The organism is Algoriphagus sp. (assembly GCF_024305035.1).
GTDB lineage: Bacteria > Bacteroidota > Bacteroidia > Cytophagales > Cyclobacteriaceae > Algoriphagus.
Map to the genome: position 1 here is coordinate 1 of NZ_JAMWZB010000010.1, position 57,671 is coordinate 57,671.

Annotated in this window: 53 protein-coding genes, 1 tRNA gene, 1 pseudogene and 1 CRISPR repeat array (1 of these 56 running past the window's edge); of the genes and pseudogenes, 35 read left to right on the forward strand and 20 right to left on the reverse strand. The window is 42.4% G+C overall.

What is annotated here, in order from left to right; genetic code table 11:
- Nucleotides 1–18: 18 nt before the first annotated feature.
- Nucleotides 19–1,588: direct repeats of the CRISPR family, unit length 37 nt; unit sequence CCTCAAATACCGAATCCACAGAAACTAGGATTGAAAC.
- An 84-nt stretch (nt 1,589–1,672) separates the two neighbouring features.
- Genes istB through Q0L00_RS06985 form a run of 3 tightly spaced genes read right to left on the reverse strand, consistent with a single transcriptional unit; the run spans nt 1,673 to nt 3,950 of the window.
- Complete coding sequence (gene istB, locus Q0L00_RS06975) at nt 1,673–2,428, reverse strand: IS21-like element helper ATPase IstB (protein WP_297336155.1); 756 nt, start codon at nt 2,426–2,428, stop codon at nt 1,673–1,675.
- Nucleotides 2,429–2,487: 59 nt separating this feature from the next.
- Nucleotides 2,488–3,624: a hypothetical protein gene (locus Q0L00_RS06980; RefSeq protein WP_297336156.1), complete on the reverse strand. Its 1,137-nt coding sequence runs from the start codon at nt 3,622–3,624 to the stop codon at nt 2,488–2,490.
- Nucleotides 3,597–3,950, reverse strand: a complete 354-nt coding sequence (locus Q0L00_RS06985) for a hypothetical protein (RefSeq protein WP_297336157.1) — start codon at nt 3,948–3,950, stop codon at nt 3,597–3,599. The genes Q0L00_RS06980 and Q0L00_RS06985 overlap by 28 nt, the downstream gene beginning before the upstream one ends.
- Nucleotides 3,951–4,287: 337 nt before the next feature.
- On the opposite strand from Q0L00_RS06985, the gene Q0L00_RS06990 reads away from it, so the two are divergent.
- The 3 genes from Q0L00_RS06990 to Q0L00_RS07000 all read left to right on the forward strand — a co-directional run bounded on the left by Q0L00_RS06990 (nt 4,288) and on the right by Q0L00_RS07000 (nt 6,154).
- Nucleotides 4,288–4,704: a hypothetical protein gene (locus Q0L00_RS06990; protein ID WP_297336158.1), complete on the forward strand. Its 417-nt coding sequence runs from the start codon at nt 4,288–4,290 to the stop codon at nt 4,702–4,704.
- 88 nt (nt 4,705–4,792) lie between these two features.
- Nucleotides 4,793–4,957 carry a hypothetical protein gene (locus Q0L00_RS06995; protein ID WP_297336271.1) on the forward strand — a complete coding sequence of 55 codons (165 nt, stop codon included), beginning with the start codon at nt 4,793–4,795 and terminating at the stop codon, nt 4,955–4,957.
- Between the two features lie 129 nt (nt 4,958–5,086).
- Entirely contained in the window at nt 5,087–6,154 is a 1,068-nt protein-coding gene (locus Q0L00_RS07000; RefSeq protein WP_297336159.1) for a 6-bladed beta-propeller, read from the forward strand.
- Between the two features lie 219 nt (nt 6,155–6,373).
- On the opposite strand, the gene Q0L00_RS07005 is transcribed toward Q0L00_RS07000, so the two are convergent.
- Nucleotides 6,374–8,107 (reverse strand): M14 family metallopeptidase, encoded by a 1,734-nt coding sequence (locus tag Q0L00_RS07005; protein ID WP_297336160.1) that lies wholly within the window; start codon nt 8,105–8,107, stop codon nt 6,374–6,376.
- Nucleotides 8,108–8,119: 12 nt separating this feature from the next.
- Nucleotides 8,120–9,712, reverse strand: coding sequence for a M14 family metallopeptidase (locus tag Q0L00_RS07010; protein WP_297336161.1), 1,593 nt, complete (start codon nt 9,710–9,712; stop codon nt 8,120–8,122).
- A gap of 211 nt (nt 9,713–9,923) precedes the next feature.
- On the opposite strand from Q0L00_RS07010, the gene Q0L00_RS07015 reads away from it, so the two are divergent.
- The 10 genes from Q0L00_RS07015 (at nt 9,924) to Q0L00_RS07060 (ending at nt 21,542) form a co-directional block, all read left to right on the forward strand.
- A complete protein-coding gene (locus Q0L00_RS07015; protein ID WP_297336162.1) occupies nt 9,924–10,751 on the forward strand; it encodes a universal stress protein in 828 nt (275 codons plus the stop codon).
- A gap of 5 nt (nt 10,752–10,756) precedes the next feature.
- Nucleotides 10,757–11,995, forward strand: coding sequence for a cation:proton antiporter (locus Q0L00_RS07020; RefSeq protein WP_297336163.1), 1,239 nt, complete (start codon nt 10,757–10,759; stop codon nt 11,993–11,995).
- Nucleotides 11,996–12,265: 270 nt separating this feature from the next.
- The gene (locus tag Q0L00_RS07025) at nt 12,266–12,622 is read left to right on the forward strand and encodes a DUF4168 domain-containing protein (protein WP_297336272.1); all 357 of its coding nucleotides are present in this window, start codon (nt 12,266–12,268) and stop codon (nt 12,620–12,622) included.
- Between the two features lie 169 nt (nt 12,623–12,791).
- Nucleotides 12,792–13,823: a ferrochelatase gene (gene hemH / locus Q0L00_RS07030; protein WP_297336164.1), complete on the forward strand. Its 1,032-nt coding sequence runs from the start codon at nt 12,792–12,794 to the stop codon at nt 13,821–13,823.
- A gap of 117 nt (nt 13,824–13,940) precedes the next feature.
- Nucleotides 13,941–15,107 carry an MFS transporter gene (locus Q0L00_RS07035; RefSeq protein WP_297336165.1) on the forward strand — a complete coding sequence of 389 codons (1,167 nt, stop codon included), beginning with the start codon at nt 13,941–13,943 and terminating at the stop codon, nt 15,105–15,107.
- A gap of 75 nt (nt 15,108–15,182) precedes the next feature.
- Nucleotides 15,183–15,785 carry a DUF2179 domain-containing protein gene (locus Q0L00_RS07040; RefSeq protein WP_297336166.1) on the forward strand — a complete coding sequence of 201 codons (603 nt, stop codon included), beginning with the start codon at nt 15,183–15,185 and terminating at the stop codon, nt 15,783–15,785.
- Nucleotides 15,785–16,492: a methyltransferase gene (locus Q0L00_RS07045; RefSeq protein WP_297336167.1), complete on the forward strand. Its 708-nt coding sequence runs from the start codon at nt 15,785–15,787 to the stop codon at nt 16,490–16,492. The genes Q0L00_RS07040 and Q0L00_RS07045 overlap by 1 nt, the downstream gene beginning before the upstream one ends.
- A gap of 115 nt (nt 16,493–16,607) precedes the next feature.
- Nucleotides 16,608–18,065 carry an IPT/TIG domain-containing protein gene (locus Q0L00_RS07050; protein ID WP_297336168.1) on the forward strand — a complete coding sequence of 486 codons (1,458 nt, stop codon included), beginning with the start codon at nt 16,608–16,610 and terminating at the stop codon, nt 18,063–18,065.
- Nucleotides 18,066–18,075: 10 nt separating this feature from the next.
- A complete protein-coding gene (locus tag Q0L00_RS07055; RefSeq protein ID WP_297336169.1) occupies nt 18,076–20,475 on the forward strand; it encodes a TonB-dependent receptor in 2,400 nt (799 codons plus the stop codon).
- Nucleotides 20,475–21,542 (forward strand): DUF4249 domain-containing protein, encoded by a 1,068-nt coding sequence (locus Q0L00_RS07060; protein WP_297336170.1) that lies wholly within the window; start codon nt 20,475–20,477, stop codon nt 21,540–21,542. Before Q0L00_RS07055 ends, Q0L00_RS07060 begins: the two co-directional genes overlap by 1 nt.
- A gap of 2 nt (nt 21,543–21,544) precedes the next feature.
- Here the strand turns inward: Q0L00_RS07060 and Q0L00_RS07065 are convergent, their stop codons facing one another.
- Nucleotides 21,545–22,888 (reverse strand): saccharopine dehydrogenase C-terminal domain-containing protein, encoded by a 1,344-nt coding sequence (locus Q0L00_RS07065; RefSeq protein ID WP_297336171.1) that lies wholly within the window; start codon nt 22,886–22,888, stop codon nt 21,545–21,547.
- Between the two features lie 120 nt (nt 22,889–23,008).
- On the opposite strand from Q0L00_RS07065, the gene Q0L00_RS07070 reads away from it, so the two are divergent.
- From Q0L00_RS07070 to Q0L00_RS07105, 8 genes are all read left to right on the forward strand, one after another.
- Complete coding sequence (locus Q0L00_RS07070) at nt 23,009–23,488, forward strand: cytidine deaminase (RefSeq protein WP_297336172.1); 480 nt, start codon at nt 23,009–23,011, stop codon at nt 23,486–23,488.
- A gap of 3 nt (nt 23,489–23,491) precedes the next feature.
- The gene (locus Q0L00_RS07075; protein ID WP_297336173.1) at nt 23,492–24,133 is read left to right on the forward strand and encodes an alpha/beta hydrolase; all 642 of its coding nucleotides are present in this window, start codon (nt 23,492–23,494) and stop codon (nt 24,131–24,133) included.
- A 98-nt stretch (nt 24,134–24,231) separates the two neighbouring features.
- A complete protein-coding gene (locus Q0L00_RS07080; protein ID WP_297336174.1) occupies nt 24,232–24,669 on the forward strand; it encodes a UPF0158 family protein in 438 nt (145 codons plus the stop codon).
- A gap of 291 nt (nt 24,670–24,960) precedes the next feature.
- A complete protein-coding gene (locus tag Q0L00_RS07085; protein ID WP_297336175.1) occupies nt 24,961–25,185 on the forward strand; it encodes a hypothetical protein in 225 nt (74 codons plus the stop codon).
- On the forward strand, nt 25,186–25,653 hold the full coding sequence (locus Q0L00_RS07090; protein WP_297336176.1) for a hypothetical protein: 468 nt from the start codon (nt 25,186–25,188) through the stop codon (nt 25,651–25,653).
- On the forward strand, nt 25,654–26,349 hold the full coding sequence (locus Q0L00_RS07095; protein WP_297336177.1) for a BF3164 family lipoprotein: 696 nt from the start codon (nt 25,654–25,656) through the stop codon (nt 26,347–26,349). It abuts the gene before it with no gap.
- A gap of 413 nt (nt 26,350–26,762) precedes the next feature.
- Complete coding sequence (locus Q0L00_RS07100) at nt 26,763–27,260, forward strand: GNAT family N-acetyltransferase (protein WP_297336178.1); 498 nt, start codon at nt 26,763–26,765, stop codon at nt 27,258–27,260.
- 30 nt (nt 27,261–27,290) lie between these two features.
- Entirely contained in the window at nt 27,291–28,871 is a 1,581-nt protein-coding gene (locus tag Q0L00_RS07105) for a M1 family metallopeptidase (protein ID WP_297336179.1), read from the forward strand.
- A 56-nt stretch (nt 28,872–28,927) separates the two neighbouring features.
- Here Q0L00_RS07105 and Q0L00_RS07110 read toward each other — a convergent pair whose 3' ends face one another.
- The 3 genes from Q0L00_RS07110 to Q0L00_RS07120 all read right to left on the reverse strand — a co-directional run bounded on the left by Q0L00_RS07110 (nt 28,928) and on the right by Q0L00_RS07120 (nt 33,270).
- Nucleotides 28,928–31,261, reverse strand: coding sequence for a TonB-dependent receptor (locus Q0L00_RS07110; RefSeq protein ID WP_297336180.1), 2,334 nt, complete (start codon nt 31,259–31,261; stop codon nt 28,928–28,930).
- Between the two features lie 75 nt (nt 31,262–31,336).
- Entirely contained in the window at nt 31,337–32,590 is a 1,254-nt protein-coding gene (locus tag Q0L00_RS07115) for a HAMP domain-containing sensor histidine kinase (protein WP_297336181.1), read from the reverse strand.
- Nucleotides 32,587–33,270, reverse strand: a complete 684-nt coding sequence (locus Q0L00_RS07120; RefSeq protein ID WP_297336182.1) for a response regulator transcription factor — start codon at nt 33,268–33,270, stop codon at nt 32,587–32,589. Before Q0L00_RS07120 ends, Q0L00_RS07115 begins: the two co-directional genes overlap by 4 nt.
- Nucleotides 33,271–33,463: 193 nt before the next feature.
- Between Q0L00_RS07120 and carB the strand changes: the two genes are divergently transcribed.
- The 4 genes from carB to Q0L00_RS07140 all read left to right on the forward strand — a co-directional run bounded on the left by carB (nt 33,464) and on the right by Q0L00_RS07140 (nt 40,093).
- Nucleotides 33,464–36,283, forward strand: a complete 2,820-nt coding sequence (gene carB / locus Q0L00_RS07125; protein WP_297336183.1) for a carbamoyl-phosphate synthase large subunit — start codon at nt 33,464–33,466, stop codon at nt 36,281–36,283.
- A gap of 115 nt (nt 36,284–36,398) precedes the next feature.
- Nucleotides 36,399–36,665: a DUF4834 family protein gene (locus tag Q0L00_RS07130; protein ID WP_297336184.1), complete on the forward strand. Its 267-nt coding sequence runs from the start codon at nt 36,399–36,401 to the stop codon at nt 36,663–36,665.
- A 141-nt stretch (nt 36,666–36,806) separates the two neighbouring features.
- Entirely contained in the window at nt 36,807–39,173 is a 2,367-nt protein-coding gene (locus Q0L00_RS07135) for a TonB-dependent receptor (RefSeq protein WP_297336185.1), read from the forward strand.
- Complete coding sequence (locus Q0L00_RS07140) at nt 39,173–40,093, forward strand: DUF4249 domain-containing protein (protein ID WP_297336186.1); 921 nt, start codon at nt 39,173–39,175, stop codon at nt 40,091–40,093. The genes Q0L00_RS07135 and Q0L00_RS07140 overlap by 1 nt, the downstream gene beginning before the upstream one ends.
- Nucleotides 40,094–40,290: 197 nt before the next feature.
- Here the strand turns inward: Q0L00_RS07140 and Q0L00_RS07145 are convergent, their stop codons facing one another.
- Both Q0L00_RS07145 and Q0L00_RS07150 read right to left on the reverse strand, forming a co-directional pair.
- The gene (locus Q0L00_RS07145; protein WP_297336187.1) at nt 40,291–41,490 is read right to left on the reverse strand and encodes a class I SAM-dependent methyltransferase; all 1,200 of its coding nucleotides are present in this window, start codon (nt 41,488–41,490) and stop codon (nt 40,291–40,293) included.
- Nucleotides 41,490–42,482: an aspartate-semialdehyde dehydrogenase gene (locus Q0L00_RS07150; RefSeq protein ID WP_297336273.1), complete on the reverse strand. Its 993-nt coding sequence runs from the start codon at nt 42,480–42,482 to the stop codon at nt 41,490–41,492. Before Q0L00_RS07150 ends, Q0L00_RS07145 begins: the two co-directional genes overlap by 1 nt.
- 556 nt (nt 42,483–43,038) lie before the next feature.
- On the opposite strand from Q0L00_RS07150, the gene Q0L00_RS07155 reads away from it, so the two are divergent.
- Nucleotides 43,039–43,209, forward strand: coding sequence for a hypothetical protein (locus Q0L00_RS07155; RefSeq protein ID WP_297336188.1), 171 nt, complete (start codon nt 43,039–43,041; stop codon nt 43,207–43,209).
- A 347-nt stretch (nt 43,210–43,556) separates the two neighbouring features.
- Here Q0L00_RS07155 and Q0L00_RS07160 read toward each other — a convergent pair whose 3' ends face one another.
- Complete coding sequence (locus tag Q0L00_RS07160) at nt 43,557–44,621, reverse strand: isoaspartyl peptidase/L-asparaginase (RefSeq protein WP_297336189.1); 1,065 nt, start codon at nt 44,619–44,621, stop codon at nt 43,557–43,559.
- 179 nt (nt 44,622–44,800) lie between these two features.
- Here Q0L00_RS07160 and Q0L00_RS07165 point away from each other — a divergent pair, with 179 nt between their 5' ends.
- Nucleotides 44,801–45,184, forward strand: a complete 384-nt coding sequence (locus Q0L00_RS07165) for a TraR/DksA C4-type zinc finger protein (RefSeq protein WP_297336190.1) — start codon at nt 44,801–44,803, stop codon at nt 45,182–45,184.
- Nucleotides 45,185–45,187: 3 nt separating this feature from the next.
- Nucleotides 45,188–45,748: an SMC-Scp complex subunit ScpB gene (gene scpB / locus Q0L00_RS07170; RefSeq protein ID WP_297336191.1), complete on the forward strand. Its 561-nt coding sequence runs from the start codon at nt 45,188–45,190 to the stop codon at nt 45,746–45,748.
- 69 nt (nt 45,749–45,817) lie between these two features.
- On the opposite strand, the gene Q0L00_RS07175 is transcribed toward scpB, so the two are convergent.
- The 4 genes from Q0L00_RS07175 to era form a co-directional block, all read right to left on the reverse strand.
- A complete protein-coding gene (locus Q0L00_RS07175) occupies nt 45,818–46,453 on the reverse strand; it encodes a SprT-like domain-containing protein (protein WP_297336192.1) in 636 nt (211 codons plus the stop codon).
- A 197-nt stretch (nt 46,454–46,650) separates the two neighbouring features.
- Nucleotides 46,651–46,881 carry a hypothetical protein gene (locus tag Q0L00_RS07180; protein ID WP_297336193.1) on the reverse strand — a complete coding sequence of 77 codons (231 nt, stop codon included), beginning with the start codon at nt 46,879–46,881 and terminating at the stop codon, nt 46,651–46,653.
- A gap of 75 nt (nt 46,882–46,956) precedes the next feature.
- The gene (gene der / locus Q0L00_RS07185) at nt 46,957–48,270 is read right to left on the reverse strand and encodes a ribosome biogenesis GTPase Der (protein ID WP_297336194.1); all 1,314 of its coding nucleotides are present in this window, start codon (nt 48,268–48,270) and stop codon (nt 46,957–46,959) included.
- A gap of 2 nt (nt 48,271–48,272) precedes the next feature.
- Nucleotides 48,273–49,166 (reverse strand): GTPase Era, encoded by an 894-nt coding sequence (gene era, locus Q0L00_RS07190; protein WP_297336195.1) that lies wholly within the window; start codon nt 49,164–49,166, stop codon nt 48,273–48,275.
- Between the two features lie 120 nt (nt 49,167–49,286).
- Here era and Q0L00_RS07195 point away from each other — a divergent pair.
- Nucleotides 49,287–49,359: transfer RNA gene (locus tag Q0L00_RS07195), tRNA-Met, on the forward strand.
- Between the two features lie 709 nt (nt 49,360–50,068).
- On the opposite strand, the gene Q0L00_RS07200 is transcribed toward Q0L00_RS07195, so the two are convergent.
- The 3 genes from Q0L00_RS07200 to Q0L00_RS07210 all read right to left on the reverse strand — a co-directional run bounded on the left by Q0L00_RS07200 (nt 50,069) and on the right by Q0L00_RS07210 (nt 52,145).
- Nucleotides 50,069–50,932, reverse strand: coding sequence for a helix-turn-helix domain-containing protein (locus Q0L00_RS07200; protein WP_297336196.1), 864 nt, complete (start codon nt 50,930–50,932; stop codon nt 50,069–50,071).
- A gap of 76 nt (nt 50,933–51,008) precedes the next feature.
- Nucleotides 51,009–51,728 carry a hypothetical protein gene (locus Q0L00_RS07205; protein ID WP_297336197.1) on the reverse strand — a complete coding sequence of 240 codons (720 nt, stop codon included), beginning with the start codon at nt 51,726–51,728 and terminating at the stop codon, nt 51,009–51,011.
- Nucleotides 51,729–51,896: 168 nt separating this feature from the next.
- Nucleotides 51,897–52,145, reverse strand: coding sequence for a transposase (locus Q0L00_RS07210; protein ID WP_297336198.1), 249 nt, complete (start codon nt 52,143–52,145; stop codon nt 51,897–51,899).
- Nucleotides 52,146–52,443: 298 nt separating this feature from the next.
- On the opposite strand from Q0L00_RS07210, the gene Q0L00_RS07215 reads away from it, so the two are divergent.
- The 3 genes and pseudogenes from Q0L00_RS07215 to Q0L00_RS07220 all read left to right on the forward strand — a co-directional run.
- Nucleotides 52,444–52,764, forward strand: a complete 321-nt coding sequence (locus Q0L00_RS07215) for a transposase (RefSeq protein ID WP_297336199.1) — start codon at nt 52,444–52,446, stop codon at nt 52,762–52,764.
- Between the two features lie 32 nt (nt 52,765–52,796).
- Nucleotides 52,797–53,156, forward strand: coding sequence for an IS3 family transposase (locus Q0L00_RS19675; protein WP_363318519.1), 360 nt, complete (start codon nt 52,797–52,799; stop codon nt 53,154–53,156).
- Nucleotides 53,157–53,168: 12 nt separating this feature from the next.
- Nucleotides 53,169–53,624 (forward strand): annotated as a pseudogene (locus Q0L00_RS07220) (IS3 family transposase); the annotation flags it as partial.
- 806 nt (nt 53,625–54,430) lie between these two features.
- Here Q0L00_RS07220 and Q0L00_RS19680 read toward each other — a convergent pair.
- Nucleotides 54,431–54,700: a glycoside hydrolase family 95-like protein gene (locus tag Q0L00_RS19680; RefSeq protein ID WP_363318520.1), complete on the reverse strand. Its 270-nt coding sequence runs from the start codon at nt 54,698–54,700 to the stop codon at nt 54,431–54,433.
- A gap of 174 nt (nt 54,701–54,874) precedes the next feature.
- On the opposite strand from Q0L00_RS19680, the gene Q0L00_RS07225 reads away from it, so the two are divergent.
- The 3 genes in view from Q0L00_RS07225 to Q0L00_RS07235 are tightly spaced (each overlapping or abutting the next) and all read left to right on the forward strand, a layout consistent with a single transcriptional unit that may run on beyond the window.
- Complete coding sequence (locus tag Q0L00_RS07225) at nt 54,875–56,995, forward strand: ribonucleoside triphosphate reductase (protein ID WP_297336200.1); 2,121 nt, start codon at nt 54,875–54,877, stop codon at nt 56,993–56,995.
- Nucleotides 56,979–57,149 carry an anaerobic ribonucleoside-triphosphate reductase gene (gene nrdD, locus Q0L00_RS07230; RefSeq protein WP_297336201.1) on the forward strand — a complete coding sequence of 57 codons (171 nt, stop codon included), beginning with the start codon at nt 56,979–56,981 and terminating at the stop codon, nt 57,147–57,149. The genes Q0L00_RS07225 and nrdD overlap by 17 nt, the downstream gene beginning before the upstream one ends.
- On the forward strand, nt 57,115–57,671 hold the 5' portion of the coding sequence (locus tag Q0L00_RS07235; protein WP_297336202.1) for an anaerobic ribonucleoside-triphosphate reductase activating protein. It continues 145 nt past the right edge of the window; the window shows 557 of its 702 coding nt (coding positions 1–557); it begins with the start codon at nt 57,115–57,117; its stop codon lies off the right edge, out of view. The genes nrdD and Q0L00_RS07235 overlap by 35 nt, the downstream gene beginning before the upstream one ends.

Sequence of the window (57,671 nt, forward strand, 5' to 3'; positions counted from 1 at the left end):
AAAGTGGAACGCGCTTAGCCTCAAATACCGAATCCACAGAAACTAGGATTGAAACGTAACCTTGGTGAGTAAAAGAATACCGGATTGGATCCTCAAATACCGAATCCACAGAAACTAGGATTGAAACTGGTTTTTAGGTCATAGTTAAAGCCGTGTTTCTCCGCCTCAAATACCGAATCCACAGAAACTAGGATTGAAACCCTAGAGCTTACTTACCAGATGGCTAAAAGCCGATACCTCAAATACCGAATCCACAGAAACTAGGATTGAAACTAGAAAGCCTCGTACTGATCTTCGCTAAGGTCCGGCCTCAAATACCGAATCCACAGAAACTAGGATTGAAACCCAGTTCGGCTTTTTCAAAAGGTTCTCCGGCCACACCTCAAATACCGAATCCACAGAAACTAGGATTGAAACGTAAGTTTGCCGCTAAGATCCTTCCCGGTACAAAAGCCTCAAATACCGAATCCACAGAAACTAGGATTGAAACCTTACTCAGATCCGAGCTATAGAGGACGAGCAAGTACCTCAAATACCGAATCCACAGAAACTAGGATTGAAACCCACCAAACTCATCATCCATGATAATCAGCTTTTTCCTCAAATACCGAATCCACAGAAACTAGGATTGAAACACCACGCTATTGATGCATTGAGGTACTTAGCAATGACCTCAAATACCGAATCCACAGAAACTAGGATTGAAACCCGATTTTTCAGCATTTCTAAAACTTGGAATATTGGCCTCAAATACCGAATCCACAGAAACTAGGATTGAAACACTGTAAGCCGATTGAATCGATACTTGAAACAGCTACCTCAAATACCGAATCCACAGAAACTAGGATTGAAACTTGTTTGATTAACTACTGCCAAAGGAGCCAAAATTACCTCAAATACCGAATCCACAGAAACTAGGATTGAAACTTGATATTTGAAAACACTTAAACGGAAAGAAAATGAACCTCAAATACCGAATCCACAGAAACTAGGATTGAAACCGGCCATGAAATTGACTTGAAATCCCATGCCGAATTCCTCAAATACCGAATCCACAGAAACTAGGATTGAAACACATAACTCCATTTTTGTCACAAAGAAACATTTGATCCTCAAATACCGAATCCACAGAAACTAGGATTGAAACATTCGTTAGGGTCAATTAAAAATCCTGACTTAATGGCCTCAAATACCGAATCCACAGAAACTAGGATTGAAACAAATCGAAGAAAAAAGTTTTGTTGCAGGTGTTACCTATCCTCAAATACCGAATCCACAGAAACTAGGATTGAAACCCACCAAACTCATCATCCATGATAATCAGCTTTTTACCTCAAATACCGAATCCACAGAAACTAGGATTGAAACTCTAACCTATCAATCCATACCGAAATCCCCAAAAACCCTCAAATACCGAATCCACAGAAACTAGGATTGAAACAAAATTTCCAATCAATTAGGTCAATTGTGTCGTTTTTCCTCAAATACCGAATCCACAGAAACTAGGATTGAAACACCATATAAGCTAAAAACACCATATGATGAAAGAATCCTCAAATACCGAATCCACAGAAACTAGGTGTAGTCGGTAATTGAATATGCACCAAAAATAGTAATTAGGAATGCACCAAAAATGGCAACAGGAATGCACCGTTTTGTAAATATAAGTTGGTTATTGCTGTTGATCAAAGAAAGATTTCCTGTTTTTCATTCTATAACTTTTTCCAGATAGGTTTATAATATCACAATGGAACAGAAGTCTGTCTAAAAGAGCGGTAGCCAAGACCTCATCATCGAGCATTTTGGCCCATTCTGTTGGGCTTTTATTTGTGGTGATAATAAAACAGGTGCGCTCATAAACCTGATTGATAAAGTTGAAGAGTGCGATCGCCACACTTTTTTCAATAGGAAAGATCATGATGTCATCCAGGATGATCAGGTCTGCTTTCAGTAGCCTTTTGTATTCGGCCATAGCTGTCCTGGTCATGTCTTTGAGCTTAAGGATGTTGGTAAGGTCTTCCATAGATTTAAAATAGGTTTTATAGCCTTTTTCTACTGCGTCGGCTCCGAGTCCGGCGGCAAGGAAGGTTTTACCTGTTCCCGAAGGGCCCATCAGCATGAGGTTAAAACCCTGGTCCAGCCAGTTCAACTCTCTCAATTGGTTTATCCTTGTCAGGTTCAGCCCGTTTTCTGCTCCGGCATCATAGGTTTCAAGGTCATTTTTAAGGGGCAGGGTTGCGGCTTTTCTCCGTCTGACAACTTCGTTTTTCGAGCGCTGGGCTGCTTCATGGCGGAGCAGTTCGAGGAAAAAGTCCATAAAGCCCGAGCTCTTTTTTTCCGAGCTGGCAACCACCTGGGGAAGACCTGCTGCCATCCCGGTGATTTTAAACTGCCTGCAAAAGGCGTTGATCTGTTCTTTCTTTTCCATTTTTTGGTAGTTTGGGCCATGGATTTCCCATCATCGGGACTGTCCATGGCGATTGTTGATCAGTTATTTGTTTCGGCTTTTTTATTGTTTACAATGTCTTCATATTCCCCGATGTTACTTTTTTCGGGCCGTATCAGGGCATTTTCCGGCATTTTTCCGCTCAGCGGATTCATAATCACGGTACCGGGCTCCTGTTTAGTGCCGGTATCCTGGAGATCCAGAATAGCTTTAAAATCCGATGCGCTGCAGATGGATTTTTCAAGGCAGTATTGCAGGGTAAGGTCTACCTTTTTGGGATCCACTCCCTCGATGGCCTTTTGGACCATGTCGAGCTGGTCCCTGATATACCTGGGCTTTTCTTTTCTGAGCAATTCCATCCAGCTAATGGCCATTTCTTCCTGGGTAAACAACCTGGCCGCTTTGGCGATCCTTTCGTCGATGGAACCGGTTTTATCCCTGCTGTGATCGGTTTTCTTTATTTTTTGACCCATGCCGACAGGAATGGTATGGCGGCAGATTTCGGTTTTATCTTCCGGTTGGCTAATGATCAGTTCACCTGCCTCTACCTGTAGGCCAACCCGGCTTCCCTTCCCCCTGTAGGTACCCAGTGGAAGGGAGTAGAAGTTGCCTTTGTAAGAGATCGAATTGTCCTTACGGACAGCATATAGATCCGGAACGGCCTGCTTCGGGAAACAGGGCTTATAAGGGGTAAGATAAGGTTCTTCAATGATGTATTCGGAGAAGGGCTCTTTTTTGGTTACCCCGTGAGGCAGGGCGTTGGCCGTACGGCCGAGCCAACCCAGAGCCTCATCGTTAAGGGTTTCAATAGTGTGGAAGGTACGGTTGTAAAGGAAGTTCCTTTTGACATACCTGACCACGTTTTCGACCTTTCCCTTGCTTTCCGGATCGGATTTCCTGCAAAAGTAAAGATCGAAGGATTGTTCGCGCGTATAAGCTCTGAATGTATCGGTGAGGATAAGGTCCCCACCGTTTTCGCTGACCATGAATACCTTGTCCTGGTCATAGACAATTTCCATTGGGACACCCCTGATGTAGGCAAAGGCTTTTTCATGGGCTTCGATGGCCAGCAGGGAGGTAAAGTAACTGTCGATAAACCACAGGTACTTATACCGGGACCGGGAAAGAGTGATTATAAAGAAAAATACTTTTACCCTGTTGCCGGACGTATTGCGCATGTTGTATTCGCCAAAGTCCACCTGAGCCTGTTTCCCATAGGGAGCTCTTCAACCATCTCATATTCACGGGGGATTTTAATGGAGGGCAGGTTATATTTGCGCCTCACCCAGGAAACAAAATTAAAAACGGTTTTTTGGGATACTTTTGGCAGATCCTGATAATGCTCCTTCAGCCAGTCATGCATCTGAGCGGCCGGGGTGTCCCGGAATTTCTCCAGGCGGGACTTTACAAAAGATTCATAGGGGGATAATACTTTGTTCCGATCGGACTGACTTTCGAGCATGAGTCCATAATCCTGTTCGGACATCGATAGATATTTGCTCACTGTCCGGCGGTTCAGGACAAGCTCTTCGCTTATCTGTCTAACGGAAAAACCCTCCCTGAAGAGGCGGTGGATTTCAAAATAAACCATAAATTTGTTCAAATACACATTCATAAAATGCTAGTTTTGGTTGACTAGCAAAATAGTCCAAAATCCCTTAGGGGCATGCCCCTAAGGGATTATTGGTGGTGCATTCTTGTTGCCAAATATGGTGCATTCTTATTTACCGAAAGTGGTGCAGTTGTAATTACCGATTACACTTGATCCAAAAAGTCGAAAGCTTTATTTAACAACCAAGACAGATAGTGAGATACTTGTTTATGATTTGATAAGTAAAAGTTTGGATTCTAGAATTGAAATAAACCATGGAGAGTTTCCAATACTTCAAAAGAGTAAAATTTCAAGAAATGACTTTAAAACCAATGGGAGAATCGCCTTGGGGGCTAAAAATCATAAACTATTTTCTCTAGGAGGAGAGAAAATAGTTTTGGATTATATCCAAGAAATCCCCTACGGCATCTATGAACAGAAGATTGCTGAGGACCCAACCTACCATCATTTCCAAGACCCAACCTATCACCGGTTGATAATATTTGAAGGGACTACCCAAGTATCAGGTGACATCAAACTTCCAGTCAACGGTAAATTAATGACTGCCTTGCCAGAGGATAGACTTCTATTTCAGTTGATTGACCCAACTATTGAAGAGGATTTTATCCTCTTTGGCGTATATGAATTGATTAAATCAGGCAATTAAGGACATACTTATTTTTGATTTGAAAATTACCTTTCCATTTTACAAACAACCCGATTCCAAAGACTGTGGACCTACTTGCCTGTGAATCATTGCCAAGTACTATGGAAAACTGATCTCCCTCAAGGAAATCCGAGAAATATCAGAGACGACTCGGGAAGGAATTAGGCTATTGAAACCCAGTGATGCAGTTGAGGGAATGAGGTTTAAGACCACGGGTCCCAAGTTAGGCTTTGAAAAACAAGAGCACACCTAATTTGAGGAAAAGACAAGGTTTTTAGCCTACAGCGGAGTGGTAATTCTGAGGGAAATCGTGGAAAGATAATTTAGTAAAATTGGTATAGATTATAGGTTAAAGTGAAAATTGTAAATTCTCATCTCGATCATGAAATATATTACTCGGATAGTGTTTGTCATATTTATTTTCCAATTTCAGAATTGTGGAAATAAAGATCTTCCAGACTATTCTGAATTAACTAAAAACATTGATATAAGATTTGATTTTTTGAAGGAGAATTCAGCAGAATTTGTTATTGAAATACTAGACTCTATAAACCTTGAGCTTCCTGGGAACCCTCCGCTTACATCCATTCAAGATTTGGCCTTTTCCGTAGATTTTATTCTTCTTTTAGATAGAAAACAGGGGCTTTTGAAATTTGACATCAATGGGAAATTTCTCCAGCAGATAGGAAAAATTGGAGAAGGGCCAGATGAATATGCTATGCCCTATGCCATTCACTTAGATGAAAAGGAAAAAGTTGTTTTAGTGGCGGATTGGCAAAAAATGACCGTAATTTCCTATGACTTTGGGGGAAAATTTTATTCAACTAGCAGTAAATTTTCCGGGTATCCGATCTCCTTTTATGAAGACAATGATAACCTATTGGTGGTTCAGGAGACGATTAATGGTACCAAAGAAAAACCCCGTCAGGTATTAGTGAGCTCAATTCAACCCAAAACCCTTGAAGTTAAAAACTGGGAAAGGCCACTTTACGGCTATCCTTCTGATTTTACCACTATCCATCAAATCCCAAGGTTACTAAGTCGGGTAAACAACGCAACCTTGTTTTACATGCCAATCATTCGGGGAGAGATTTCTTCTCATAGCAAAAGAGATACGATTTTTAGAAAAGTGAATGATCATCTGCTGCCTGAGTATCAAATTAATTTTGAGGGGTTTGATCCCATACTTCAATTGAGGATAAGCCAAATAGTGATGTCTGATAAATATGTCTTTCTCCGGCTCATTTATGACAACCGACCCTATTTTTTAGTAATTGATTTAGAAAGAAATCGTCCCCTAATTCATTTAAAAAAATTATTTGATCAAGAGATGACAGATGAAATGATTCCAAGGCCTTTTAAAGGGGATAGGTATTATTCCATTCTTAGGAATAAGGAGAATGGCTTAGAGAAAAATCCACAAATAGTGTTTTACCGGTTGCCATCGTAAAGGATTAGAATTTTTGTTTGAAAATATTTTCTACTGAGCTAGGATTTGCTAGGGTTCTTTTGCCCTTCAAAATTCTTTTTTCAAAAACCATTTTAAGATGATGCTTTGTACAGAGAGCATATTTTCACTTTTCATCTTTCCGATTGGTTTTGTCCAAAACGAAAAAAAAATCCCGCCAACATTCGCTAACGGGATTTTTGAATCATAGCAATTGAAAATTTATTTACTCCAACTCGCCTTTCCGCCTTTGGCAGAATCGACGGTAATGCTGTAGTTTGATCCTGAAGAAACGATCCATCGAACCTTTACTGCACTCATGCCCGGGATGTTGGCCACAGCGATGCGTTCAGGTCTTAATTTTTGCTCCTGATAGCGTTTAAAATCCTCGTCTTCTACCACAAATCCAGCGACAACTTTTGCCCCCTCAATGCTCACATAGTCGGGCCGCTCAATATTGTATTTCAGATCTTGGGAAGAATGCGTTGGCATCATCCGCTCATTGAAAATGGTAGCTGTGATTGCCTTCAATCCGCCGCCAAGGTCTTCTTCGTTCACATCCATCACCGACAGCTTGGGTGTATGATAGGCATGATAAATCGTGAAGGCCGAATTCCGGTGCGCATCCTGCTCCATCAAGAATCCGGGATGAGCCCGTCCAAAGGTTTTCTTAAAGCCTCCGATTTCTACCTCCCCAAATTGCGGGTGATCATAACTTTCCCAATCCACAAATGCATCTCCAAAGGTCAGCAATTGATCCACTTTGAGCTGCTCGTCCTGATTGCCTCTACCGGCATTTTGATGGAAATAAAGGTAGGAAACCATCAATTCATTGGAATAAGTGAAAATCCCACGATTGCCATAAAACCAATCCAACTCTCCACCAAATACGGAATACAAGTCCTTGTAAACGGTCAAATAGCGATAGCCTGGCATCATTTCTTCGCCTTTTTTGGCAATGGCGTCATAGATTCGGATATCCTCGCGATTGTAGGTTTCCACATCTTCTTCCGCTCCCGGACCACGGAGAATCATCCCACCGTAATTGTGGTAACTCTGCGCTCCGGCGATATTGGGATGCTTCATCACAAACTCCATCACGGCTCGGTTTTCAGGCAGCGTGAATGGATAGCGCAGGGCTCCTCGCTGCACATAATCCGGTTGCCAATTCCATCCCCAGTCCCGGTTAGGATCGTAATAGCCGACATCATCATCATTGATTCTCCCATCTCCATCGAGATCGGTTCCTTCCTGACCGACCATTTCATAGTCCCCTACTTGATCTGGACCCACCGGCATCAATCGGCGAGGATCCAAAGGATCTTTAATGTAGCGGCCGGTTGGACTTTTTCGGATCATCATCGTAATGTGTCCGTCCCCATTCAAATCATCCATTTCATCTTCTCCTGCTTCCCCGTCTCCATCATTGTCCAAGACCATCATTCCTGATCTTGGAGTATTGGCATTATTGGGTTGAAGAAAGAAATCATTCCGGGCATCTGGATTGATGGTAGGTGTGATGTAAAAGGTTTTGTCCCGAAGTAAGTCTTGGATAAACTCCGTATCCGCATGCATCTCGGTCAAATACCAAGCAGAATAAAGCGCAAATTCCGCTCCCTGCACTTCATTGGAATGGATATTCCCATCGATCCACATGGCAGGCTTATCGGTATCTTTTCCAGTGGAAAAATCCGTAATCGTCAAGGTCATAATGTCTCTGCCTTCGTAGGATTGACCAATCGTTTCGATTTTGGCCAATTCAGGATGGGCTTTTGCGATTTTTTCCATTACATCCACTAAACCTTCATAGGTGTAATAGCGATTCCAAGCCACTTCTACTTTGGGCATGTGAGGTGAACCCACCGCTTGGAAAAATTTCTGTTGTGCAGTACTCGGGGTACTTACAAGGCTAGCTGCACTCAAAGCCAATGCAAGGATGATATTTTTTGTCTTCATAATTTTCGTGGCTTAGAGATTGAAAGTTTTGTTGATGAATCCCACATGTGAAGCTCCTGCTTTCAGGCTTATCTCACCCTTTCCTCGGATGATCCAGCTGAGACTGGTTTTTCCAAAGGCATCAATCGAATCCACCAATTGGATTTTTTCACCTGAAATCAATCGATCAGCTGGGGCATTCAAGTCAATTCTAATTTTGCGAAGCCATCTGGAGCGCTCGCCCATTTCCGAATGGGTCGGCAAGGGTGAATTATTAAACAAATCCAAAGAAATCCGAGTCAGCCCATTTCCGATCGACTCGACTTTTAAATTTTGAATTTCCAGTTTGGGCTGCATCTCAGCCAGTTTGAGAATAAATTCGGTATGCTCTTCGGAGATTTCTCCCACTTTCTCGAAAGGTGGATTGACCATCACGAAAGGCTTGATACCTCCCACTTCCACTTTTTTACCAGGGAAATTGGGATGCGTGATTTCTGTCCATGGGACAAATACCTCATTCCAACCCAGGGAATCAGCCCAAGCTAAGTAATTTGCTTCAGGATTGTCCATGCCTTTGAAATCTGGGGTCCAATAGCCCGGTGTTCCAAAACTTAGGCGTCCAAAATGGAAGTAAGCCCACTGGAAAAAATCCCCGTCGGTACCCTGGTTGGTTTGCTGATAGGCTTTTTGAGAAATGGTTTCATTGTACATCCCAGAGACCATGGCATTGATCGCTTCATCTTTTTGTAAAATCGAAGTGATCACACGCTTTCGGGCATTTTGTGCATTGTACTTGAGCGGGCTGGAAAGATTGTTTGCCGGTGAGAAAGTCACAAACGCAAAAATATTCCACTGCTCAAAAAGGTAATCCAGCATCGCACGGGATTCGACTTGAGAAACGGGGATATCCCCAGCCAGCGGCTCAAAAACCGGGAATTTGAAGGTCATGGACTTGTTAAACGCGATCCCTTCTTCGAGGTCTTCGGCAAATTTACCGTCCTGATCATCGTCTTTGCTTTCTTTGAAAACCAGATAGTTTCCAGCTTCTCCCTTGCTTCGGTCAGCTTTGACCAATACTCTGTCATCTTCCTCGGATAGTTTATAATCTCCCATCGGATCTTCTACCCGCATCCAGGTGATGAATCCGTCCCCGTTTAGGTCGGTGTAGCCATTGTCTCCGGCCGTCCCATCCCGGTCATGATCTACCGAAGTGGCATTCCCACGTCGCTCATATTTCAAGGCCGCATGGTATTGTTCATAGGCATCGGGAGACATATTGGGGAAAATATAAAACGTGGTGTTTTCTAATTTTTCCGCGTGCTCATTGATGAGTTTTTCGGCAAACTGGGTGGCAAGTTCTACACTGAGCACATGAAATCCTTCTACGCCACCGACTACGGCGATGGCAGGCTTTTCGTCCAGATTGCCAGTGCCTACCTTAAGCACCCAGATGTCTTTTCCGCCGGCAGTTTTGGTCAGGGATTTCAGTTCGGCGGTGGACTGATTTCCAAGAGTTTTTAGTCGCTCATTAAGCTGACTGATTGTCGGGTAGTCCCCTTGTGCCAGCGAGGGGAAAGACCAGCCGAGGCTTCCTACCAGCAAGCAGCTTAGTACAATTTTCTTCATAAATTTTTGAATTTTAATTCCGAATAGTGATCACAAGCTGATCAAATATTTCATGAATTTTATCAAAAATATCACAATATATCTCATCTACTTTTTTCGGATGTCCCATACCTGCTTGAGTGGGATTAGTCATGGATAAGTGGAGGTGTCAGGATTTGATTTGTAGAGTTTGTGGTTTTTCGCTTATTTTAGGCAAATCCTTCCTCTGATCATGTATAAGAAAATTGGTCTTGCCATTGCCTTTTCTCCGAGAATAGAAGCGTTGATTGCAGAAGCAAAGCGTCTGGTCTTGCTGTTTGATGCGGAGCTATTGTTGATCCATATCGGGGTAAAGACTCCAGAGTTGGAGGGAAAATTGAATGAAATACTCAATAATCAAGGGTTGGATCAATCCCATGTGACAGTGTTTTGGAAGCAAGGAAAGCCCGTGAAAATGTTACTTCAGACTTGCCGGGACGAATCCGTTGATTTGCTGGTATTAGGAGCCTTGAAGAAAGAGGGATTGCTGACTTACTATTTAGGATCAGTGGCTCGAAAAATAATTCGTAAAGCACCCTGCTCTGTTCTTACCCTGATCAGACCCAAAATCGAGGGGGAAGGTTTCTCAAAAGTGGTTATCAATGGAACTCAGCTTGAGGTGACCCCAAAGGTAATCGAACTCGGATTAGATTTTTGTAAAATAGCCGGAGTACAGCAAGTTCATATTCTAAATGAAATCAAGCTTTATGGACTGCAGATGGCCACCGCAGGAGAAGGATCGGAGGAGGAAGTCGCCAATACCCGCAGAAAACTGGTTCAGGATGAAATCGAATATGTGCAGCAAATCCTCAATGGGTTGGACAAGGGAAATCTCCGAATCAATATTAAAGTGACTGCCGGAAAGTGGTCCATCGAATTGGCTAAATATTGCGAGGTTATCCAAGCGGATTTGCTCATAATGGGCGATAACAAGGACTATTCATTCATTGACCGGATTTTTCCTCACGAACTGGAAAATATCCTTGAAAATCTTCCAACTAACTTTCTCTACATTAAATAATTTTTATGGAAAGTTTAGCCCATAAAGAAGTCATAAACTTACTTCTTCAACTCGCCAGCATGTTGATCCTTGCTCGGGTGTTTGCAGAAATCGCCCAGAAATTTAAGCAACCAGCGGTTGTTGGGGAGCTTTTGGCCGGAATTATCCTGGGTCCCACGATCTTAGGGACGGTCAATCCTGATTTTTTTGAATACTTATTTCAAAGTAATCCTTCGGCAAATATTGCCCTAGACGGAATTGTCCAAATGGCGGTTATCCTTTTGCTGTTTATCGCTGGACTGGAGGTAGAATTGCATTTGGTTTGGTCACAGGGGAAATCAGCGATTAACATCAGCTTATTAGGTCTGATTGTGCCCTTTATACTAGGGTTTGTGTTCCCTTATTTCTTTGCTTCATTTTTTGGATTCGCGGATGGGGAGCGTTTGCTGTTCTCCTTATTTATGGGGACGGCGATGTCCATTACGGCCTTACCGGTGGTGGTAAGGATCTTAATGGATATGAATCTTTTCAAGACAAAAATGGGAATGGTCATTGTTGCCTCTGCGATGGTCAATGACATCATTGGCTGGTTGATCTTTTCTGTAATTTTGTCCTTTATGGGAAAAAGCGGGAGTTTGTCGTTAATCAATACTATAGGAATTACTCTTTTATTTACGGTATTTATGTTAACGCTAGGCAAAGGCTTGATTAACCGAGTGCTGCCATGGATTAATAAGAATCTTGCTTGGCCCGGAGGATTGCTTTCGCTTTCTATGGCATTTTGTTTTTTGGCAGCAGCGTTTACCGAATGGCTCGGGATACATTCCATTTTCGGCGCCTTTCTTCTAGGCGTAGCCTTGGGAGACTCGAGCCATTTGTCCGAACGGGCAAAGGAAATTATCCATCAGTTTATCAACAATATTTTTGCTCCCTTGTTTTTTGTTTCTATTGGTCTGAAAATCAATTTCTTCACTAATTTTGATTTTTGGCTTGTCTTGGCTGTATTGGTCATTTCCTTTGTGGGAAAAATTGTGGGAAGTGGGTTTGGAGCCTTACGCTCAGGGTATCCCAAAAAAGAAGCCCTTGCTGTTGGCTTTGGGATGAATGCGCGCGGAGCAATGGAAATCATTCTTGGCTTGATCGCTTTGGAAAACGGCCTGATCGATGAAAAACTTTTTGTGGCTTTGGTAATTATGGCCATTATCACAAGTATGTCAAGCGGACCGCTCATGAAATGGAGTTTAAAATCAAATAAGTTCACTTAAATATATCAATAAGGAATTGAATTATTTTTATAAAATTTAGTTAATTACCGTTAAAATAAACTATCATTTTGGATATTGTTGGGGATTCTCGGTGAGATTTGTTGATTTCACCTAATTGAAATCAACATCTATAATATCATGAATTTTAAAATAACACTTAAATCTCTATCCCTTTTAGTGCTTTCAATTGCTTTTTTATCAGCTTCAGCTTTTGCTCAGCAAATGACTACGCCGTAGGCACCAGTACAGGATGATTTCTCTGATTCTGAAATCGAATCATTCGTCCAAATCAATAAGGAAATCATGCCGGTTCAGGAAAAGGTCCAGCAAAATATGGTCAAAACCATCCAAGATAATGGAATGGAAGTACCCCGTTTTCAGGAGTTAGCTCAGGCTCAATCTGCCGGGTCACTTAGAGAAGTAACCGAAGACTTGGACGAAATCGAAAAGTTTAATACCATCGGGCAGGAAGTGATGAAACTGCAACAGGACATGCAAGGGGAAGTTCAGGGAATCATTGAAAAAAATGATTTGCCTGCCGAAAAATTCGACGCAATCTACATGGCCTACAATACCAGTCCTAAAGTGAAAGAAAAAGTAGATAAACTCTTACAGGAAGATCAATAAGCTTTGGATTTCAATTATTTAGTTTAAGCGCCAGAGCGCTTCAAAATTTAAAAAGGCCCCTATTTGGGGCTTTTTTATTGCTTTTTTCGAAAGCTCTTCGATACTTTCTATTCGATTTTTGCAACCAAAGCTTCTATTTTTGGCTTGTAATCAAAAAAATAAGTGTCTCATGGCGAAAGTAAAAGGAAAAATTGGAGTCTTGTTGGTCAACCTAGGTACGCCGGATAGCACCAAAACCGGGGATGTCAGAAAATACCTTCGCGAATTCTTAATGGATGGTAGGGTGATCGACTTTCCTTTTATTCCTCGCTGGATGCTGGTCAATTTGATTATTGCTCCTTTTCGAGCACCAAAATCCGCTGGAGAATACCGTAAACTCTGGACGGATCGGGGTTCTCCACTCTTGTTTCATACACAAGATCTAAAAGATAAGCTGGTGGCCAAATTGGACTCCAACGAGTACCTGGTCAGCATGGCCATGCGCTACCAAAGCCCGAGTATTGAGTCGGGGCTCAACGAACTTATGGACGCCAAAGTCCGAAAAATCATCGTAGTGCCGCTTTTCCCTCAATACGCTTCTGCCACCAATGGTTCGGTGATTGATCGGGTGATGGAGATTACACGAACCTGGCAGATTATTCCTGAAATGACCTTTGTGAGCAATTACGTGGATCATCCCTTGTTTTTGGAAGCTTGGGCCGAATTGGGCCGGGAAGCCATGCAAAAGCAGGAGTATGACAAATTTGTCTTTTCCTATCATGGATTACCTGAGCGACAAATCAGAAAAGGCTCGGTGGAAGGTTACTGTCAGCTGGGGGCCTGCTGCAATAAATATGGCTTGAAAAATCAATTTTGCTATCGTGCGCAGTGTTTTCAGACCACCCGGTTGGTAGCAGAAAAGCTGGGCTTGCCTGAGGAAAAAGTCCTAACCTGTTTTCAGTCCCGCTTGGGGAAAGACCCCTGGGTAAAGCCTTATACCGAAGACGTGATCAAGGATCTCGCTAAGGAGGGGGTAAAAAAAGTGCTGGTGTTCTCTCCGGCCTTTGTGGCAGATTGTTTGGAGACAACTGTGGAGGTGGGTGAAGAATACAAGGAGCAATTTGAAGAATTGGGAGGAGAACACTGGGATTTGGTGCCCAGTCTCAATTCGAATGACACCTGGGTGGACTGTGTAAAGGACCTGGTCGAAAGTCGGGCTTAACTTGAATCCCTTTAAAAACTGAAAATAAGTCGGTGACCGTCTTAGTGGGGTTACTGATTTTTCTTTCTAGGTTGTCGGGTAAACTATTCCTCACTAAATTATTCAAAAATCAACACCTTGACCCCAGCTCGAAAAACCCAGATTCTGTTGATTCTGGGCATTATTTTTATCTCAATCAACCTTCGTACCTCCATCGCTTCGGTGGGTCCTTTGATTCCCTTTATCCGGGAAGATTTGGGGATTTCGAATGGACTGGCCGGTTTTCTGACCACTTTGTCTCTGATTACCTTTGCGATTTTCTCCCTCTTTGCCCCAGGCATCGGAAAATATTTAGGCCTGGGAAGAGCGATTTTTCTGGGGATTTTGATCGTGTTGTTCGGCGTGATCATTCGGGTATTGGGAGGGGTGAATTTATTATTCTTTGGGACTGCTCTGACCGGTATTGGAATCGTAATCGCCAATGTGCTGATGATTCCTTTTTTTAAGGCAAAAATCCCCCACAAACTTGGATTGATGACTGCGATCTTATCCACAGGAATGTCGCTTTTCGCTGCCATCGCCTCAGGGATTAGCGTTCCCTTAGCTCTGGACTGGAACTTGGGCTGGAGAGGATCTTTGGCTTCTTGGGGGATTTTAATGGGACTGGCTTTGCTGTGTTGGATTCCTCAGCTCGAACCTAAACCTACCGCAGCCCAACGCAGTATTTTCCCCGGGAAAAATGTCTGGAAATCTCGATTGGCTTGGCAAGTCACCTTATTCATGGGGGCGCAATCGGTCATGTATTTTACCATGGTAACGTGGTTGCCCGATATGCTGATCTTTAAAGGGATGAGCCCAACCCATGCTGGATTGGCTCTTTCTTACATGCAGATGATCTCGCTAATCGGTACTTTTTTCGCCCCTGAATTACTCATGCGTCTCAAGCAGCAATCCTGGGTAATTAGTGGGGTGGCGATGGGCTATTTGATAGGGTTTAGTCTGCTGTTTTTTACCCAGAGTTTGGTAATTTTTGCGGCATTAACCCTGATTGGAATCGGTAGTGGAGCCAGCCTGAGTATTGCTTACACCCTGATTTCATTACGTACGGCCGAAGATCAGACCACAGCTCGGCTTTCGGGGATGGTTCAGTCTGCAGGTTATGTTTTGGCAGCCTTGGGCCCCCTACTTTTTGGAATTTCCCTCGATTTCATAGGCAATTGGGATTTGTTGATTTGGTTTTTACTGTTGATGAGTGTGCAATTTTTGTTTTTTGGGATTCCAGCCGGAAAAGACCGTAAAATCTAGCTTCCTTCCGGCCAAAGCTAAAAGGCCATCTAGAATTCTTGTACCTTTGCGGCTCAAATCAGAATGTAAAAAGCCATGCAAGATTTTCTTTACAATTTGGGGGTGTCAGAACAGTTGTTGAATTACCTGATTATGCCTGCCCTGATCTTCATTGCCCGGGTAGGTGATGTCTCGATCAATACCCTTCGCATCATGTTTATGATGAATGGGAAAAAGAATATTGCTCCGGTTCTTGGTTTTTTTGAAGCCTTGATTTGGCTTTTGGCAATCGGACAGATTTTCCAAAACATCAATAATCCCATGTCTTACATTGCCTATGCTGCTGGATTTGGGACAGGAACCTATGTGGGCATGTATTTTGAAGAAAAATTGGCTCTAGGCCGAGTCTTGGTACGGGTGATTACACCAGCTACCCAGCACGAGCTGATGGAATTCATGAAAGAGCGAAATTACCGCTTTACCAATGTGGGAGCTGAGGGTCGGTTTGGAAAAGTAAACCTGCTATTCACGGTGATGAAGCGGGAAAATCTAAAGGAATTTATTACCAAGGTAAAGGCGGTGGATGAAAAGGCCTTTTATACCATTGAAAGTGTGAAACGGGTTTCTGAGGATGATTTGAATGTGATGGAGGATCGTCCGAGATTTCATGCCAAGCTGTTTAGCAAAGCACGAGCTTGATGGGCAACTCCTGGTTTAATTTTCAGCAGTTCCGAGTGGAGCAGGATCGCTGTGCCATGAAAATTTCCACCGATGCAGTTCTCTTAGGAACATTGATTGAACAGGAGCAGCCCAGTCAGATTTTGGATATCGGCACCGGAACGGGAGTAGTGGCATTGCTGCTGGCCCAACGATTTCCGGATTCGAAAGTCACCGCTGTGGAACTCGATCAGGATGCTGCAGAGCAGGCTTCGGAGAACTTTAAAAACAGTCCCTTTTCTCAGCGAATGAATCTTGTTGCAGGAGCCGTGCAAGGTTTTAATGCTGAGGAAAAATTTGCCATGATCGTATCTAATCCCCCTTATTTTACGGACCATCTTAAGTCTATCGATGCTCAGCGAAACCGAGCACTTCATACAGGAGAGCTGAGTTTTTCTGATCTGGGAAAGGCAGTGTCTCAATTACTTAGTCCAGAAGGAAAGTTTTTTGTGATTTTACCTCCCCGTCAGATGGGGGAATTGAAAGTAGCTATGGCGTATTTTGGACTTTTTCCAAGGATCGTGTATCGGATTGCTGACCGTCCGGATCGTCCGATTCATCGGGAGGTCGTGGGATTTGAATTCCAAGCCGGGAATATTTTCCGATTTTCACTTTTCTTGAAAAATAATTCTGGAGAATATTCTGATGAATATAAAAGGCTGATTTCGGGATTTTTGTTAGGATATTGATCGGCTAGGGTTATTTTTTCTTTACTTAATGCCTCATTCTTGTTAAAAACAAGCGTGTCGGTTGTTCGATTGGTTTTAATCTCTATTTTTAAGATTAAGTTTTAGGGATCAACACATGAGGAATATTTTGTCATATGCAGTTTTGGCTGTGTTTTTTTTAGGCATGGGCTGCGATCAGGTGGAAGATGATACACTGCTCGTTCAGACCGAGGAATTACTTTTTGTTAGCGGAGATCAAGTCCGTGTGTCCGGGAGAGTGATCAGCGGTCAATCCCTATTGCTGGAAGACCATGGGTTCTACCTTTCTGAAAATGCTGATTTTTCTAGTTCTAAGGTGATTTCGCTGGGAGCTAAGGATGGTCCTGGAAGATTTATCGGAGAAATGAGCGGGCTAAATGCTGGGTCTGATTACTTCATTCAATCCTTTATGAACCTCAAGGGGGAGGTGATTTTTGGGAATGTAGTGGAGTTTACCACTTTAAGTGCTGCTGTGGATTCGTTTGCTCCTAATTTTGCTGTTCCCGGGGAGGAGATGATTATTTTGGGAAGGAATTTCACGGCCGATACGCGAGTATTTTTTGGGGAAGAGCCCGCAGAGGTCTTGGAGGTTAGATTAGAAAGTTTGATTCGAGTTCGGATTCCAGCTTCGCAAGTGCGCGTAGTTGCTGTTCGAGTGATTTCTCAGGGAAATGAATTGGTCTTTGATGAACCATTTGAATATCAATCGGGAAGTGTGGAATTGGTGAGCGAGTTTCCGGAAGCCATTCGTTTGAAAGACAATGTATTTTTTCAAAACCCGATGGGTTTTTGGATTGGTCTGGGTTTGGCAAATGGCTCAGAATTTATCTCCTATTTTCAACGCTATCAACCGGAAAGCAATCAGTGGGAGAAGATATCCTTCCTGGGGGATCCACGATCCTTTGCTTTTGCAACAGAGCAGTATTTGGGTGGTGGAGAATTGGAAGTAGCTCGTGAGCAGTTGGAACCCGAATTTAGCTTTTATCGACTAGGGGAAAATGGGTTTCAACGCTTGGAAGATTTGGATTTCGTGAGTCGGGATTCCAAAGCATTTGAGGTAAATGGCGACCTGTATTTGCTGGGTTCACAAATCGGAGGCCCTCCTTATTTTAGAAAATACGAGGCCTCCAGTGGAAGCTGGTCAGTGTTGCCTTCACCGCCGGAATTATTTAATGCCTCCCATGTGCATTTTGTTAAGGATCAACAGGTTTATTTGATTAGCTCTGAGAATACACTTTGGACTTATCACGTCCAATCAGAAACCTGGGCTGAAGTGGGGCAGTATCCGGGGACTTTAGGCTTGGGCTATGGAATGGGGCAAGTCATCGGTGAAAAAGCCTACGTGGGACTCTATCGGAGAAGTGGGGAGCTTTGGGAGCTGGATCTGAATACCTTGGAGTGGAAATCTAAAAATTCTCTTCCGCCCATTCCACAGGCTTTACTAGTCGGCCATTTTCAACACGATGGATTTCTCTACCTCATGCGGGGTTCTGAAGTTCCGTTGCCGGGTGATTTACCCATGAAATTATACAAATATGATCCCGAGGGTATTTAATCGTATAGCTATGAAAAAACTTTTACTGCTTTTTTTTCTCTTCAATCTTCATCAGGCGTATTCGCAGGAAACCCTCAAGCGACAAGTGATCGGACGTGATGTGGGACAGGTGGAAAACATCCGAATAGCCGGGAGGTTAATCGATGAAATTACCGGAGAGGCTTTGGTCGGGGCGACGGTGACCATTCCCGAATTGAATCAAGTTAAAGTTACAGATCTCAACGGAGGGTTTGAGCTAATGCTCAGGCGGGCAGAATATAATTTGGAGTTTCGATTTGTGGGGTATGAGACCATTCTTTATCCGATTACTGCCGTTGGTGATGGGAGGATCTCAATCCGGATGATTCAGGAAGATTTCCAGCTGGATGATGTGGTCATTTATGGTCGTGATCCGGAGAAAAATATTCGATCAACCGACATGGGTGCAATTACCCTCAGTATGAATTCCATGCGAGAGCTTCCTCCTTTTTTGGGGGAAGTGGATATCATTCGGTCCATGGCTACCCTTCCCGGGGTTTCTCAAGTAGGAGAGGCGGCCGCAGGAATTAATGTTCGGGGAGGCGGTGCTGATCAAAACCTGATCCAATATGCCGGAGCTCCGATTTACAATCCCACCCATTTATTTGGCTTGTTTACTGCTTTTAACCCGGATGTAGTGAATGATGTAACGCTGTATAAATCGGTTATCCCTCCCCGATTTGGGGGAAGAGGCTCTTCGATTTTGGATATTCTACCCAAAACCGGAGCGCTTGATCGCTGGGGCGGAGATTTAATGTTAAGTAATATTTCAGGGAAAATAGGAGTGAATGGACCCTTGGTCAAAGACAAAATCTCCTTCCGCGGAGGATTTAGAGCTTCCTATATCAATTGGTTTTTAGAATCGCTGAGCAATCCTGATTTGCGAAATTCCAAGGCGAATTTTTATGATGGGAACCTGGTCATTTCAGCTCCAATCAGTGAGTCCAATGAATTTACCTACAGTTTTTATACTTCTTATGATGATTTCGCTTTTGCCTCAGACACGACCATTTCCTGGCAAAACAATTCTCATTCCCTGCAGTGGAAAAGTAAAATCAACGAAAAATGGAGCCTAGAGGCGTTGGGGTATTATACCCAATACGATTACAGTATTTTCAACCGATCGGGAATCAGCGACTTTGATCTGAATTCGGGAATCGTGGATTATGGAGGGAAGTTATTTTTCCAATATCAGCTCAATCCAACCCATAAATTCACTTTCGGGGGAGAGTTCAAAGATCTTCGAATCCAGCCAGGGGAATTGGTGCCATCGGATTCTCAGGAATCTGGAATTTTACCCCAAAAAGTTCAAAATGAATACGGTCTAGAGTCTGGAGTACATGTGCAGTACGAATTTGAACTTGGGGAAAAGATCGGAATGACTTATGGACTTCGTTACGATTGGTACAGGTATTTGGGCCCTCGGACCGTACGCCAATATGCCGAGAATCAAGCCAAATCCGATGGATCGGCAATCGGTGAGCAGGGCTACGGAGAAGGGGAAAAAATCTTCGACTACTCCGGACTGGGACCCCGTGGATCGATTCGGTATTCTCTTTCCAAAGCCAGCTCGATCAAGGTGGGATACAACAAAATGTATCAGTTCATTCATTTGATTTCCAATACCGCAACCATTGCTCCCACAGATTTTTGGAAGCTCAGTGATGAATTTTTAGCCCCACAGATCGTCGATCAATATTCACTCGGATTCTACAATAATTTCAAAGGGAATATTTTTGAAACCTCCATCGAGGTGTATTTTAAGGATATCCAAAATGTGGTAGAATACAAGGATGGCGCAAATCTCATCTTGCAAAATTACCTGGAAACTGAGCTGGTTCCGGCTCAAGGAAAAGCGTATGGAGTTGAACTTTATGCCAAAAAAAATCTGGGGAGATTGACCGGGTGGATTTCCTACACCTATTCGCGAAGTTTACGTCGGGTGATCACTGCTTTCGAGGAGGAGATCATCAATGATGGGGAATGGTTTGCTTCCAATTTTGACAAACCACATGACCTCACCTTAATCGGAAATTACAAGGTAAGTACCCATACGTCCATTTCAGCCACATTTGGATACAGCACGGGAAGGCCGGTGACCTTCCCTGAAGCCAAATTTGATTATTCGGGTAATTCCTTGGCCTACTTTGATCGGAGAAATGAGCAACGGCTTCCTGATTTTCACCGATTGGATTTCTCAGTCAACTTTAAATTCAGGGGAGAAAGTAAGTTTGCTCAAGGAGATTGGACCTTTTCAGTCTTGAATGTGTACGGGCGAAGAAATCCATTTTCCCTCTTTTTTGTGGATGAAACCGGCGCTCCTCCGCAAGCCAACCGATTGGCGGTATTGGGTGTGCCGCTGCCTAGTTTAAGTTATTCGATTGCATTCTGATGAAAAACCTGACTGTATTTTTGTTTGCCCTATTCTTGATTTCCACCGCATGTGTGGATCCCTTTGAGGTAGAAATCCCTGGAGAGGAACAACTGTTGACCGTGGAGGCAGTCCTAACCTCTGAACCGGGAAGACAGCGGGTCAGATTGACCAGAAGCGATCGATACGGATCGGTATTTGAAGGCTTGGTCCGGCCGGTGACAGGGGCCACGGTGATTGTAAGAGATGATTTGGGGCAGGTAAGTTTTTTGGAGGAAGATTCCGATGAACGGGGTTCTTATTTTACCGAATCGACCTTTGCCACCGAAGTGGGAAGATCCTATACCTTGCAAATTCAAACTTCGCAGGGAGCGGTTTACAGTTCCTTTCCCGAACAGGTCAATGCCGTTCCTCAGATCAATTCTGTAGCAGTAGAGACCATTCGCATACCGGTAGAGGGAGAGGAGAATGACCGGTCCGGAGTTCAGATCTTAGCTGAAATTTCGGATCCAGCAGAGGAGAATAATTTTTATTTCTGGAGAAATGGACCTTCCGTTTATGTGTTGGAAACGCGTCCGGATCTTTTTACTCCACGTCCTTCAGACAGTAATCCCAGCCGGGATCCGCAACCCAAAGATTGTTGCATTACCTGTTTTCGCTCTGAAACGGTTGGAAATCAAGGAATATTCATTGCCAATGATGACAATTTCAATGGGTTGACCACTCGGATTCCCGTGGGTTTCATCGAAGATGATGGGCTGCGATTTGTCAACACCTATCGGGTGGATTTACGGCAAATCAGCATTTCTCAGGAGGCCTATCGATTTTTACGCTTGGTCAAGCAACAAACTGAGATCAGCGGATCCGTGTTTGATCCTCCCCCTGCAACAATTCGAAGCAATATGATTAATCTGGAAAATCCGGATGAAGTGGTTTTGGGTTATTTCATCGCCGGTGCGGAATCTGTTACCAGAATTTACATCGATGCGGCAGAACTTGACTTTGTTCAGCCCAAGACCATAATACCAGACGATTGCCGGGTAGTAGAGGGAGCCCAGCTTGACCCTCCGGCGGATTGGAATCCTTGAATTTAAAGCCTTAGTGATGGCTTTTCGGTTTTTTCAGTAAAAACAATTCCTTCTTTTTCTAACTGCTGAAGGATCGGAACATAAATCTCCGGTAAGACAGGAAGTTGCAGACCTTTTGATTGAATCTTTCCATCCAAAAATAAATCCACAGCCAAGGCAAGGGGGAGTCCTACTGTTTTAGCCATGGCCGTGTAGGCGGAATTTTCTCCTATACATACTAAACTAGAAGTCAATTTTCGAATTCCCGATTGGCTTTTGAGTTCAAAAAGGTGTTGCATTACGATCATGTCTCGGTCCCTCTGGTCTAATGCCCAGTCGATTTCAAGAATGGCCTGAAGGATTTCAGCGGGAGTTCCTTTGGTTTTGGGGAGTTTACGGTCGGAGAAAAAACCCAACCATTGAATTTTTTCGAACGTCTCGTAATCCATGTCGGGAATAAGAGCGCTTAATTTTTCTTCTACAGTTCGATTTGGGTCGAAGGGTAGAAAGCTATTGAGAAATTCGCGCAGGCTACTGTTTTGGTCTAAACTTAAGCTAAGGCTTTCATCTGTCATTCCCAACTGGATAAATATATCCCAAGCTTTGCAAAAGCCTTCCCTTCGAAGCGTTCCGCGAAGCAAAGTGGGTATGCCTTTAAGCCCGTAGATTTCCCGGTATTCCAGACTGTCCCGATTCGGATAGCCATCGAAATGACCCACTCCATCCACGTGGATTTTTTCTATCCTCCGGAATAGTTGATGGTAGGGTACGTATTTGAGCTGGGACTGCTCCACATAACAAGAAAGACCTTTTCCGGCCAAAACCACATTTCTGGGATTCCAAGTAAACTTGTATTTCCAAGGATTGTCTTCGCTTTCAGGAGCCAAAAGTCCTCCTGTAAAGGATTTAAAAGAAATGATTTCTTCACCAGTGGTTTTGACTTCATCGATGATTTTCATCGCTGACATATGGTCAATCCCGGGGTCAAGTCCGCATTCATTGAGAAATAGTAATCCTTTTTTTTCAATTTCTGATCGCATGGCGCGAAGCTCCCTGGATTCGTAAGATGCAGAGAAAAAGTGCTTGCCCAAGTCCAAGCAATCCTGAGCGATCCTTGGATGCAGTAGGGCAGGAAGCATGGAAATCACCACGTCAGACTCTCTGATAAGCCTTCTTCGGTTTTCTGAATCCTCCATGTTCAGTTTTTTGGCAAAGGTATTTTTACGGGATTTAAGACGTTTTTCGGCCAATTCAGGATTGAGGTCAACAAGAGTTAAGCTGCGGTCCTTGGTGCTGCAGGTATCGGCAAGAAAATCAATTAAATAAGTGGCAGACTTACCTGCGCCAATGATCAAAATTCGGTGCATAAAGAGCGAGTTTATCAGCTAAAATGGAAAATAAAAACCGCCCAAAAAAGACAATTGCGCTTCTTTTGTCGAACATTTCCTTACTTTATCCGTTCGATTTCACCCATCTTCTTCTTAAAAATGGAAAAATTGACGCAAACAAATGAAATTGAGGTGCTGACTCTGACGGATTTGACTCAAGAGGAATTGCAGGTTTTAGAAAAGGCAAAAGCCATCAGCTCGCACGCTTATGCTCCCTATTCTAATTTTCAAGTGGGTGCTGCAGTGCTTTTGGAAAACGGCAAAATCCTCCAGAGCAGCAATCAGGAGAACGTGAGTTTTCCTGCAGGCGTCTGTGCCGAACAACTGGTGTTGGGCTATGCAGGAGCTAATTTTCCGGATCAGGCGGTGAAACTATTGGCCATTGCCGCACGGAGAAAAGGAGATGAAGTTTGGGCCAAAGTTTCGCCCTGTGGAATTTGCAGGCAAAATATCAATGAGGTCGAGCAGCGATTTAACTCACCGATTCGGATGTTGTTTTTGAGACCCGATGGTTTGGTGTATAGAATGGAGGGAATCAAGCACCTATTGCCCTTGAAATTTGACGATTTGACCAGTTGAGGTTTGAAAAGATCGATTCAATTTCCTTTCCAAGCACAGTACACGCTTTCCCACGAACCTACTGGAAAGGAGACTGAGCTATGGATACTTTTTCATGGATACGGGCAACTCTCCGAGTTTTTTATCCGAAAGTTTCTCTCTTTTGATCATCCTCAGCGCTTATTTCTGGCCCCAGAAGGAACAAACTACCAGTATTTGTCTGGTTTTGAAGGACGTGTGGGAGCCAATTGGATGACCAAGTATGAACGGGAAACGGCCATTGCCAACAACCATCGCTACCTGAACCAGTTGATGGAGGAGATATTGAAAGGGTATCGGAAAAACCCTAAAATTCATGTGTTAGGTTTTTCACAGGGAGCTGCCACGGCAAGCCGATGGGCCAGTCAATGGTCGGGAAAAATTTCAACCTTGATTCTATGGGCGGGAGGATTTGCCCACGATATGAGAATCGATGGAGCCAAAAAGAAATTTTTTGACACACACATCACCATGGTTTATGGAAATCGAGATAAATTTCTAAGCTCAGAAAGTATTCAAAAACAGGAAATCTGGCTGGAAATTTTGGGAAAAAGGCCTGAAAAAATTGTTTTTGATGGAGGACATGAGCTAAATGAAGCGATTTTGGAGAAATTTTTCAAAAAATGATTGATTGGGTTAATTTTTGGCGTTACTGTTGCTTTTGCTAAAACAATTTGTAACCCAACTGACTTTGATTATTTTTCCTAAAATTTTCTAAACCACCAATGCTTTCGCTTACAGAAAAAGAGGTAGAACACATCGCTGCCCAATTACTCAAAGGAATGGTCTGTTTCTATCAGATCGATAAGAAAAAGATTCATCAAATGCCTGACGATGAGGATTATTTCAATTATGATCTGACCGAAGAGGAGGAGGATATCCTCGATGAAATCGATGCAGAACCTGACAATTTTGCAGAATTTACCAAAATGGAACAGGCCCAAGAGCATCAAGTCATGCAGGATTTTATCGATCGGAAAGTAAAAGAACGAAATTTAGCTGAGGAGCTCGTCAATTCCCTGACCAAGCCTAAGTCCATGACGGCCTTTAAATTTCTAATCGATGAGTCTAAGTACAAATCCGAATGGAATGAGTACAGAAAAGATAAGTATACCGATTGGGTCAAGGAGCAAGTGGACAGCTTCAACTATGCCGAGGATTAAAGATTAGCCGCGATTACTTGCGGCTTTTTTTAAATATGATGGGCTTAATCGGTGAGTTTCTGCTTTGAGGGAAACTCTTGGTTTTCCTGCTTCTCCAGAAGCTGGAATTATTGTGTCATCAATGTCAATCTATAAACAAAATCATCCTTTAGTCCTGACTGAACAAGTGTTTTTTCAGCGTTCACAAGCTAGCTACCGCTTGCAAAAAAAAACACCGCCCCTGTATTTTTATTCGCATCTGGTTAGGATATCTTTTAGTTTAATTTATCATTTCAACCAAACCATTTTTTTATGAAAAACAAAATGAAAGTATTCGGTCTTGGTGTAGGGGTCTTTGCAATGTCCTTTGGCTTTTTTTCAATCAATCCTTCATTTGCTCAGGAGGATCAGGATGATTCCGGAATGGGTGAGCCACACCATATTTGTTGCCCATCTAATTCATCAGGTTGTACTGATTTGGGAGGTGGTTATTGGCCAACTGATGAATCAAGATATGCGGTAACTTGTACCAGGTAAATGCAACGTTATTTTAAGCCAAAATCCTGGCTTTCTAAGTTAGGATTTTTACATTTTATTATGAAAAAAGTGACTAATTGGGGATTGTTAATTTTTACATTATTATTTGTCTCTTGTTCTTTTGAACGTGAAAAAAACAAATTTTTAGAACTAGAAAAAAGTGATAAGGTATTTAATCTTAAAGGTGAGAAATTCTATTTTCCTGAGATCATTAATCCCCTATTTATTAATGCAGTAGGTGATTATTTGATCATTTCAGAAAATAGGCGAAATGACCCAAAGTACCCACTTATACGAATCCTAAAAAAATCACCCTTAGGCTATCATTCATCGAAAGGGAAATCAGGATTTGGACCCTTTGAGATTCCGGATGCGACCTTGGTTGAGCCTAGAAAAAATGATTCGACTTTTATCGTTTATAGCGGGATGGCTAAAACCTTCACTGACTTTTCTCTAACAGACACATAATTGTTAGGAATTGATCAATATAAGCAGCCAGAAGGGATGTATGAAGTGTATAATATGTTTCATGCTACAAATAGTACCATTTTAGGGCTAAAGTCCATAGACGAAAATCGATTGGTGGAAATTTCCTTGAAGGATGGGGAGAAGTTAGCAGGGTACGGGAACTGGGAAAAAATCCCTGATACTGATCATTTAATAAATTATACAGATCCTATCGTAAACTATCATTTAGGGGAAATCAATAAGGGCTGGTTTAGGGGAAATAGAGAAGTTGGACTATTTGTAAAGGCTAGCATCTATCGGGACAGGCTAGAAATATTTGACTACAACGATAAAGAGTTTACGATAGTGGAAGGGCCGAGACTGGAACTGCCAAAATTTGAAATAGTACCTTCTGGAGCAAATTCAGTGGTTATTTTTGACATACAAAACAAATACGGTCATCGGGATGTCTATATCGATGATAAATACATTTATGATTTATATGGTGGTTTTAACGAAGAAGAAATACAAAAGACAAATGAAGTTGCCAAAACCATTTATATATTGACACATTCAGGCGATGTGGTGGGAAAATTAAATCTGGATATATCAATAAGAGGAATGGTCGTTGACTTAGATCTTAAGAAAATATTTGGCATCACAACGGATGAAGACCCCGGTATAGCAGTTTTTGATTTGCCTTCTGAGTTTTTGTAATTAGTTTTCGTTGTAAGTGATAATTAAAACAAATTCGCAATGATAAAAGCATCAGGATTAGAAGTTTTTGGTGACAGGTTGAATTTTTGATTGTTATCTTGTGCAAAGCCCTATCTGATAAGATTTTAATTGGTTTACCTCAGTCTTTGGTGAATTTGTGTTCTCGATTGATTGGATTAGAGATTGTGAAAAATAAAAGAGGTTTTCTCATAAATCGATTTAAAGTCAGCCTGACCCTTCGGTTTCGAGACTCTCGTCTCTCAAGTGGTCCATGTGACAACCTTAACTTTTGAGACAGCGGCGATGAAATGAATTTATTCCGAAGTCTAGAAAAACACTTTCCAGAATCAGTCGCCTGTTTCTGTTTTTCATCAATTTTTCTTAGTTTCAATAAGCTTTTTTAAACCAAGAAGATGAATCAATTGGAAAATATTACGATCCGTCATGAATTGAGGCCTGGGGATTTGGGTCAGGTAGTTGAATTACATGGACGGATTTACGCCGAAGAACATGGCTTTGGGATGGGTTTTGAGGCCTATGTGATGGATAGCCTATTGGAGTTTTATGGACAGTATGACCCTCAGCGAGATAAGGTTTGGATTGTGGAAGATCAGGGGAAAATGGTGGGTTTTCTGCTTTTGATGCACCGACAAGATCAGCAGGCTCAGCTCCGCTATTTTATCTTGGAGAAGCCTTATCGGGGAATGGGACTGGGTAAAAAGCTGATGAAGGAATGGATGGATTTTTACAAGGAAAAAGGCTACAAAGGGGCCTATTTATATACTACCTTGGGCTTGGAGCCCGCAGCTAAAATTTATGAGCACTTTGGGTTCAAAAAAATCAGTCAGATGAAATCCAAAACCTTTGGAGTCAATATTTTGGAGATTCTTTTTAGACTAGAAAACAACTAATTTCAAAGTACAGCTATTCTCTTTGCTCCTATGAAAAAACACCTGAATTTTATCACCCTACTTTTTTTTTGTTTTTCTGCTTTGCAGGCTCAATCCTGGGACTGGGGTGGTCCGATGGATCCGCTCCAAACTAAATTTAAGGTATTACAATACCGGCTTGATCTGGAGATCTTGCCCGATAAGCAAATGATCCAAGGCTCCAATATCATCGTGTTTGAAGCTAAAGAAAAGCTGGATACGCTTCGATTGCAATTAATCGACGAGTATGAGGTGGAAAAAGTGCTGATGGAAGGGAAAGAGCTTGAGTTTTTTCATCAAAACGATGTGCTCGATATTTTGCCTGTAGACTGTAGCTGTAATGAAGTGGAAGTGGTTTACCTGGGGAAAACCCCCATCGCACAAAATCCTCCTTGGTCGGGAGGGTTTACTTGGGAAAAAGATCAATTGGGAAATCACTGGATGGGGCTTTCCTCTCAGGGGGAGGGAGCAAAAATCTTCATGCCCGCATTGGACCATCCCTCCAGCGAACCAAGCCAGGGAGTTGAATTGACCTTTACGGTGCCTAAGCCCTATTTCGTCGCGGCAAATGGACGATTGATGAGCGAAAAATTTGAGGGGGATAAGGCAATTTATCATTGGCTAAGCGATTATCCCATCAATAATTACAATGTGAACTTTACGGTGGGGATTTTTCATGAGCAGGAGATGCTTTTTGAATCTTCTTCCGGTCAGCAGATTCCCATGATCGTGTATGTTTTACAGGAAAATAAGGCTAAAGCACCAGCTCTGCTTTCGGTTTTGGAGGAGAGTGCGAGGACCCATGAAAAGTACTTTGGTCCTTATCCATTTCCAGAAGATAAAATCGCCGTCGTGGAGACTCCCTATCTGGGTATGGAGCATCAGACCATCAATGCTTACGGAAACAACTTCCAATTTGTACCCCTCGGGGATACTCAATACGATTGGCTGCTTCATCATGAACTTGGCCATGAGTGGTTTGGCAATAAAATCTCGGTAGGGGATTGGGCGGATATGTGGATTCACGAGGGCCTGACCGCCTATGGAGACTGGTTGTTCTATTGGGAGCATGGTGGAGAGGACGCTTATTTTGAAAAAGTGGCAGCGGAGTCCAGGCATATTCCCCATGACAGGCCGGTGGTCAGTTCCCCCAACAGCACCGAAAAGGAGGCATACCATCCAGAGATCTACAGCAAAGGCGCGATGCTGATTCATTCCCTACGGGGAATATTAGGGGATGAAGTCTTTTTCCCTATGCTCAAAGCCTTTGTCGCTGATGAGCGCTTTGGATATCAAAACCGGGTCAATACGCAGGATTTCACAGAATTTGTTAAAAATTATGCGGATCGGGATTTGGATGCGTTTTTTGATTTTTACCTCTATACCACCCAGCTCCCTGAGTTGGTCATGAAGAAGAAAGGAAAGAAAGGCTGGTCTGTTAGTTTAAAAGGAATTAATTTTACCTTGCCCGTGGAAGTTAACACCGAGGCTGGCATTCAAAAAATCGAGTTGGGCGAAAAACCAGTGCTGATAAAGGGCATGGAGGAGCCCGAAGTGGATCCCAAAGCTTGGCTAATGCTGGAAAGAAAATAAAAAAAGCCCCACTCTACTGAGGGGACTTTCAAGGGTTGGTTTGGCTTTAATTTTTTTTAAAAACTATACCGGGCACTGATCAGAGCAATTCTAGTTTCTCTTTTGGAGTAAAAATCCTGACTAAAGGTATTGGTACTGGCAAATCCCGCCCATCTTCTCGTATCAAATACATCTCGGATACTTAAGGTTACCGATCCACGATTTTCCATAAAACTTTTTTGCAAACTGGCATCCACATAATATTGGGATAAATCTCTACCCTGTGCTTCGATTTCTGGGGATTCGTAATTACCCACCAATTGGAAATTGAATCCATAAGGGAGTTTAAAGTCTTGGGTTAATTTGGTATTCCATGAAAAACCTGAGTTGGTAAATTCTTCCCCGATATTGGATCCATCTACCGATATCCTAAATAAAGTCACTCCTCCATTTAGGGTATACCAGTTGTTGACTTCGCTGACTCCAACAAACTCCACCCCGTACGAACTGGAAGAAAGCAAATTGTCTGGCTGCGAGTAGGAAACCCCATCCTCAATGATTGTAATGTAATCCAACTGACCCTCGGTATGACGGTAGAAGATGTTTGTCGCAAAGCTGGACTTATCAAAGTTTGCCAAATGTCCAAACTCAAAGGAGTCAATCATTTCAGGCTGAAGGTTTGGATTTCCTCTTCGTACATTCAAGGAGTCCGTGATATCCGGAAAAGGGTTCAATCTCCAAGCAGTAGGACGATCAATTCTTCGGCTGTAAGTAAATTTCAATGAATGGTTGTCATTGAGATTATACATGGTCTGTACACTCGGGAAGAAATTGAAATATTCCTGCGCTCCCCGTTCGTCGGTATTGGCTAAATAGGTATCGACAAAGGTCATTTCCCCTCTTAAACCTACAGTATATTCAAATTTTCCACCGGCATTGGAATAAATGAAATAACCGGCGTGAATCTGATCCTCGTAAAGAAATACATTGCTGACAGCCGGATCTTCGACGAATTCCTGACTTTGCTCATCGAGTCGGGCATAGCTGTAATCATTGTCGAATTTCCGTAGATTGGATTTTAAACCTGCTTCGATTTTTCTGTTCTCATCTAAGGGTTTGATGTAATCGGCTTGGAATATGAAGGTGTTTCTCACTTCATCGGTGAAGGCCCGTTCCTGACCATTAAGGTTGCTTGGATCAGGATTCAACGTATTCCTGAAGATGTCAATGTTTTGGGTTTTGAACTGATTGGTGTAAGATTGACTGACTAAGGCTCGTAGGGTGTGCCCTTTTTCTTTAAACGAATGTTCAAAGATCAAGGCATTATCAATCCCCTGGTCAGACTCATCTTCGGTATTTCTTCTCACATAGTCAAAAGAGTCTGGTTCCCCGTCAATGATTCGGTCCAATTCTGCAAAGAGCGTATTGGTTTGGTAGTTGATGCCGTATTGGTAGACCCCTTCATAGCTGATCACATTGTTTCCAAAATAGTAATCTGCCCCATAGTTGACATTATGTCCAGTCCTGCGGCTGGAGCTTCGGGTACTTTGATCGAGAATTTCATTTCGATCAAAAATCTCCCGTACTGAGGTGCGCTCCCCAACATTTTTCCAATCTCGGTAATTATAGCCCCCATACACATTCCATTTTTTTCCTCGGTGATTAATACTCCCTCCGATGTTGGATCTGTTTCGAGTCCCATAGGTTCCCTCTAGACTACCGTGGGTACCGAAGTCCTGTCCTTTTTTCAAAATAATATCAATGACCCCGCCTTCTGCTTCTGCATCAAATCGGGCATTGGGGTTATTGATGATTTTGATCTCCTCAATAGCCGATGCAGGTAACTGGTCCAAATTTCGAGTTAATGAAGAATTTCGGCCATTAATCAAAATATTGGTACCGGTACTTCCTCGAAGGGAAATCGAGCCATCTTCCGAAACTGAAATGGATGGCGTATTTCTCAGGATATCCAAAAGCGTACCCCCTGCATTGGCCAAATTGTTTTCTGGAGTGACCGTGATGCCTTCCATGGTGGATCTGACCGGCATTTTTGTAGTCTGCACGACCACTTCTTCCAGCGCCGCACTTTCGCTCACCATTTCCAACTCCCCTAAATCCTGAGGTTGACTCAAGTCAATATCCGGAACGACCAAATCCTCAAAACCAAGGAAAAAGGCTTTCAGAAAATAAGTTCCGTTGGGGGCCGAAAGCGAAAATTTCCCGGATTCGTCTGTGTCTGAGAAGGCGACGGGACTGGAATCCTCTAAAGATTTAAACAGAGCGACTTGCACGTAAGCTAAAGGTTCTTGATTTTCCTGATCGATCAGGGTGCCTTCGACGGCGTTTTCTTGTGCCATTAATACAGTCGAAAAGCATAATCCGAACAGGGCACTGAGAAAAATAGACTTCATGAAAAGATGCATAGTTGGTTTGTATTAATTTTCAATACAAGAATACAAAGAGATTCTGTAGAGAATTTGAAGCAATTACTTAAACAAAATCGTTAAAACGTGCAGATTGTTTTCAATACGGTAGATTGCACGGAGATTGTATCGCCTACAGATTTGCTTGACGATGGATAAGCCCAGGCCAATGGAATCAGAATTGTTATTTCCTTTGGAAAAACGGCCAAAAAATTCCTCAGGATCTTTTTCGGGGATTAGGCCGCTATTTTCAATCCGAAGACTGTAATCATTCAGTTCCACATAAAGTTTTCCCCCATCTATATTATGTTTAATCGCATTGCTGATCAGATTTTGAATGAGAACTTCGGCGATGAAGGGATGGATTTTCACCAAGGAATTTTCCTGAATTTGAGTTTTTACTTCCAGATTTTTCAATTCGATCAGTTCTTCCATCCCTTCGATGAGCTTGCTTACAATCGGGCTGAGATCAATTTTTTCCGGAGCCTCAAATTCCTCATTTTCCAGTTTGGCCAGCATGGAAAGAGATCGAACGATTTTATTGATTTTCTCATTGCTTTGGTACACCGATTGAATCATCATTGCCTGCTTTTCGCTGATATCCTCATTCATCAAATGTTCCAGTTTACCCCGAATGATCGCAGATGGAGTTTGAATTTCATGGGAAAGATTTTCTGAAAACTCCTTGATTTGACGATAATCATTGAGCAGTTTTTGAGACATTTTCTCCAAGAAACTGTTGAGTTTTTCAAACTCGGCAATGGAGTTTTTGGGAAGATGCAAGGGCTCGTTTTTTTGAAAGTTAAAGCTTCGGATCTGATCCAAGGTCTGGTGAAAAGGTCTGAGGATTTTTTTGGAGCCGATCCGCGTAAAAAAGCCCAGAAACAGGAGCTGGATCAAAAATACCGAAAACATCGTGATCACCACCGTTTCGGTAATATCCTCGGCTTCCACAACTACATTGTAGTAGGAAATCCGGTAGTGCTTTCCGTCAATTTTGTAGGACTTGCTTGCTTTTAGTTGATTTTCAGCCCGATTCATTGGGTCGTGAAAGGCGACCGTGTCCCGGAGGTATAACTCCTCAAGTGGCAAATCGTAAGGGATTTCCCGAATCTCGAGTTTGTCATAAATTAATCGATTTGCAGGGGCTCCAGACTCAATCCGCTTAGCATAAGCATCAATCTGCCGATCGAGTTCACGGCCTAGCTCAAAATCAATTTCGGACTCAAATTTCTTGAAAATCAAGAGTCCCCCCAAAAAAAGCGCAATCATGGTAATAAGAATATACCAAATGGTAAGTAGGTTAATGAGCTTCATGAAATGTTGGGATCAAATTTGTAACCGATTCCGTACACCGTTTTGATGTAATCCTTGCCCCCGGCCTGTGAGATTTTCTTACGGAGATTTTTTACATGCTGGTAGACAAAATCAAAATTGGCTAAATCATCGGTATAGTCTCCCCAGAGGTGTTGGGCGATGGCTTCTTTTCCGATCACCCGGTTTTTATTCGTAATGAAAAATAGGAGCAGGTCAAATTCTTTTTTAGTGAGATCAAGAATTTTCTGGTGGACTTTGACTTGGATCATTGCCGTATCTAAGACGATTTCGTTGAAATTAAGCTGATCAGAACCACCCAACCGGGAGCGTCGATAGATGGCTCGAAGCCGGGCTAAAAGTTCAGAAAGATGAAAAGGCTTGGGTAAATAATCATCGGCACCTTCATCAAGGCCTTGGAGCCGGTCATCCAGCGAGTCTTTGGCCGAAATAATGAGTACATTGGAACTGATTTTGTTGATTTTGATAAAATTTAGAATATCCAAGCCATTACCATCTGGAAGCATCAGGTCCAGGATAATGCAGTCGTATTGAAATCCCAATAGTTTGTCCTGGGCATCAAAAAGGTTGGAGGCTGTTTCGCAAAGGATGTTTTCCCCTTGGAGATAGCTGACCATGTTTTGGGTCAGTTCGGGGTTATCTTCAATAATCAGAATTTTCATAGGAATGTGGCTGGTGGATCTGGGGAAGATACACGTTTGTAAAGGTATATGGAAGATTTGAAGCAATTCTGAAGTATGCCAGGGACATTCTTTATCAATTAATCAGGATCTCTCCGTGTCCCTTTGGAATAATTTTCTAATTTTGCCCCAATTTGGACATCAGTAAAAATTTTCGATTCAACCCTCCTCTCAAATGCCAAAAGACAGTAGCATCAAGCACATTCTCATTATCGGTTCAGGTCCCATTGTCATCGGTCAAGCTTGCGAATTTGACTATTCCGGCTCCCAAGCCGCAAGATCCCTGCGTGAAGAAGGGATTACCGTGACGTTGATCAATTCCAATCCGGCAACGATCATGACCGACCCCGTAACAGCAGACCATGTGTATCTGCTTCCTCTGGAAAAAAAATCAATCCGAAAAATATTGACTGACCACCCGGATATCGACGCTGTTCTGCCGACCATGGGTGGTCAAACTGCATTAAACCTGGCCATCGATTGTGATAAAGCGGGGATCTGGGAGCATTACGGTGTAAAAATGATCGGTGTGGATATCGATGCCATTGATACGGCGGAAAACCGGGAGAAATTCAAAGCTTTAATGGAGAAGATCGGCGTCGGGGTCTGTAAAGGTGCCACGGCAACTTCATTTCTTCAGGGAAAAGAAATCGCTCAAGAAATCGGATTCCCTTTAATTATTCGTGCTTCCTATACCCTAGGGGGTGCAGGTGGAGCTTTTGTGGAAAAGGCCGAGGATTTTGAAAAGGCGCTCTCAGCAGGCCTTCAGGCTTCTCCTGTGCATGAAGTGCTCATTGAGCAAAGCATCCTAGGCTGGAAAGAATACGAGTTGGAGGTAATGCGGGATAACATTGGGAATATGATTGTGATCTGTTCCATTGAAAATTTTGACCCGATGGGGGTTCATACCGGAGATTCGATTACCGTTGCACCGATTCAGACCTTGCCTGATACGGTGTATCAAAAGATGCGAAACCATGCCATCACGATGATGAATTCAATCGGTAATTTTGCAGGAGGTTGTAATGTGCAGTTTGCCGTGAGTCCGGACAACCAGGAAATCATCGGTATTGAGATCAACCCGAGGGTTTCCCGTTCTTCGGCTTTAGCCTCCAAGGCTACAGGCTATCCAATTGCCAAAGTTGCGGCTAAATTGGCTATCGGCTATAATTTGGATGAACTTCCCAACTCCATTACTGGCACGACATCGGCTTATTTTGAACCTTCGATAGACTATGTGATTGTTAAAATCCCTCGGTGGAACTTTGATAAATTCAAGGGCTCGGATCGGCGGCTCGGCTTATCGATGAAAGCGGTGGGGGAAGTAATGGGAATCGGAAGGAATTTCCAAGAAGCCCTCCAAAAAGCCTGTCAATCACTTGAAATCAAGCGCAATGGCTTGGGAGCGGATGGAAAGGAACTCCGGGACCAGGAAAAGATTTTGTACTCCCTGGCTAACCCAAGCTGGAATAGACTTTTTCACGTGTATGATGCTTTCAAGCTGGGAATTTCTTTCCGAACCATCCATGATTTGACCAAGATTGACAAGTGGTTTTTGAAGCAAATTGAGGAGCTGATTCATCTTGAAGCAGAAATTGACAAGTACACCCTGGATACCATCCCTTTTGAAGTGATGGATTTGGCCAAGAAAAAAGGCTATGCCGATCGCCAAATCGCACATCTTTTGGGCTGCATGGAAAGTGAAGTTTTTAACAAGCGATACGAGGAAATGGGGATCAAGCGGGTCTACAAACTGGTTGATACCTGCGCGGCTGAATTTGAAGCGCAGACCCCCTACTATTATTCTTCCTTTGGAGAAGAAAATGAATCCATCCGAACACCAAAGAAAAAAGTGGTGGTTTTGGGCTCCGGGCCAAATCGGGTCGGTCAAGGAATCGAATTTGATTATTCCTGTGTGCATGGGGTTTTGGCCGCCAAAGAATGCGGGTATGAAACCATCATGATCAACTGTAATCCGGAGACGGTTTCCACAGATTTTGATGTATCGGATAAGCTTTATTTTGAGCCGGTTTTCTGGGAGCATATTTACGAAATCATCCTACACGAAAAGCCAGAAGGTGTCATCGTGCAGTTGGGAGGTCAAACCGCCCTGAAGCTTGCCGAAAAGCTGGATAAGTATGGAATCAAAATCATCGGGACCAGCTTTGAGGCCTTAGATTTGGCCGAGGACAGGGGCTTGTTTTCTACCCTTTTGAAAGAAAACAATGTGCCGTATCCAGAATTTGGGACTATTCACAATACCGACGAGGCTCTGGAGCTTTGTAAAAAATTGGGCTTTCCACTCCTGGTGCGTCCCAGTTACGTGCTCGGAGGGCAGGGAATGAAAATTGTGATCAACGAGAAAGAACTCGAAGAGCATGTGGTCAATGTCCTGAAGGATATCCCCAATAATGAAATTCTTTTAGATCATTTCTTAGAAGGAGCAATTGAAGCGGAAGCCGACGCTATCTGTGATGGGGAAAATGTCCACATCATTGGAATCATGCAACATATTGAACCGGCGGGTATTCACTCCGGTGACTCTTATGCTGTATTACCTCCTTACAATTTGGGGGATTTGGTGATTCGTCAAATCGAAACTTACACCGAGCGAATTGCTTTGGCGCTGCGAACTCAAGGCTTGATCAACATTCAGTTCGCCATAAAAAATGATAAGGTTTATGTGATTGAAGCCAACCCAAGAGCTTCTCGAACCGTTCCCTTTATTTGCAAAGCGTATCGTGAACCGTATGTGAATTATGCAACTAAGGTGATGCTCGGAGAGAAAAAGGTGACCGATTTTGAATTCAAACCTTACAAAAAGGGTTATGCAATTAAAGAGCCGGTATTCTCTTTCCACAAATTCCCGAATGTGAACAAGGAACTCGGTCCTGAGATGAAATCCACCGGAGAGGCCATCTACTTTATTGATGACCTGATGGATGATTATTTCTTGAAGATTTATTCCGAGCGGAATTTGTACCTCAGCCGCTAAGGCTTAATGTAGCTGTATCAAAGGCTGTATTCAGAAAATGATGTTGTAAGTAGACTCCCCTCCGATTCCAATGGATTCGGAAGGGTAAGCTACTGCTAAGAAAAAATAGGTGTAAATGGGTGGTTTATTAAAATTTGTTGTAATTCTTTTGGGAGTAGGGTGGTTGCTGGGGCAGCTGGTCCGCTATTTTCTGCGGACTAAATTGGCGAAGTTTGCCCAGCAAGTTTCTGAAATGGAGCGGCAACAGCGAAGAGAGCAACAAGCTCAATCTCGGCCAAAGGAAGGCGTAAATGTGGATTACATCCCCAAAACCCATCAAGAGAAACGAAAAAAAGATATCGAAGGGGGAGAATACGTGGATTATGAAGAAGTGAAGGATTAGGTCTTCGTTTATTTATAAGTATTGTCTAATAAATACAATTTCAGAATAGGGTGTTCATTTTTTGCAATTTTTAAGTTTGTCAGTGCTATTGAGGTCTTCTTGTTTTTCACTAGTATTGCCAGATAAATAATGTAAATTTTAATGAAAGTTAGTTTAGTAACTTTTCTACTTTGTTTTTTGACTTTTACTTTAACAGCTCAAAAAATTACACTTAGTGGAACAGTCAAAGATCAGGAAACCGGGGAAGTGCTGATTGGGGCAACTGTTTTTGATAAAAAGGTTCAAAAAGGAGCAATTACCAATAATTACGGATTTTTCAGTTATTCCTCACAAGAAAAAGAAGTCTCTTTGGAATTCAGCTATGTAGGGTATGAATCTAAACTGGTTTTTCTTGAGCTGGAAAGGGATACCTTACTTGCTGTAGAATTAACTCCATCGGGACTGATGGAAGAGGTGGTCATTGAAGGTGAGCGTTCAGACCCAATTCAAGAAAGTACCCAAATGGGATCAATTACAGTTCCCATTCGTGAAATCAAAAACCTACCGGCTTTGATGGGTGAAGTGGATATTTTTAAAGTGATTCAATTGCTTCCGGGAGTACAGTCAGGTTCGGAAGGAGCTTCTGGCTTATATGTTAGAGGAGGCAGTCCGGATCAAAACCTGATCCTATTGGACGGAGTACCGGTATATAATGCCTCTCACCTGTTTGGCTTCTTTTCTGTATTTAATGATGGTGCCATCAATAATGTAGAATTGATTAAAGGGGGATTTCCAGCCCGGTATGGGGGAAGGCTTTCTTCGGTAATCGACATTTCCATGAAAGAGGGAAATATGAAAGAATTCAAGGGGGAAGGGAGTCTAGGCTTGATCGCTTCTAAAATTACCCTTGAGGGCCCGATAAAAAAGGATAAAACTTCCTTTCTGTTTTCTGGGCGTCGGACTTATTTGGATATGATCGCAAGACCCATTATCAAAAGTACTTCCGGTGGAGACGAAGATGTTGGATATTATTTTTATGATTTAAACGCCAAGGTGAATCATATTTTTGATCAGAAAAATCGACTGTATTTGAGCTACTATGGAGGTCAGGATATCGGGTACTCCCGGTTTAATTCAACTTGGGAAACCGAAGGTGGAATCAATGAGAGTGAGGAAGAAGCCGGATTGGGTTGGGGAAATACGATCGCTGCGGTTCGTTGGAATCATGTGGTTAACCAACGCCTGTTCGCTAATTTTACAGGAACTTTTACTCAATATAAGTTTAGGATTTTTTCTGATTATGACCGACGTTTTATTTCTTCAATCGAAAGTGAAAACCAAGTGGATCGGTATTCATCAGATTATTTCTCCGGGATTCGGGATTTTGCCTTAAAAGCTGATTTTGATTTTATTCCCAATCCTCAGCATTACCTTCGCTGGGGTGGAATGTGGGTAAATCACCGCTTTACTCCAGGGGTTTTTGCATCCAGAGAAAATGAACGTCCCCAGATTCAAGAAGGGGGTACTCCATCGGATAGTCAGGAGATTTCAATTTATTTAGAAGATGACTTCTCGGTAGGGGATCGATTCAAATTTAACACGGGAATCCATTTTTCCGGGTTTTTAGCCCAAACGAAAAGCTACAGCTCTTTTCAACCTCGTTTTTCTGCCCGATATCTGATCGATGGGAGCTCATCCATCAAGGCTTCTTATGTTCAAATGGCCCAATTCGTCCACCTGCTTACCAATGCAGGGTTGGGATTGCCCACTGACCTTTGGGTGCCATCTACCGATCAAATCGGTCCACAGGAAAGTTGGCAGGCAGCGGCTGGCTATTTCAAAAAATTGGGAAATGGCCTAGAGTTGAGTGTGGAAGGCTACTATAAAGATATGCAGGGGGTCATTGAATATCAGGATGGCGCTTCCTTTTTGAATACCACCGAGGATTGGCAAGAAAAGGTGACCTCGGGAGAGGGCAGGAGTTATGGAATAGAATTCCTCTTGCAGAAGAAATTAGGCAAAACCACCGGTTGGGTTGGGTATACTTGGTCAAAAACCGAGCGAAGATTTGATGATATTAATTTTGGAGAATGGTTCCCCTTTAGATACGATCGTAGGCATGACATCAGTGTGGCTGCAGTTCATCAGTTGTCCGAAAGAATTGATCTTTCAGGAACCTGGGTTTTTGGTACCGGAAATTTCATAACGGTTCCCACCCAACGCTACCAACACTCCGCTTCAGTGATCATTGATAATTACACTCGGTATGGAGGTTTATTTGTCGATTATTTTGAGTCGAGGAATAATTTCCAGATGAGGAGCTATCATCGTATGGATGTAGGAATCAACTTTCATAAAGATAAGAAATGGGGTCGACGTACTTGGAATATTTCGGTGTATAACATTTACAGTAGGCAGAATCCCTTTTACATGGATATTGGCTACGATTACCAAGCTGATCGAAATCTATTGCGTCAGTTTAGTTTATTTCCCATTGTTCCCTCAGCTTCTTACCGGTTTACCTTTTAATGATGAGAAAATTTAGTTGCAAACTCTTCGGTCCTTTAATTCTTTTTCCTGCCCTTTGGTCTTGTGAGCAGTTTTTGGAAGTGGGGCTCCCGGATCAAGAGCCTCGTTTGGTGATCAATACGTTGTTGGAACCGACAGATACCCTGAAGGTATTTCTAACCGAGAGCAGGAGTGTTTTGGAAGGTAGAGATTACGATGAGTTTCCTATTGTTTCCGATGCGCAGGTACAACTTCAGACTAGTGGGGGGGAGATTTTTCCCATGACTTTCATCGACAAGAGCAGACCTTACGAGCCCAATGCCTATTATTACTTGAGTGGATTTGAATTAAAAGAGCATGAAAACTATGAAATACATGCCAAACGTACGGGTTTTGAATCTGTGGTAGGTAGGGTTCAGTTCCCTGAGTTAGTCCCGATTAAAAATATTTCTTATAGAAATTTAGGGCCTAGTGAATCTTCGGCTAATTTCGATTTAGTTGAATTTGCCCTGACATTCGATGATCCTCCTAGCCGGAATTTTTACGAACTTTCGGGGCAATACTACGGACAAAGTACCTCAGAAGACTACAGTTTCTATTCAGGAGACCTTTATCCCACACCAGTAAATCCTGCCTATGAGTCCTATAGTTGGTTTCAAAGCGGAATTGTCTTCGATGATCTGCTACTTACCGGGGAGGATTCGGAATTGGTTTTTACCGCCAGCATCCCTCGCGATGTAGAGCTGGAAGTGGCGATTCGCTTTTCTAATGTATCAGAGTCTTTTATTCGATATCGACAGACAGTAGGGCTTCAAAACGATACTAGAGGAGATATCCTTTCTCAACCGGTTTTGGTCTATTCCAATATCGAAAATGGAATGGGAATCCTGCAGGCAAGAAACCCCAATCTTCGCGTGTTGAATATGTTATTGGAGGATTGAGATTTTCACTTGCTCAGGATAAAAAAACTATTCCGGAATAGGGGTGAAACTTTACCCCTCGATTGGGCAAGGATGTGTTGCCTTTTTCGCTTCATCAAGGGAAGAAACTCTCCCCCGAAATCTCAATGGCGTTATTCAAGCTAAGGTAAGCTGAGTTTTACTTCCATCTTTAACCTTGAAAAAAACAGACATAGCCGCTAGCTTATTCTCCTACACCGAAAAAGCTTAAACCCACTTGGACTTTTTGTGCCGATGAGAAACTCTTCACCTCCATCTTTTAGCCCGAGTTTCTTTTTGAGTTCATGGGCTCCTTGCGAATAATTCCGGCAAATCACATTGACTTTTCCGGCGGGGAAAAGGGCCTTTATTACTTTTTTGTTCGGGGGGATCTCCTCTATGATTTCAAAAATCCGAGCGGGAATGGAGTTCTTGGGTAAGGCTGAACAGGTATAAACATGACTGTTTTTTTCCAGCTTTTTCAGCCCAAATCGTGCTGCAAAAAGGGTAAAGGCTCCTGCTTTCAAAATCCCACTCAACGGTTCGATCAAGTAGTTTTCGGCCTCACTTAATTGGGAAACGGCGTTTCCCTCTTCTTTTGGATCAAAGGAAAATGAGGGGAAACCACCGCCCAAATCCACTACTTGAATTTGTTTAGAAGTATTTTCTTTTTTCCAAGAAAGTAAAAGCTCCTTTACCTCATTTTTTACTGAAAGGATAATGATTTGTTGAATTTCGGGGAGTTCTTCCCAAGCCTGAGAAATATCCAGCATAGGAGAAGATTTGATCAGAATCTGATCTCCCTTGCTTTTCAACAAAGACCAGGAACCGACCACATCGGGTTGGCAATCCTGAAGTTTGTAGAGCTTTTGATTTCCTGAGCCCCGTCTAGCTGGATCGAGATAGATCAAGTCAACATGCAATGGGGTCTTTTGTAAAAACTCCAAGCCATCCCCTTCCACAAATTCGAACTTGCCCTTGAAGTTCTTTTGGGATTCCAACTGCTTGAGGTTATGTTTTGTGATTTGAAACAGTTCGGTCTGCCGTTCGCAGTAAATCCCTTGATTAAAACCCTCACTTAAGTAAAAAAAATCCACTCCAAAACCTCCTGTCAAGTCAATCATGATTTCACCTTTCCATCCTCCGGCCTTGAATCTGGCGGTTTGCTCACTTGAGCTCTGTTCTAAGGAAAGGGAAGTGGGAAAAAGGAGCTTAGGATTTTCAGCCCAGCTTGGGAGTTTTTTGCGTGCTTTTTGCCGGGATGAAATCTGTTGGACTGCTAATTTGAGGTCAAAAGAAACTTTTTCCTGGTACTTGAAAAGTAAAAGTGCAGGATCTTCATCGAGATGATCCTGCACAAATTGTCTGAAATCAACGCTGTAGAATTCGCTGAAATCCATTAAACGAGTTTATTTTTCACTAAATATGAAGCGATTTGAACCGCATTGGTTGCAGCTCCTTTTCTTAGATTATCCGCCACAATCCACATGTTGAGCGTATTGGCTTGGGATTCATCTCTGCGCAATCTACCGACAAAAACCTCGTCTTTTTTGTGCGCGGTGATCGGCATTGGGTAGACGAAATTGGCCGGATCATCCTGGACGATTACCCCGGTGGTTTCCTTTAGTAACTTTCGCACTTCATCCAAGTCAAAGTCTTCTTTAAACTCTACATTGACCGCTTCTGAATGTCCTCCCATGGTAGGGATACGGACCGTCGTGGCAGTCACGGCAATGCTATCGTCGGAGAAAATTTTCTTGGTTTCGTTGATCATTTTCATCTCTTCCTTGGTGTAGCCATTGGCTTGAAATACATCGATATGGGGAAGGACGTTCATGTCAATTTTATGCGGATACACCATGGGAGGATTTTCATTCCCAGCTCGCTCGGCCATCATTTGATCAACAGCAGCTTTTCCGGTTCCGGTCACAGACTGATAGGTAGAAACTACAATTCGCTTGATTCCATAGCGCTGACGCAAAGGCTCCAAAGCCAGTACCATCTGAATGGTAGAACAGTTGGGATTGGCGATGATTTTATCGGCCTGGGTCAGTTCTTTGGCGTTGATTTCAGGGACCACCAATTTTTTGCTGGGGTCCATTCTCCAAGCTGAGGAATTGTCCACCACCGTGGTCCCAGCTTCGGCAAATTTTGGAGCCCATTCCAAAGAGGTGCTTCCGCCCGCTGAAAAGATGGCGATTTCAGGCTTTGCGGCTACTGCATCGGCCAAGCCGATCACCGTGTGGGATGTGCCCTTATAGTCAATTTTCTTACCAACGGATCGCTCAGAGGCGACCAATAAAAGTTCATCGTATGGGAAATCATGCTCTTGGAGCACTTCGAGAATTTCGGAGCCGACCAATCCAGTCGCTCCTACCACTGCAATTTTCATTTTATGGGTTTGATAGGTTAATGAATCGAAATACAAAAGTAAGGCAGAAGGTTTCATTTTCAGGGTTTTCCTTTAAAAAATACTTGAGGAGGCTCCCCAACCCCGAGGTTTTTGATGGATTTAGACCTTTTATAACTTGATTAACTCGATTTTTTGGATTTACTGTGTTAGTTCATTTAATGCGGGATCGATTTGAAGGTGTATTATCTTTTGCTGAAAATGAGCCAGTCTTTAATAGGTAAGATGGATAGTAAAATTGGACAATCAAATGGGTTTGAATTTTCTGTAAGCCTTCCTGTCCCGCTGCTTTGCCTAATGCAAGGAAGGGGATTAGATGGCACCTAGGACGAAGTCCTGTCCTTACAAAAAATGGAACTAATTAGCTTAGGTGTAGCAGAGGATTTTTTCCACAATGGGTAGGAATTTGAACATAAAATGGAAGGTTAAAATCGTTAGGGAAACCCGAATTATTGCTGAAAAGGGATAAAAATTTGTAGTTGGCTTAACCAAGCAATTTTAAAATTCTGTATATTAGAGAGACAAACACCCCAAACCCATGGAAAAAGGCCTAATCAACCGCGCATTAGAAAGACTCAATGTAAGCGAATTCAAGGATCTAGCTGAAGTCAAGCAATATTTGATTATGAAATATCGAATCGATGTCGAAGATGCTGTCCTGAAAAAAAGATTAGAAAAAATACTCCATGAGGAAAAGGCGGTTGCCTGATAAATTGTTGGTATTAAAAAGATGAATTTTAGTTACATTCTTGATGGAAATTACCTTAAAGGGTATTGTTTCCTTCCAGATTTTTTGGTTTTGGGGTCGATTCGTTTTAGTGAAATAGAGTAAATGGGGGTATGCTGGTGTATCCACAACCTTTATTGCAGAACTGAAGGCCAGCCCTACTGAAAATACCAAGAGCCTCCGCAGCAGAAAAGGGATAGGATTTCTCCGAAAAACTCTCCTCTTCCTAAGTTTGGCCTAAAGAAGGGTAAATTTTTCTGGTCAATGAATCGCAACCTCCCAGAGGATTTTGGCCTAATTGAAGAGACCTATCTTCTGACCATTGAGGGTTATTTCTCCTCCTTGTAGATCATTACCTTAGCTTCCCCATTGGCTTTGCGATAGCCACGGTACATGCCTTCAGAATTAAAGGGCATTGCAATATTTCCATTTTTATCGATGGAAATCACTCCTCCTGAGCCACCCATTTCCACCAGTTGCTTCATGACCACCTCATCTCCGGCCTCTGCCAGTGATTTTCCTCCATACCGCATCAGGGAAGCGATTTCATGACCCACTACCGTCCGGATAAAGTATTCTCCATGACCAGTTGCAGAGACTGCACAGGTAGCATTATCCGCATAGGTTCCCGCACCAATAATTGGCACGTCACCTACCCGTCCAAATCGTTTATTGGTCATTCCTCCGGTAGAGGTGGCTGCGGCGATATTCCCTTTTTTATCCTTGGCAACTGCCCCGACCGTGCCAAATTTTCGATCGTTGAAAAATGGGTCTTTTAATTCAAGTTCCATCAGTGCAGCATGGTCAAGTTCGGTTTTTTCTGTTTCCCGAATTTTTTCCAATTGTTCAAAGCGGAAATCCGTGTAAAAATAGCTTGGATCCACTTCTTCGAGATTCTGACTCAGAGCAAACTGCTCGGCACCCGCTCCGCTCATAAAGACATGGGGAGAGTTTTCCATCACTGCCCGTGCTGCGGTAATCGGATTTTTGATCCGGGTAAGACCGGTGACTGCACCGGCATTTCGGTCTGCTCCATTCATGATGGCTGCATCCATTTCATTTTTTCCTTCATTGGTGAAAACAGCTCCCTTACCCGCATTGAATAGCGGACTATCTTCCATGACTTTGACCGCGGCAACTACTGCATCCAAAGCTTCTCCACCATTTTCCAAAACTGCGTAGCCCGCATTGAGCGCTTCCTCGAGTTTTGCACGGTACTCAGCATCTTGTTCAGCGGTCAAATTTTCTTTCTTGATGGTACCTGCACCTCCGTGAATCGCCAAGGCAAAATCGACTGGAGCTTCCGTGTTGGTAATCGGTTGATTTTCTTTCGGTTTGCTACAAGAAACGATTAAAATAAGAAGTAGAAATAGGAAGATATGGAGGCTTTTCATGGGAGTGATGGAGGATAAAATGAAATTAATTTGCTTAAAAATCAGCTTTTCTGATTAAATGGCCAAGAAAATTTGATCATCGGTATGACGAATATTTTTGTAAATCCACCAGAGGCATGTATTTTAGAGAACTTTATTTTAAAAGGGACGTCCAAGTAATATCACCTAACCAAAATGTTATGAGTCAGGAAGGAAAAACCGCCTATTCTCCGGATGAATTGAAGGAGTTTGAAGAGATCATTCTTCAGAAATTAGCAGTGGCAAAAGAGGAGTTTAATTCTCTCAAAGAGACCCTCAGCAAAAAGAATGATACAGGGACCGATAATACTGCTTCAACCTCAAAGCTTTTGGAAGATGGCGCGGATACCCTTGAGCGTGAAAGCTTGAGTCAGTTGGCGGCCCGTCAGCAGAAATTTATCATTAATCTGGAAAACGCCCTGGTCCGGATTAAGAATGGCACTTACGGAGTTTGTGTGGATACCGGCAAATTGATCAGCAAGGAAAGATTGAGAGCAGTACCCCATACCATGCATTCAATCGAGGCCAAAATGGCAAAAAAATAAACCTTGGAGTTCTTACATCGGCATATTGAGGCATTGATATTTTGCAATCCTGGCCCATTGTCAAAGGATGAAATCCGAAAATGTCTTACCGAGATGTTTGAGGCTGAAATTCCTATGGACCATATCGAATCGGCCATTGAAGATTTGCGGACGAAATACCTTCAGGATGATTTTTCATTTGCCTTGGAACACCTGGGTGGAGGGTATCAATTTTTAACCAAACCCGCCTATCAAACCAGTATTTCGATTTTACTCAAACAGCAAAGTCAAAAGCGCCTATCGACCGCACAAATGGAAACGCTTTCCATTATTGCCTACAAGCAGCCGATTACCAAAGGAGAAATTGAACAGATCCGGGGAGTCAATTCGGATTATTCAGTGACCAAACTTTTAGAAAAAGAACTGATCGAAATTAAAGGGAAATCAGAGGGGCTCGGAAGACCTATGATCTATGGCACCTCCCCCAAGTTTATGGAGTATTTTGGCATCAACTCGATCAAAGATTTACCCCAGCCCAAGGACTTTTCACAGCAGAATAATGAGATCGGTGAAGAGAGGGAATAGACTGGGCGGGTAGAGCCTGAACGCTGGGGAGCTGAGGGTAAATCAGCCTCGTAATCTTACTTCGTAATTCTACAATCCTGAGCTTTCCAAGGGTTTAATTTTGGCAAGTTGAGAAATCAGGAATTTTTTACCCGAAGGAATTTCTTCACAAAGAACCCGAGTGCGACGGGTTTCTTTTTTTTGGAATTTTCTTCCTTGAAGTTCAAACCACAATCCCGGCTTTAAATCAGCTAAAAAAACCTCCTCAGAAACGTGGTGATTTAAGTCGTATTTGCTGAGTTCTTTGGTAAGAAATAAATCTCCAGCCGAACTCGCTTTCGGATTTCGCATATGTCGCGACAGCGGAATCAAAATGTCTTTGGGGAAAATTTCAGGTTTTAAAAGCGGGATCATCAATTGTTGGAAGGTGCTTTTCCATTCTTTTCCATGAGGTGCTGTTTCAATTCCAAAATGCAAATAGGTATGCAAATGAGCTACTTCATGAATGTACGTGATTAGGAACTGATAAGGGTTAAGCGTTCCGTTGATGGTGATGGTTTGCCGTTTGCTATCCCGTCGCCAGCGAAAGTCACCCAATTTGGTTTTCCGAGCGGGTGTGACCGTAAAATTGAATCCATTTTTAACCCATAGGTCAAGGCAGTAGGGGATGCTTTTTTCAGGGAGATGCTTGGAAAGAATAAGCTGAAGTTTTTCCGTCGGATTCATGCCTAAAAATAAGGAATTTGAGGGTAACAAATTTAAGATTTGATTCCTATTTCGGGGAATCCCACACCTGCTTTAGGCTCATTTGGAATGGCGCTTTTAGTAGGGAGGATTCCAGCTGAGCCAGTCGGGTGGAGGTAGGAGGGATAAAAAAAGAGTCCCGAATTCCGGGACTCTCCAATGTTAAGCAGGCTGGTAAATTACTTTACCTCTTCTACTTTCTCCTCTACAGTCTCCACTGTTTCTTCTACAGCTTCCTCAGTAGTTTCGATAGTGTCTTCTACTACTTCTTCAGTAGCTTCTACAGCCTCTTGAGTTGTTTCTTCTACAGTTTCTACTACTTCAGTAGCCTCTTCAGAAGTTTCCTTGTTGCCGCAAGATGCAGTTGCCATCAAGCCAGCGATTGCGAAAATTGCAAATACCTTTTTCATTTTTTGTGGTTTTCTTAATTCGATGCAAAGGTATCTGCTATTTTTCCAATAATGCAAGAACCGCTCAAATATTTTTTATTTGTTTTTATAAATTATTTTTACCGGAACTCCTTCAAATTCAAAGTTTTCGCGTAAACGATTTTCCAAGAAGCGGGTATAGGGGTTTTTGATGTACTGGGGCAGGTTACAGAAAAAAGCAAAGACCGGATTTTTGGTGGGTAATTGGGTCACATATTTAATCTTGATGTACTTTCCTTTCCAAGCCGGTGGAGGATAGCGTTCGATTTCCTGAAGCAATAAATCATTAAGCTTGGAGGTGGGAATCCGGCGGTTTTTATTTTCATAGACTTTTACAGCCAATTCGATCGCTTGAAAGATCCGTTGCTTCTCCGTCACTGAAGTGAAAATAATGGGAATCCACTTGTGTTCACCCAATCGCTCCATCATGTCTTCTTTGATTTTATTCATCGTCTTATGGTCCTTTTCAAGCAAGTCCCACTTGTTGACCATGATCATGATGCCTTTGTTGTTTTTGATTCCCAAGCTGATCAGGTTGATGTCCTGTGCTTCTAATCCTCTGGTAGCATCCACCATCACAATGATGACATCGGATTCTTCCAGGGTACGTAAGGAACGCATGACTGAATAAAATTCAATATCTTCTTTGACCTTGGCTTTCTTTCGAATTCCAGCCGTATCGGTGATGATAAAATCCTGTCCAAAAAGCTTGTATCTGGTGTGAATGGCATCTCGAGTGGTGCCGGCCTCATTGGTGACAATGGATCGTTCTTTGCCTATCAGGGCATTGAGAAAAGAGGATTTACCCACATTGGGTCTACCCAAAATGGAGATTTTTGGTGTGTCCGCATCCGGATCTTCGATTCCCTCATCTTTGAAATGAGTAATTACTTCATCCAAAAGCTCACCCGTACCACTTCCACTCACTGCGGCAATAGGAAAAATTTCAAAATCACTCAGGCCTAAGGCATAGAATTCATTGGCCATTAAGGATTTTTCGAGGTTATCAGCCTTATTGGCTACGATGAAAATGGGTTTCTTGCTGGACCGAAGCTCATCGGCAAACTCTTTGTCCAAATCAGTCAACCCATCATTGCAATCCACCACAAATAGAATCACGTCGGATTCTTCAATGGCCAGTTTGACTTGCTTTCGGATTTCGGCCTCATAGATATCATCCGAACCGGTCACATAACCTCCAGTATCAATAACTGAAAAGAATTTACCAGACCACTGGGCATGGCCATAGTGACGGTCACGGGTAACCCCACTCATATTGTCTTCGATTGCTTTTCGTTCTTCGACCAATCGATTGAAAAGCGTAGATTTTCCTACGTTTGGTCTGCCTACGATTGCTACTATATTTGCCATAATTAGGTTGGGTCGTACCCAAATTTTTTCAGTTTACTTTTGTTTTTACGCCAGTCGGATTCGACTTTGACGTGAGTTTCCAGGAAGACCTTTTTGCCAAAGAAGGCTTCCATGTCTTCTCTGGCTTCGGTTCCTACCTTTTTGAGCATCTTGCCTTTTTCACCAATAAGGATTCCTTTTTGGCTATTTCGCTCAACAAAAATGCTGGCTCGAATCCGAATGATTTTTTCTTCCTCGTGAAAATCCTCAATTCCCACTTCGGTGGAGTAAGGGATTTCTTTTTTGTAGTTTTTGAATATCTTCTCCCGTATGATCTCGGAGGCAAAGAACCGTTCGGGGCGGTCAGTTAGTTCCTCTTTGTCGTAAAATGGGGGATGCACGGGCAATCGATCCAGGATTTCTTGAAGGATTCGCTCGGTATTAAATTGTTCCAATGCTGAAATTGGGATCACCGTTGAAGCTTTGATCCGATCAGTCCAATAGGAGGTAACCTCATCTAGTTGTCCTTCTTTGGCAAGATCGATTTTGTTGATCACCAGAAGAACGGGGATGCCAGACTGATTGATTCGGTTGATGATCCCTTCAATCTCTGTGTCCTTTTCAAAAAGATCTGTCACAAAAACAATGATGTCTGCATCTTCTAAGGAAATGTTAACAAAGCTCATCATGCTTTTGTGGAGTTCATATTTGGGCTCCAACATTCCTGGGGTATCCGAAAAAACGATTTGATAATCCTCCGTATTGGTCAGTCCCACAATGCGGTGCCGGGTTGTTTGGGCTTTGGGGGAAATGATGGAAAGTCGCTCACCCACAAGGATATTCATCAGTGTGGATTTCCCAACATTGGGCTTTCCGATAATATTGACGAATCCTGCCTTGTGATTTGATATGCTCATTTCTTTTAAATTTTTCACAAAGGTACTTGATTTTATATAGTTTCTCCTTACCTTTGTATCACAATTCGCCGGAAGGGCGGGTCAAAAAGAAATATAAGGTAAAATCCTTAAAAGATATATCGCGGGATGGAGCAGTTGGTAGCTCGTCGGGCTCATAACCCGAAGGTCACAGGTTCGAGTCCTGTTCCCGCTACTAAACAATTAGTTGATCGTTTTACGGTCAACTTTTTGTGTTTTATAGGGCTATTGATGCAGTTTGTGAATAAAACCGATTCAAATCGGTTCCAATTGGCTCTAAATTACTCAAATTTGTCCCTCTTTTCGTCCCCTTTTTTGTCCCCCTTTCCGGTTTTTGATAGTTTTTTGGCAGATGCTCAATGGAATTGGAGTTTTGGAGAATCTTGAAGCCTTGGAAAACAAAATCATTCAAATGGATTCGGGTTTACTGAATTGAAAACCCAGGATTATTGAAAAATTAGAGGGTAATGGATAGCCTTTATACTGAGTCTCTTTTTTCTTTTGGACCGCAAGCTGATGATATAAATTATCCAAATTCCCCAGGCAACGGCAAATAGAGGAAAGGGATTTTCAGCGCCCAATGCCCCGGCCATTGCAATGAAACTGATGAAAAGTGTTCCTAAAAATTTGAGTACTGACCACATAATCAGGTGGTTTTGTGATGGACTGGTATACTCATTTACCGTCAGGGATCAAAATCGTTGTGTTTAAAAGTGTAAAAATGTAAAGATGGTTTTATATAAAAGTATGTGAATTGATTTTTGGAATGATTCCATGATTTTATTCTTACTATTTAGATTCACTACTGTCCGACTAAAATAGAATAGTCGGACAGTAGTGATTCGTAATAAGAAAAATGGGCTACCCTGCCCCGTTATGAGCAATTAATTTGACTCTAGTTTAGCAAAACCAACTGTCTTACGATAAATATCAGGTGATACTCCTACCTTCTTTTTAAAAAAACGACTGAAATAGAATTCATCGTCATAACCTAAAAAAGCAGCAATTTGTTTCACTGGTTTAGAAGTTAGATAAAGTTCTCGTTTCGCCTCAATAATTATCCTATTTGAAATTAAGGATGAAGTCGTTTGATTGAGATATTTCTTGACGATACCGGCTAAAGTTTTAGGACTTACACTTAGTTCATCTGCGTATTCTTGGGGAGAATGCAATTTGCAATAATTACTCTCAATTGCATCGACTAAATTTTGTAAAATTTCTGTTTTTGAATCTGACAATCCGGGAGTTAATTGTTGATCAAATTGTTTCTTATGTCTGACCGCTTCTATTAAAAACACTTTTAAAAATGCCACAAGAACTTCATGCTGAGCGATTGAGTCTTTGTCCATCTCTTTCGAAATTTGATCAATCAAATTAAGAAATAGGCTTTGCTCGTTTACAGTAAAATAGGGTAAACCATGGAAATTATTAAAAAGGATTCCCTCGGTCTCTATTTCGTTTTGATGTCTATATGTACAAAAAAAATCGGGATGAAAATTCAATAAATAACCCTGACACTTTTCTTCAGAACGTATCATGAAAGGTTGATACGGAGCCAAACAAATCATATGATTTCCTTGCAATTCAAAACTTTGAAAATCAACGCTTAGTTCATAGCTAATTCCACATAACAAAACGATAGAATAATAATTTCTTCTTTGTAGATGATCAAACTGGCTTAGATCGTTTAACTCTTCTAATCTAAACGCAAGTTCCCCGTTTTGTTTGTCTATAATTATTTGGGCCATACTAAATTTATGTTTTAGCTCATTCAAATTTTAAAAAAAAGGAGTGCCAAAAGCACTCCTTTCTTAAATCAAATATTTATTTTGAAGCTAGAATGTTAATTTTTTGAATTGCTGAAGCATCAAAGCCTTCCAAAATTACAGGCGCATTCTCCATCAACGCTGCTGCTACTTTCCCTGTCAAATGAGCATCTCTGCCAGCGTCATCTGCAAACGTATCGAAAATGGCATAGGTTTCTTCATTGATTTTAAAAGCATACCATGATAAAGTTGCAGGCTCAGAACTCACCAATGACTTGCCCGCTTGCAAGAAATCCTCCACTGTAGATGTCTTTCCTTCTTTGGCTTTCATAATCACCAACAATCCCTTATTCTGATTACCCACTTTATGATTACTTGCTTGAACATCAACAGTCTTAATGTCTGTGCTAGCATCAAAACCTTCTAAAAGATCTCCAGCATTGGCCAATAAGGCTTTTGCCACTTCTCCTTTTAAGTGTGCCTGTCTGCCCTCTTCCGCTTCAAATGTGTCATAAATTCCGAAAGTTTGTTCATCTATTTGAAATGCAAACCAAGATTCAGTTTTTGGTTCTGCATTTACCAATGATAAACCACCTAGAAGAAACTCTTTCACTTCTTGCTCCTTACCTTCTTTCGCTTTCATGATTACTAATAATCCGATTTTTTCATTTTTTGTGTTGTCCATAATATTACTTTTTTTAGATTGAGAAAATGCTTGAATTGTTATCCCTAGAATTAGAACTAGGCTACTTATTTGGATTAAACTTTTAAATTTCATTTTGACTTATTCTTGTTACACTTCAAATGTAGAACTAAATAAGGGGCCTTGGAATGGAGATAAAAGACTTAAGCATGGACAATTTTCCAGTGACAATGAAGAATGTAAAAAAGCTCATAACACTGTATATGAAATCATAGCTCCCATTCGGGCGCTACGCTTCATATACTAAACGTTGTGTGCAATATGACCACACTTGCGTATCATGCTTTCCTCATCGGCCGGGTCTTTCTTATTTTTGCCGCCTTTTTCAAAGACCTCCTCGGCACCGTTGAGAAACTCCCGCTTCCAGTTGCTGAGTTGCTGGGGGGCGATTTCGTACTTCTGGGCCAGTTCGGCTAAGGAAGAGCGTTCCTTTAACAATTCCAAAACCACCTTGGTCTTGAACTTGGATGTAAATTTTCTTCGTGTGGTCATCACAGTAAATTAAGTTACTTTTTAACTTAATTTACTGTCCCGATTTTTGGGGGATGCTCATTCTCTCCATCCAGTTTTTTGTAGTCCGTTTTTTTAGCTGGATTGACAACATCAATATATGAAGCTAAATAGGCACCTCGATAAATCCGCATCTATATTTCTACCTTTAATGCTTTCGTAGTTTGAATTAATTCATCACTAGCAAGCCGCTTTTTGGTACTCCATTGGAGTCATTTGGTAGGATTGGAGTGTATACATTTGCTTGGACAGTAAGTTAAGCGTCCTTAACTTAGAATCAATGAAAGAGACAAGAACAAGAAGAAGCTTTGACAAAGCTTTTAAACTTATGGTAGTTGAACTTCACAAAACTGGCAAAACCTTCACTGAGGTTGGTCGGGAGTTGGGTATTTCTGGCGACCTGGTTAGACGCTGGGTCCGAGAGTTTGAAGCCACAGGCGACCATAGTTTTACAGGCAATGGCAAGCCAGTACTCACACCCGAAGAACGAGAAATTACTGAATTAAAAAAGGCCTTAAAGGAAGCACAGATTGAACGGGACATCCTAAAAAAGGCTGTAAGCATCTTCTCCAAGAGCGACAACAAATATTCCGGTTCATAAAAGAGCACCAAGGAGAATTTGCTGTTGAGAAGATGTGCCGGGTTTTTGAGGTTTCCAGAAGTGGTTTTTATGCTTGGCTTATTAGAAAACCTTCAAAAAGAGCTTTAGAAAATCAAGCTTTTAAAGCAACAATTCTAGAATTGCATCAGCAGTCCAAGTTTCGATTGGGCAGCCCAAAGCTTACCTCCGAACTCAGAGACCGGAGCATGCTTGTTTCCAGACCCCGAGTAGCCAGACTGATGAAGCAACTAGGTATCCGGAGCATTATCTGCAAGAAATTTAGGGTCGCCACCACTGACTCAAATCATGAACACCATCCTTCTGAGAACCTATTAAACAGGGATTTTACAGCCAGTAAACCGGGTGAAAAGTGGGTGTCGGACATCACTTAGGTAAAGACCAGCCAAGGCTGGCTTTACCTAACCCTTATCATGGATCTGTTTGATAGAAAAATTATCGGATGGTCCATGAGTACGACCATGGAGGCAGAAAGAACCGTAATAGCGGCATTTAAGATGGCTATCCTCAATAGACCGGTTACCCCATTAGAGCTGATTTTTCACTCAGATCGGGGAGTACAGTTTGCCTGTGGGGAGTTTCGCAGCCTACTTAAAACCTACCAAATCCGGCAAAGTATGAGTAGAAAAGGAAATTGTTGGGATAATGCTGTGGCGGAAAGCTTCTTTAAAATCATCAAATCAGAATTGATTTATCATATACCTGAACTAACGATCGATCAAACGAGAGTAGAAATCTTCGAATTCATAGAAATCTGGTACAATAAAAAAAGAAAGCACTCCTTCTTGAAGTACCTCACCCCTGAACAATTCGGAAAAACAAAATCAAAAATTGCGGCATAACAGCAGTCAAACTCGAAATTATCTGGGGGATTTTTCCTTCAAAATCCACCAGGTAATTTGAGTAGCCCCGCGGCAGGCGGAATTAAATCAAATCAATTCACAACTGACCTTAAAATATTGTCCATCTTTTTGTAGCAAATCCACACATATTTTTAAATGAGTTAAAGTGTCGCTGGGCTTTTAATTCGTCAAACTTTTCCTATCCATAAAGGAAAATTTTAATCAGGTTTTCTTCTGCTTTTAACACCGATCATTCGGTTCAGTTACAATTATTCTTGGCCTAGTCATAAGTAACTAGTTATGAATTAGGTATGGGCTATTTTTGTTAATTGGATAAATTTGAGGATCGAGTATTTTAAGCTCCTTGACATAGGAATGGCAAAAGGGATAAATGAGATTCAAAGCCATTCAAATTAGTTCATTAGTGAGCTACTCTGCAAAGCGAACCAGAAAGGATAAGCTACTGGAGAAAAGTGGCTTATAAGCTGGACGAGACATACAATTCTGAGTATTTTTTCTTTGTATAGTGCCGAAAAGGTCTTGACTCCCCCAGGGATTGATGGAATACAACGTACCGTAAATCAGATCGATCCTGTGGCAAAGAAGAATGCCTTTGGATGATTTGTGATAATTTTGGAAAATAAACAGTATTCCTTTGATATCACTTATTCGGAACATCCATTCAAGAAAGAGGTGCACGGATGATGCGGTTCAAGGGAATATTTGCAGTCAACCAAGAGACTTGCTATTAACGTTAATACCGATAGCTCGCGGAGCTCTTTCTCCCTCTTCCAAACAGATCAATATCATTTTATTTGAAGGGTGGAAATAATAGTGAAATTAACGATGTCAACTATGTATTTTACATTGGATTGAGGATAAATAGTTTCCATTCTTCCTCTGTATATAATTTTTATTGGTTTTCCGGAACTGCTAGTTATCTCGCTAGCTAATAATTTTCTTTTAGTCCACTTTAGATTTACCTCTACACCGGTCCGTGCTTTTAGCCCGGTTATTTCACCGTTTGACCAGCTACTGGGCAAAAGCTGGTAGCAAGTGAAGAATGTGAATTCCATTTGAATCTACAGTATGGCTTTGAAAAACCCGCTTTGACTTTTCTTTATTTCGGATAAAAAAGTATGATTTAGATCAACTGAGAACCTGAGCAAAGTTAGGTCTAACAATCCTTTTGAAGCCTGTTTTTTTGGCTAATTTTCACCCCATCAAACCACGCACAGACCCACGCCACTATGGATCAATACGTCATCAAGCGTAATGGAGAATACGCTCCGTTTATCCCATTTAAAATCGAAGATGCCTTGAGAAAAGGCTTTCAAAGTGTCCTAAAAGAATACGATTCTGGTCTCTTCCAAGCAGTGATTCAAAAAATGGAAACCAAAACCACTTGGGCAGTAGAAGATATTCAAGATCTGATCGAAAAGGAATTGTTTGCAGCAGGCCACTTTGAAGTCATGCGCTCCTTTATGTTGTATCGACACACCCGGAAGTTACAGCGGGAACATACAGCTGGGATTCATGAGGACACGACCTATGTGGATAGCACGCAGACCATTGAGGAATACATCAAGCAGACCGACTGGCGGATTAATGCTAATGCCAATACCTCCTTTTCAAATGCCGGTTTGGTCAACAATGTGGCAGGCAAAATCATCGCCAACTATTGGCTGGATAAGGTATATAGCAAGGAGGAAGGCTATGCCCACCGTAAAGGTGATATTCACATTCACGATTTGGATTGCCTGACGGGCTACTGTGCCGGTTGGAGTCTGAGAGTCCTTCTCAATGAAGGTTTCAATGGCGTTCGGGGTAGGGTCGAAAGTCGGCCCCCGTCTCATTTTCGAGAAGCATTGGGTCAGATGGCTAATTTCCTGGGTATTCTTCAAAGCGAGTGGGCGGGTGCCCAAGCATTCAGCTCTTTTGATACCTATCTGGCCCCCTATGTATTCAAGGATCAACTGAGTTACCAGGAGATTGAAAAAGCCATCCGGTCATTTGTTTACAACCTAAATGTACCCGCTCGATGGGGTCAGTCACCGTTTACCAACGTGACCCTAGATTGGGTGGTGCCAGAGGATCTAAAAGATCAAATGCCAACCAAAAGTGACCTCCATCTTTTTAAAGGAGTTGCTTCGGATTTGCTTTTGGAAAATGCCCAAAAACGAGGAGTGAACAGTTTGGAAGAATTAACCTACACCCATTTTCAACCTGAAATGCAACTGATCAACCAGGCCTTCTACACCATCATGACTGAAGGAGATGCCAATGGGCAGCCTTTCACCTTTCCGATACCCACGGTAAATATCACCGAGGACTTTGATTGGTACGGACCAAATACGGATCTGCTTTTTGAGAATACCGCCAAAATCGGCTCCTCCTATTTCCAAAACTTCATCGGCAGTCAATACACTTATGATGAAAATGGCCAAAAGGTAGATAATCCCCTTGCCTACAAGCCCAACGCGGTTCGTTCCATGTGCTGCCGCTTACAGCTGGATTTGCGGGAATTACTCAAGCGCGGAAATGGGCTTTTCGGCAGTGCTGAAATGACCGGAAGTATTGGTGTGGTTACCATCAATATGGCTCGGTTGGGATTTCTTTTTGCCGGAAACAAACCCGGACTCTACGAGCGATTAGATTGTCTTATGCAGCTTGCCAAGTCCACCTTGGAGAAAAAGCGTGTGTTCATTCAAGAAATGTATGACCGGGGGCTTTATCCCTACACCAGCCGATACCTGAAACATTTCCGCAATCACTTCTCCACCATCGGAGTAAACGGTCTGAATGAAATGATCCTCAATTTCACCCAGGGAAAAGAAGATATCACCGGAAATTATGGACTAACGCTGGCTATAGAACTGTTAGAACACATCCGGAGACGCATGAAGGAGTTTCAGGAAGAAACCGGCAACTTGTACAATCTGGAGGCTACACCGGCAGAAGGCACCACCTATCGATTTGCAAAAGAGGATAAAAAACGCTTTCCGGAGATCATCCAAGCCGGAAGGGAAGAAAACATCTATTATACCAACAGCTCCCAGATTCCAGTAGACTTTACAGATGATCCTTTTGAGGCACTTTTGCTGCAGGATGAGCTCCAGACCAAATACACCGGAGGTACTGTCCTTCACCTTTACATGAGAGAAAAAATATCTTCTCCTGAAGCCTGCCGTCGCTTGGTCAAGAAAGTCCTGTCCAACTTTAAGCTGCCCTACATCACGGTGACACCGGTTTTTAGCATTTGCCCGGTTCACGGCTATCTCAACGGCGAGCACGAATACTGCCCCAAATGTGACGAAGCCCTTCTCACTGACTTAAACCAAAATCCAATTCGCTATGCAGACAAACACTAAACAAATCCAATCCCAAATCAAGCTTCAACTCCATGAAGCAAATCGTACCAAATGCCTGGTCTATACCCGTGTGATGGGCTATCATCGACCTGTAGAGAGTTTCAACATCGGCAAAAAAGGTGAACACAAGCAGCGAACTCACTTCCAGGAATAGGCTGGAAAAGGGGAGGCCTATCTTCAGCGTCTCCCCATTTACCTTGCTGGATTTTCCGGACCGTACGGCTTGCATCCTCTGGTTTGCCGGTTGCAACATGCGCTGCGCATACTGCTACAATCCAGAGATTGTCCTTGGGAAAGGAAAGCTGAGTTGGGGTCAGATCCAGGATTTTTTACTTGCCAGAAGAAGGCTTTTGGATGGAGTGGTTTTCAGTGGAGGAGAATGTACAATTCACCCTCAGGTGATTCCCTTGATCCATGAAGTGAAAAAGATGGGCTTTGAAGTAAAAATTGATACCAACGGAAGTCGGCCAGAGGTCATTAGACAATTGATTGAGGATGATCTGGTGGATTATGTGGCATTGGATTTTAAAGCAATGGCTCAGAAATATGAACAAATCACCCAAACTCATTTATTTTTTTTATTCGAAAAATCACTTGAAATCCTCATCCCATCCAAAGTTCAGTTTGAGGTGAGAACGACCGTGCACTCCGATCAGTTGACCATAGAAGACCTTCA

Coding starts and splice junctions, on each gene's coding strand:
- istB (WP_297336155.1), bottom strand. CDS start 2,428: ATGGAAAAGAAAGAACAGATCAACGCCTTTTGCAGGCAGTTTAAAATC.
- Q0L00_RS06980 (WP_297336156.1), bottom strand. CDS start 3,624: ATGCGCAATACGTCCGGCAACAGGGTAAAAGTATTTTTCTTTATAATC.
- Q0L00_RS07000 (WP_297336159.1), top strand. CDS start 5,087: ATGAAATATATTACTCGGATAGTGTTTGTCATATTTATTTTCCAATTT.
- Q0L00_RS07005 (WP_297336160.1), bottom strand. CDS start 8,107: ATGAAGACAAAAAATATCATCCTTGCATTGGCTTTGAGTGCAGCTAGC.
- Q0L00_RS07010 (WP_297336161.1), bottom strand. CDS start 9,712: ATGAAGAAAATTGTACTAAGCTGCTTGCTGGTAGGAAGCCTCGGCTGG.
- Q0L00_RS07015 (WP_297336162.1), top strand. CDS start 9,924: ATGTATAAGAAAATTGGTCTTGCCATTGCCTTTTCTCCGAGAATAGAA.
- Q0L00_RS07020 (WP_297336163.1), top strand. CDS start 10,757: ATGGAAAGTTTAGCCCATAAAGAAGTCATAAACTTACTTCTTCAACTC.
- hemH (WP_297336164.1), top strand. CDS start 12,792: ATGGCGAAAGTAAAAGGAAAAATTGGAGTCTTGTTGGTCAACCTAGGT.
- Q0L00_RS07040 (WP_297336166.1), top strand. CDS start 15,183: ATGCAAGATTTTCTTTACAATTTGGGGGTGTCAGAACAGTTGTTGAAT.
- Q0L00_RS07045 (WP_297336167.1), top strand. CDS start 15,785: ATGGGCAACTCCTGGTTTAATTTTCAGCAGTTCCGAGTGGAGCAGGAT.
- Q0L00_RS07050 (WP_297336168.1), top strand. CDS start 16,608: ATGAGGAATATTTTGTCATATGCAGTTTTGGCTGTGTTTTTTTTAGGC.
- Q0L00_RS07055 (WP_297336169.1), top strand. CDS start 18,076: ATGAAAAAACTTTTACTGCTTTTTTTTCTCTTCAATCTTCATCAGGCG.
- Q0L00_RS07060 (WP_297336170.1), top strand. CDS start 20,475: ATGAAAAACCTGACTGTATTTTTGTTTGCCCTATTCTTGATTTCCACC.
- Q0L00_RS07065 (WP_297336171.1), bottom strand. CDS start 22,888: ATGCACCGAATTTTGATCATTGGCGCAGGTAAGTCTGCCACTTATTTA.
- Q0L00_RS07070 (WP_297336172.1), top strand. CDS start 23,009: ATGGAAAAATTGACGCAAACAAATGAAATTGAGGTGCTGACTCTGACG.
- Q0L00_RS07080 (WP_297336174.1), top strand. CDS start 24,232: ATGCTTTCGCTTACAGAAAAAGAGGTAGAACACATCGCTGCCCAATTA.
- Q0L00_RS07085 (WP_297336175.1), top strand. CDS start 24,961: ATGAAAAACAAAATGAAAGTATTCGGTCTTGGTGTAGGGGTCTTTGCA.
- Q0L00_RS07090 (WP_297336176.1), top strand. CDS start 25,186: ATGCAACGTTATTTTAAGCCAAAATCCTGGCTTTCTAAGTTAGGATTT.
- Q0L00_RS07100 (WP_297336178.1), top strand. CDS start 26,763: ATGAATCAATTGGAAAATATTACGATCCGTCATGAATTGAGGCCTGGG.
- Q0L00_RS07105 (WP_297336179.1), top strand. CDS start 27,291: ATGAAAAAACACCTGAATTTTATCACCCTACTTTTTTTTTGTTTTTCT.
- Q0L00_RS07110 (WP_297336180.1), bottom strand. CDS start 31,261: ATGAAGTCTATTTTTCTCAGTGCCCTGTTCGGATTATGCTTTTCGACT.
- Q0L00_RS07115 (WP_297336181.1), bottom strand. CDS start 32,590: ATGAAGCTCATTAACCTACTTACCATTTGGTATATTCTTATTACCATG.
- Q0L00_RS07120 (WP_297336182.1), bottom strand. CDS start 33,270: ATGAAAATTCTGATTATTGAAGATAACCCCGAACTGACCCAAAACATG.
- carB (WP_297336183.1), top strand. CDS start 33,464: ATGCCAAAAGACAGTAGCATCAAGCACATTCTCATTATCGGTTCAGGT.
- Q0L00_RS07130 (WP_297336184.1), top strand. CDS start 36,399: ATGGGTGGTTTATTAAAATTTGTTGTAATTCTTTTGGGAGTAGGGTGG.
- Q0L00_RS07135 (WP_297336185.1), top strand. CDS start 36,807: ATGAAAGTTAGTTTAGTAACTTTTCTACTTTGTTTTTTGACTTTTACT.
- Q0L00_RS07140 (WP_297336186.1), top strand. CDS start 39,173: ATGATGAGAAAATTTAGTTGCAAACTCTTCGGTCCTTTAATTCTTTTT.
- Q0L00_RS07145 (WP_297336187.1), bottom strand. CDS start 41,490: ATGGATTTCAGCGAATTCTACAGCGTTGATTTCAGACAATTTGTGCAG.
- Q0L00_RS07150 (WP_297336273.1), bottom strand. CDS start 42,482: ATGAAAATTGCAGTGGTAGGAGCGACTGGATTGGTCGGCTCCGAAATT.
- Q0L00_RS07155 (WP_297336188.1), top strand. CDS start 43,039: ATGGAAAAAGGCCTAATCAACCGCGCATTAGAAAGACTCAATGTAAGC.
- Q0L00_RS07160 (WP_297336189.1), bottom strand. CDS start 44,621: ATGAAAAGCCTCCATATCTTCCTATTTCTACTTCTTATTTTAATCGTT.
- Q0L00_RS07165 (WP_297336190.1), top strand. CDS start 44,801: ATGAGTCAGGAAGGAAAAACCGCCTATTCTCCGGATGAATTGAAGGAG.
- Q0L00_RS07175 (WP_297336192.1), bottom strand. CDS start 46,453: ATGAATCCGACGGAAAAACTTCAGCTTATTCTTTCCAAGCATCTCCCT.
- Q0L00_RS07180 (WP_297336193.1), bottom strand. CDS start 46,881: ATGAAAAAGGTATTTGCAATTTTCGCAATCGCTGGCTTGATGGCAACT.
- der (WP_297336194.1), bottom strand. CDS start 48,270: ATGGCAAATATAGTAGCAATCGTAGGCAGACCAAACGTAGGAAAATCT.
- era (WP_297336195.1), bottom strand. CDS start 49,166: ATGAGCATATCAAATCACAAGGCAGGATTCGTCAATATTATCGGAAAG.
- Q0L00_RS07200 (WP_297336196.1), bottom strand. CDS start 50,932: ATGGCCCAAATAATTATAGACAAACAAAACGGGGAACTTGCGTTTAGA.
- Q0L00_RS07205 (WP_297336197.1), bottom strand. CDS start 51,728: ATGAAATTTAAAAGTTTAATCCAAATAAGTAGCCTAGTTCTAATTCTA.
- Q0L00_RS07210 (WP_297336198.1), bottom strand. CDS start 52,145: ATGACCACACGAAGAAAATTTACATCCAAGTTCAAGACCAAGGTGGTT.
- Q0L00_RS07215 (WP_297336199.1), top strand. CDS start 52,444: ATGAAAGAGACAAGAACAAGAAGAAGCTTTGACAAAGCTTTTAAACTT.
- Q0L00_RS19675 (WP_363318519.1), top strand. CDS start 52,797: ATGTGCCGGGTTTTTGAGGTTTCCAGAAGTGGTTTTTATGCTTGGCTT.
- Q0L00_RS19680 (WP_363318520.1), bottom strand. CDS start 54,700: ATGGAATTCACATTCTTCACTTGCTACCAGCTTTTGCCCAGTAGCTGG.
- Q0L00_RS07225 (WP_297336200.1), top strand. CDS start 54,875: ATGGATCAATACGTCATCAAGCGTAATGGAGAATACGCTCCGTTTATC.
- nrdD (WP_297336201.1), top strand. CDS start 56,979: ATGCAGACAAACACTAAACAAATCCAATCCCAAATCAAGCTTCAACTC.